Below are 56,346 nucleotides of genomic sequence, written 5' to 3'. Positions count from 1 at the left end.
CCGAGATGCCCACCACGGAGGCCGGGATCGATAACGGGTTCTGGCGCGATATCTATCTCGTCATCGGGGACCGTCAGAGCGATGGCGGTTGGGCCGTGCGGACCTATGTCAAACCCTTCGCCAACTGGATCTGGATGGGCTGCATCGTGATGGGGCTGGGCGGGGTCCTGTCGCTCACCGACCGCCGCTACCGCATCGCTGCCGGCGCGCGCAAACGCAAATCCCACGCCGCCGGAGTGCCCGCCGAATGAAACGACTGCTCTTTGCCCTGATGCTCGCGGCCACACCGGCGCTCGCGGTGACGCCGGCCGAGGTTCTGGACGATCCCGCGTTGGAAGCCCGCGCGCGGGAGATTTCCAAGGAGTTGCGCTGCCTTGTCTGCCGTAACGAGAATATCGACGAGTCGAACGCGGAACTGGCCGCCGACCTGCGGGTTCTGGTGCGGGAACGCCTCGTCGAGGGCGACACGGACGAGCAGGTCGTCGACTATGTCGTCGGCCGCTACGGCGAATATGTCCTGCTCAAGCCAACCACGACCGGGGCGAACCTGATCCTCTGGATCACCGGCCCGGCGCTCCTGCTGATCGCGGGCGGGGTGGGGTTTGGCTATGTGCGCGGCCGGCGCAGGGCGCCCGACGCCTCCGCCACCAGTCTGAGCAGCGAAGAAGAGGCGCGGCTGAAGGATCTTCTGGAGGAGTGACGCGCGGTTTTCCGCGTCCGGCCCTTTCCTGCGCCGGCGTCATGCCTATTGTTCCCATCGACGAGTGAGAGGGAGACCCAGGTGCATTACGACACGATCCGCTACGCGATCCGCGACGATGTCGCCATCGTGACCATGAACCGCGCCGAGGTGATGAACGCGCTCAACACCCAGATGCGGGCCGAGATCGCGGATGCGATGAAACAGGCGGGCGGCGAGGCGCGGGTCGCGGTTCTCACGGGCAAGGGGCGCGCCTTCTGCTCCGGGCAGGATCTGGGCGACCGGGCCAATATCGGCAATATCGACCTCGAACGCACGCTGCGGGACGAGTACACGCCGCTGCTTCGGGCGATCTATGACAGCCCGATCCCGACCATCGCCGCCGTCAACGGCGCGGCGGCCGGGGCAGGGGCCAACCTCGCGCTTGCCTGTGACGTGGTGATCGCGGCCGAAAGCGCCGTCTTCCTGCAGGCCTTCGCGCGGATCGGCCTGATGCCCGACGCTGGCGGAACGTACTGGATGCCGCGCCAAATGGGCTTTGCCAAGGCCATGGGCGCTTCGCTCTTTGCCGAACCAATCACGGCCAAACAGGCCGATGACTGGGGCATGATCTGGGAAGCAGTGCCCGACGAGGGCTTTGCCGATCACTGGTGGAAACGGGCGCTGCACCTGGCCCAGGGCCCAACCGCCGCCTATGCCCATATCAAGCAGGCCCTGCGCGAAGGCTTCGACAACACGCTGGAAACGCAACTGGAACTGGAAGCGCGCCTTCAGGGCGAATGCGGCCACACCCGCGATTTCAAGGAAGGCGTGGTGGCGTTTCTCGACAAGCGCAAGGCCGAGTTCGAGGGGCGGTGAGGCAAACCGCGGCCAACAGAACGAACGCAAAATAGCCTCCATGAGTTGCACATGGAGGCGATGGCGGACATGTTGAGGGCTGGAGTATAGACAGTCCAAACGGCCCAAGCTGGCGCGCCAAGGCTCCTATGGGCCGTGGAAAAAAACTCAGCACTTCTGGTTTGACGGCTCCCAAAGCCCCTTGTCGTTGCAGTAGTTGAAGACCCCGCCAATGCACATACGCGCGCCCTTGTTGTAGCGCTCGCCATTCAGAAGGCAGGTTGCAGATTGGCTGACGCGGTACTGGCCATCCAAAAGCTCTGTGAACGGTGCTGGTTTTGGCGCCAGTGCTTGTAGTCCGGTCTGATCAATTGCGAGGGCGTTGCCGGTGAAGGCCAGGGTGAATGCCGCAATAGCGAACGCGAGTGATCTCGTCATGGCAGAAACTCCTCTGTTTCGTGACGGTGTTCCAAACACGGGGCCAAGCAGTCCCCTGTTTGCCAAGGTTCTCCATGATCCAGATCAATTGGTATGTTTCGAATGTGTATTTATTCTGTTCCCGGGGATCATCAGGGTATAATTCCCCCGATGATACCGAATGGGAGATGGCCGCTGCCGGAAACCGAGCAAGCGGAAGGCTCAGGGTCCGGATCGATGTCCGGACGCACATCTGTCGAAGCGGTGCAGTGTTCTAGAACTTCTCGGGCTGCGCCTCGCGGGCCATGTGGTCGAGCACGGCATTGACGAATTTCGGCTCGCGGCCCTCGGGGAAGAAGGCCTTGGCCACGTCCACGAATTCCACAATCACCACCTTGGGCGGTGTCACGGCTTCCACCAGTTCCGCCCCGGCCGCGCGGAACAGCGCCCGCAGCGTGGGGTCGATCCGCGCGATCGGCCACTTGGCCACCAGCGCGCGGTGGGTCATCTGGTCGATCTTCGCCTGCTCGTTCACCGCCGTGAAGACCAGCTTGCGGAAGACCTCCGGGTCGCCCTCGGCGAACTCGCCGATATCGTCATAGCTGGCACCAAAGCGCAGATCCTTGAACTCCTTGACGACCGACTCGGTCGTCTGGCCGGAGCTTTCCATCTGGAACAGGGCCTGCACGGCATAAAGCCGAGCGGCCGAACGCATCTGTTTCTTGTCGGTCATGCGGTTTTGGACCCATCCGGTTCGCCGGCGAGCAGGATCTCGTCGCGCGGGGGCTTGAAGCCTATTTCTTCCTTTGCGCCGCCGTATTTGCGGGTCAGCGCGATCAGGTGCAGCGCTGCCGCGGCTGCGCCGCCGCCCTTGTTCTGCCCGGCCGCTTCCGCCCGCGCCACGGCCTGTTCGCGATTCTCCACCGTCAGGATGCCGTTGCCGATACATGCCCCGTCCAGCCCCAGCAGTTGCAGCGCGCGCGAGCTGTCATTGCAGACCGTATCGTAATGCGTGGTCTCGCCGCGAATGACGCAGCCCAGGGCCACGAAGCCGTCGAAATTCGCCTGGCGATAGGCGATGCGGATCGCGGTCGGCACTTCCAGCGCCCCGGGCACCTCGACCAGCTCCCATTCCCCGCCGGCCTTCTCGATTTCCGCCTTGGCGCCGGCAACCAGCTCGTCGGCGATGTCCTTGTAATAGGGGGCGACGACGATGAGCAGCTTCACCGGCTTGTCGAAGCTCGGCAGCGGAAGCGTGTAATGGGTCTCGGCTTGAGCCATGGTTTACTCCGTGATCGGACGGGTGCCGGCAATGGTCAGCCCATAGGCGTCCAGGCCGACATAGCGTGTGGCGGGCGAATTGGTCAGCAGAACCAGTTTGTCCAGTCCCAGCTCCGACAGGATCTGGGCGCCAAGACCGGTATGCTTGACGGTGCGCGGACCTTCTTCTTCCTCGCGGTGCAGCTTGGGCTGCGGCTCGCGGAACAGGCAGACAACACCACGGCCTTCCTTGGCGATGATCTCCATCGCACGCCCCAACAGGTCGGGCCGGTCCACGCCAATGCCCAGCAGGTCGGCCAGCGGGTCGAGCGCATGGGTCCGCACGAGCACCGGCTCCGGCGTGGTGATGTCGCCCTTGACCAGCGCGACATGCTCCGTGCCCTCGGTGCCGTCGGTAAAGATGCGCATCTCCCAGTCGCCACCGAAATGCGAGGTCACGTTGCGGCGCTCGGTCTCCTGCACGAGATTGTCGTGCCGGCGGCGATAGGCGATCAGGTCGGAGATCGTGCCGATCTTGAGCCCGTGCTTCTGGCCGAAGGCGATCAGTTCGGGCAGGCGGGCCATGGTGCCGTCTTCACTCATGACCTCGCAGATCACGCCCGAGGGGTTGAGCCCGGCAAGCCGGGAGACGTCCACTGCGGCCTCGGTATGACCGGCCCGCACCAGAACGCCGCCATCGCGCGCGCGCAGCGGGAAGACATGACCGGGCGTGGCGATATCGGCCGCGGTGGAGGCGCTGTCGATGGCCACGGCCACCGAGCGGGCACGGTCATGGGCCGAAATGCCGGTGGTCACGCCTTCGCGCGCCTCGATCGAGACGGTAAAGGCCGTCTCGTGGCGCGAGGAATTGTAGGAGGCCATCAGCGGCAGGCCGAGCGCGTCGATCCGCTCGCCAGTCAGCGTCAGGCAGATCAGCCCGCGCCCATGGGTGGCCATGAAGTTGATCGCGTCGGGCGTGGCCATCTGGGCCGGGATGCAAAGGTCGCCTTCGTTCTCGCGGTCCTCGTGATCGACAAGGATGAACATGCGGCCATTGCGAGCGTCTTCGATGATCTCCTCGATCGGAGAAATTGCGTCGGCATAGGATTCGGTCAAGGTCGGCTCCCCGGGAAATGTAGGCTCTGGTAGCCCAAGGCCGCGCGCTTTACCAGACAGAGCGCCCCAGAACAAGCAATCCCCCCAACCGGCACGGGCGAAAACCTCCGCAATCATCTTTCCGGAAATGCCTCCGGGGAGCGCTTGCAAGAGCGTGAGGGGCAGGGCCCTCCAGCGACAAATGCCGCAATCACGCCAAGGGGTTTTTCAGACCGCGCGGCGAAACAGCCCCGCTGTCGCGTCGAAAAAGGCGCGCCGCGTCGCTTCCGGCTCCATCATTACCTCATGCTCCGCGCCAGCAATCTCGGCCAGCTCTCCCTTGGGCCAGGTAGCCATCCGTTGGCGAATGGCCGGTACGTCGACAATCCGCTCATTGCTCCCCACCCAGGTCAGGCAGGGCAGGTCGGGTGCTGGCTTGCCCCGCAGCGCGCGCAGCTCCGTGAAGGCCGCATGCAGCCACGTCATCGACGGTCCGCCAAGCCCAAGCTCGGGGTGGGCGCGCACCTGGCTGCCCATCCATTCGAACATCTGCCTGTCCGTCGTAAGCGTGTTATCCTCGAATTCCGCCTCCAGAACATACGTCTCCGGCTTGGTCGAGGGCGCGAAATTATGCCCGAAACCCGTCGAGTGGCCGAGCGCGGCGAGGATCTGTGCCACGGGGCGCAGCATGGCGGGCAGGGCGATGCCCCACATCGGCCCGGTAAAGGCCGCCGCGCGTACAGGCAGCTTGCTGTGAAGCGCGCGCAACCCGATGCCGCCGCCCATGGAATGGGCAATCAGGAAATAGGGATCGGGCAGGGACAGCGTTTCGGCGGCCTGCATCAACCCCGCGATATCGAGCTGATACTCGGGAAACCGCCCCACATGGCCGGTGGCGGGATCGTCGAGCGGGCGGTCCGACAGCCCCTGTCCCCGCCAGTCGAGGCTCAAACATGCATAGCCGCGGGCCTGGAGTTCGGCCGCGGCGGGGCCGTATTTCTCCACGTATTCGGTCCGACCGGTGAACAGCAGCACCGTGCCCCGCGCCTGCTTCGGCGGCGGGGCGAGCAGGGCCACGCGCAGGCGCACCCCGTCGGGCGCAGTCACCCAGAAAGCCGAAGCGCCCATAGGCGCATCGGCAATGTCTTCGAACAAGGGAGCGCGCTCCATCCCGTTTCCGCTCAGGAAAGGACGCTGGCCAGCTGCATGGCGAGGCCCATATCGCCATCGACAGTGAGCTTGCCGGACATGAAGGCGCCGGTCGGGTTCAGCTCGCCTTCCAGGATTTGCTGGAAAACGTCGGCATCGGCGGTCAGGGTCACATCGGCCTCCTCGTCGCCCGCGCGCACGCCCGAAGCGTCGATCATTATCGCGCCTTCGCCCGACAGCACGAATTTGGCCGAGCCGGCAAGCTCGCCATCCATACGCTCGCTCAGGGCGGCGACTGCCTTCTCGATAAGTTCACTCACGCGTTATCCTCCAGTGAAAGTGATGGCCGGCATGTTGGATTCTCCGGCGATCGCGTTAAACTCCGACCGTTATGGTTAGCTATGCACCCTCTCTCAACCGGTTCGTTGCGGCATTTCTTGCCGCGAACGTGATTTCTTTGCCTGCGTTCGGGCAGGGAATGGGCACGCAGGAGGTCGAACGCCTGCTTGGTGAACTGGCCAAACCCGAACAACCGGGCTGGTCTCAGATAGAGGATAGTATTCTTCAGCAATGGTCCAAGTCGGGATCTCCTGCCATGGATCTTTTGCTGCGCCGGGGGACGGCTGCCCTCGAATCGGGCGATATGAAGGCGGCTGTGGAACATCTGACGGCACTTACGGACCACGCGCCGGATTTTGCCGAAGGCTGGAATGCCCGCGCCACGGTGTTCTTCCACATGGGGGAGCTCGGCCTTTCGCTGGAAGACATCCGCCATACGCTGGCGCTCAATCCGAATCATTTTGGCGCACTCATGGGCCTCGCGGTGATTTTCGAGGAGCTTGGCCACGAGGACGAGGCGCTGGAGGCCTATCGCGCCGTCGAGGCTATACATCCCCACCGCCCTGAATTACACGAAGCCATGGAACGGCTGTCGAAAACCGTCGAGGGCGAGCATCTCTAGCGCGCCCCTGGCAAGCGAGGGGACTTTAGATGTGGCATGAGGGACCCCGAACGCGCCGGATGATCCGTTCCAAATCAAGAGCAGGCAAGAGCGACAAGACCCCGGACAGGGTACCCGCTCTAAGGGGCTGACCCCGTGCGCGCCCAGAGTGGCGCTGAAATCCACTCCCTCTCCGAACTGATCGAATATAGATTCCATAGAGATGCGCCAGACCAACATCACCGCGGTGCTTGGCCCCACCAATACCGGCAAGACGCATTACGCGATCGAACGGATGCTGGCGCACCGCACCGGTGTGATCGGCCTGCCGCTGCGGCTGCTCGCGCGCGAGGTATATGACCGGATCGTCAAGCTGCGCGGGCCCTCCGTAGTGGCGCTGGTCACCGGCGAGGAACGGATCGTGCCTCAGCGGGCGCAGTATTGGGTCTGTACGGTCGAGTCGATGCCGACCGATATCGGCGCCGACTTCCTCGCCATCGACGAGATCCAGCTCTGCGCCGATCCCGAGCGCGGCCACGTCTTCACCGACCGGCTGCTGCATGCTCGCGGACAGCACGAAACCATGTTTCTCGGTGCCGACACGATGCGCGGGGCCATCGCCGCGTTGGTGCCCAAGGCCCATTTCCTGCGCCGCGAGCGCTTCTCCGACCTGACCTATGCCGGCTCCAAGAAGATCTCCCGCATGCCGCCGCGCTCCGCCATCGTCGGTTTCTCGGTCGAGAACGTCTATGCGATCGCGGAGCTGCTGCGCCGGCAAAAGGGCGGGGCGGCGGTGGTGATGGGTGCGCTTTCGCCGCGCACCCGCAACGCGCAGGTCGAGCTCTACCAGTCCGGCGAGGTCGATTACCTTGTCGCCACCGACGCCATCGGCATGGGCCTCAATCTCGACATCACCCATGTCGCGCTCTCGGGGTTGCGCAAGTTCGATGGCCGCCGGATGCGCGAGCTGATGCCCAACGAGCTTGGCCAGATCGCCGGGCGGGCAGGGCGCTACAAGACGCATGGTACCTTCGGTGTCACCGGCGAGGCGCCCCCGCTTGACGAGGAGGTGGCCGAGGCCATCGTCAACCACCGCTTCGCGCCGATCCGCAAGCTGCAGTGGCGCAACTCGGACCTGGAATTCGGCACCGTGCCCCGGCTAATCGCCTCGCTGGAGGAGCGCACCGATGACGAGCTGCTCACCCGCACCCGCGAATCCGACGACCTGATGGTGCTCAAGGCGCTGGCCGCCGAGCCGGACGTGATCCACCGCGTCCGCAACCCGCGCGGCGTGCGCATGCTCTGGGACGTGTGCCGAATCCCCGATTTCCGTGGCATCTCGCATTCCGAACATGCCAACCTCCTGGGCCGCATTTTCGGATTTCTCAACGATGTCGGCCGCGTGCCCGATGACTGGATGGCCCGACAGGTCAAACGCATCGACAGAAGTGACGGCGATATCGATGCTTTGTCCAAAAGACTGGCGTATATCCGCACATGGACCTATGTCGCGCAACGTTCGGGCTGGTTGGATGACGAAATGCATTGGCGCGGGGAAACACGCGCGGTAGAAGACCGCCTGTCGGATGCTCTTCACGGAGCTTTGACTCAAAGATTTGTTGACCGGCGCACGAGCGTGCTGTTGCGGCGGTTGAAGCAGAAGGAGAGCCTTGTGGCCGAGGTGAACGACAAGGGTGAAGTGACGGTTGCGGAACAGTTCGTGGGCCGTCTGGAGGGGTTCCGCTTCTCCCAGGACACATCGCAGACGCCGGAAGAGGCGAAAATGCTGCACCAGGCGGCAATGACGGCGCTAAGGCCGGAATTCCACCTGCGCGCGGACCGCTTCTATAACGCGCCAGATACCGAGATCGACTTTACCGAACAGGGCGGGTTGATGTGGGGCGAGCATGCCGTTGGCAAGCTGGTCAAGGGCGGCGACGCGTTCAAGCCGACGGTACAGGCCTTCGTCGAGGAAGATGCCGGCCATGACGTGATCGAAAAGGTCACCCGCCGCCTTCAGCATTTCATCGACCGCAAGGTGGCCACGCTGTTCGAGCCGCTGCTGGCGATGAGCAAGGACGAGACACTCGCCGGCCTGCCGCGCGGCTTCGCCTTCCAGATGCTCGAAGGTTTCGGCGTGCTGCCCCGTGACGGCATCTCGGCCGATGTGAAAGCGCTCGACCAGGAGGCTCGCGGCCTGCTGCGCAAGCATGGCGTGCGTTTCGGCCAGTACACGGTCTTCATGCCGCTGCTGCTCAAGCCCGCGCCCACGCGCCTGCGCCTCGTGCTCTGGTCGCTCTGGAACGATCTTCAGGAGTTCCCCGAAGCGCCGCCGCCGGGCCTCGTGACCGTGCCCGTGCCCGAAGGCACGCCGCAGGAACATGCGGCCATGTCCGGCTACCGCATCGCCGGCTCCCGCGCGATCCGCATCGACATGCTGGAACGCCTCGCCGACCAACTGCGCGGCGAGGACAGCCGCGGCGGCTTCGAAGCCAGCCCGGACATGCTCTCGATCACCGGCATGACGCTCGAGCAGTTTGCCGAGCTGCTGCAAGGGCTTGGCTATCGCGCCGAGAAAGGCGAACGGCCCAAGGTGAAGGTGCCTGCGCCAGATGCCACGCCGGAGGAAGCCCCGGCTTCCGACGCAACCGAGGCAGCAGCCGAAGGCGCTCCCGCCGAGCTTGAAGCCGCGGCGCACGTCGCTGAAGAAGGGGCGGAAACCCCGGCCGAAGACGCGCCGGTTGCCGCCGATGAAACTCCAGAGTCCCCGGTGAACGAGGTGGAAGTTGCCGCGCCCGACGCCGCGGAGACCGACCCCGCCCCCGCAATGGAAGAGGCCCCCGTCGCCGACGCGGCCGAGGACGAAGCGGCCACGCAGAGCGAACTGGTCGCCGAAGCCGAACCCGAAGCTGAACCCGAAATCGAGCTCTTCTATACTTTCAGCTGGGCTCCCCGCCGTCAGGGCGGTGGTCGCCCGCGCCGCGACCAGCAAGGTCAGGGGCGCGGCCAGCAAGGTGGCGAAGAGCGTCAGGGCCAGGGTGGCAAGCCGCGCGGCAAAGGCGGCAAAGGCGGCAAGCGACAGGATGGCAAGAGCGGTGGACGCGATCGCGATCACCGGGGCGGCAAGCCCGGCGGCAAGCCGCAAGGTGCCAAGACCTACCAGGCCCGCCCGCCGAGGAAGGAAAAGCCGATCGATCCGGACAATCCCTTCGCTGCCGCCCTCATGGGGCTCACGGAGAAAAAGTGACGGCGTGCCGCCTGCCGGTCGTCGAACGATCAGATTTCTCTTTTCCGAAAACGTCTCGGGGGAAGCGCTCGCCAGAGCGCGGGGGGCGGCGCCCCCCTTTCGCCCGCGATCAGGGGGAATGACGCCCCGATGACCGAAACACCGTCGCTTCGCATCGACAAGTGGCTCTGGCATGCGCGTTTCTTCAAGACGCGCAGCCTCGCCGCGAAACAGGTCTCCGAAGGCAAGATCCGGGTCAATGCGACGAAGATTTCCAAGCCGGCCCGCTCCGTCGCTCCCGGCGACGTGCTGACCTTCCCGCAGGCAGACGCCATCCGCGTGGTCCGTATTCTTGCCCTGGGAGAACGGCGCGGCCCCGCGCCGGAGGCCCAGGCGCTTTACGAGGATCTGTCGCCGCCCGAGGAGCAGCCCGCGCAAAAGCCGCTCGCCCGGGGCGGTCCGCGCCCGACCAAAAAAGAACGCCGCAGACTCATCAATTCCCGCACCGAGGCGCTTGATTAGCCCGAAGCACTCGGCTAGCACCTACCGAAACGCCAATCCGGAGGTCCCCATGACCTATGTCGTCATCGAAAATTGCATTGCCTGCAAATACACCGACTGTGTCGAGGTCTGTCCCGTCGATTGCTTCTACGAGGGTGAGAACACGCTGGTGATCCACCCCGACGAGTGCATCGATTGCGGTGTCTGCGAGCCTGAATGCCCTGCCGATGCGATCCGTCCCGATACCGAGCCGGACATGGAGAAATGGGTCGAGTTCAACCGGAAATATGCCGAGCTCTGGCCAGTTATCGTCTCCAAGAAGGAGCCGATGGCCAGCGCCGAGGAGATGGATGGCAAGTCGGGCAAGATGGAATTCTTCTCCGAGGCCCCCGGCGAGGGCGGCTGAGAAGCGATTCGCGCCGGCCGGACATTCCGGGCGCCGCGAACGGGCGCCCGCCATACCGGCATGGCACGTTTCCGCTTGAAATCCATGATTTCAGGCGGTTTTCGGGCGTGCCGCGCTGCGGCACTTTGAAAACGTCAGAAAATCTGCTATATTGAGTCTCGATGAAAGCTGAATACTGACACCCGCCTGCTGGGGCCGCTCACCAGTAAGGTGGTAACCACGAGCCCTGAAACCAAGCTTCTCTGGAAATAGATATTTCCGGTGGGGCTTTCTTTGGCTCTTACGGGTGTGGGAGATGTCGAGGGGATAAACATGACAAAAACCAGAAAACTCGAATTCCGTCCGAATGAATATGTAGTGTATCCGGCCCATGGCGTAGGCCGGATCATTTCCATTGAAGAACAGGAAATCGCCGGGATCTCGCTCGAGCTCTTCGTGATCGATTTCGAAAAGGACAAGATGAAGCTGCGGGTGCCGACCAACAAGGCTGTCTCCGTCGGCATGCGTTCGCTGTCCTCGCCCGATGTCGTTTCCAAGGCGATGACGACGCTCAAGGGCAAGGCCAAGGTCAAGCGGGCCATGTGGTCGCGCCGGGCGCAGGAATACGAACAGAAGATCAACTCCGGTGACCTGATCGCCATTGCCGAGGTGGTGCGCGACCTGCACCGCACCGACGATCAGCGCGAGCAGAGCTATTCGGAGCGCCAGCTCTACGAAGCCGCCCTGGAGCGGCTGACCCGCGAAGTCGCAGCCGTTTCCGGCCTGGGTGAGACAGATGCCCAGAAGCAGGTGGACGACGTCCTCGTGAGCCGCGTCGCCGCCTGATCCGCGGATCCCGCGAACCAAACACGAAAGGCCGTGGCATTTGCCACGGCCTTTTTTTGTTCCGATCCTTGCGCGTGCTCCGGGCCTCACCCGGTCGCGAGGCGAATTCCCATGAAGACCACGCCCGAGAGGATCGCGGCTGCCGGCACGGTGATGAGCCAGGCCGCGGCAATCGTCATCATATGCGCGCGGCGCACTAGTTTCCTCTGGCGCCGCTCGCTCGGCGTATGCACGGGACGGTCCGGCACCAGGTGCCGCGCGCGCAGCAGCCTGCGCTCGGCATACCATTCGCGGAAGAACCCGACGCCGAAAATGCCACCGACGGCAATATGGGTCGAGCTGACCGGCAGGCCCAGCCAGCTTGCGATGATCACCGTGATCGCGGCGGAGAGCGCCACGCAGAAGGCGCGCATCGGATTGAGCTTGGTGATCTCGCTGCCGACCATCCGGATCAGCTTGGGCCCGAACAGGAACAGCCCGAAAGATATGCCAAAGGCGCCGATCATCATCACCCACACCGGAACGCTGATGGCAGAGGTGAAGTCGCCGGTTTCGGTGGCACTGACAATTGCGGCCAGCGGCCCGACGGCATTGGCCACGTCATTGGCGCCATGGGCAAAGCTGAGGAAGGCCGCCGAGACGATCAGCGGGATCGAGAACAGCACCTTGAGCGACTTGTTGCGGTTTTCCAGCCCCTGCGATCGCTTGCGGATCACCGGTATCAGAATCAGCCAGACAGCGATGCCGATGCCGAGACCGATGCCGAGCGCGGTTGTGAAGTCGATCTTGATGATCTTTTTCAATCCCTTCAATGCCAGGTAGGCAGAGAAGGCACCGGCCATGATGCCTACGAGTACGGGAACCCAAACCCGCGCAGCGGCGATCTTGTCCGACTGGTAGATGATGCGTTCCTTGATGAACCAGAGGAAACCGGCGGCGATGAGTCCGCCCAGCAGTGGCGAGATCACCCAGCTGGCCGCAATCGCCGCCATGATCGGCCAGTTGACCGCCCCGAAACCGGCTGCCGCGATCCCGGCCCCCATCACGCCGCCGACGACGGCATGCGTGGTCGAGACGGGCGCACCGATCCATGTCGCGATATTGACCCACAGCGCGGCGGCGAACAGTGCCGCCATCATCGCCTCGATGAAGACCTCCGCCGACGGCGTCGATTCGGGCGCCACGATCCCCTTTGCCACGGTCGAGACCACGTCTCCGCCAGCGATCAGCGCGCCGGCGCTTTCAAAGACGATGGCAATCGCGATGGCGCCGCCCATGGTGAGCACATTCGCACCCACCGCCGGCCCCATGTTGTTGGCCACGTCGTTGGCGCCGATATTCACTGCCATGTAGGCGCCCAGAGCGGCCGCTACCACGATGACCATCGTGCCGCTGGTGCCATCCATCAGCAGGGCCGCGAATAGCCCGGACAGCAGGATAAAGGCCGCCGCAAGCGCGGGCGCGGCCATCGGGCGCGCCACGAATGCGTTGGCAGCCTCTAGTCTGGAAAGGCGATCGAGGTCTCGGTCGAGGGTCTCGAAATGTCGCGGCTCGTAGTTCTTGTCGGACACGTTGTCCCCCAGTGCCTCGGATTCACGGCGCTCCCTACAGAGCTTTTGAGCGTCGATCCATGTAACAAACGTGCGACATTTGGGTAACGACAATGTGACGCACAGCGCGCCGACACGGCCCGTCGCAACCAAAACTACGGAAAAACAAGCGCGGATATGTGGTTACGGAAGCAGAACCGTTGCCGCTGCCAAAATCGCGATTTCGCTCACCTGCTGCGTCGCGCCGAGGATATCGCCGGTCTGCCCGCCGATCTTGACCCGCGCAATCATCGCGCAACCAAAGGCCACCAGCCCGGCGATGGCCAGCAGAAGCAGGGCCGTCCAGCCAATCATCGCCAGCGACAGCCCGGCCGCCAGCAGCACTGCCAACCCAACCGTCACAGCCCTTGGCCGCCCGATGGAGCGCGACATGCCACCGTCCCGCGCATTCGGGAGCGCCGCCATCTCGACCACGATCACTGCCCGGCTCAGCAGCGCCGCCACCAGCAGCGCGGGCAGGAACCCGGCTCCGAGTGCTATGAGCGCGTTCCACCGCAGTCCGAGCGCCAACACCATGGCCAACACGCCATAGCTGCCGATCCGGCTGTCCTTCATGATCTCGAGCCGCCGCTCGCGGGTCCAGCCGCCCCAGAGCCCATCCGCGGAATCCGCCAGCCCGTCCTCGTGCATGGCGCCCGTCATCACTACCTGTCCGGTGAGCACCAGCCCCGCCGCCAGCCCCGGGGACAGACCCAGCCACAGCGCGGCCCAGCCGATCCCGCCCGCGATCAACGCCACCAGCAGCCCCGCAAGCGGATAAGCCCAAGCCGCTCCCGCGCCCCGCCGGGCGGCAAAATCGCCATCGACCGGAACGGGCAGGCGGGTCAGCAGCGCACAGGCAAGGGCTATGTCGCGGGGGGCTATGATTTGTCGCTGCTCAGCCATCCGTTATCCACTCCCGCGGCTCTTGTCCTCCCGCCCTTATCGTCGCAGAAGCGGGGAAACAAGACAGAGGTCCACGATGACTGCCAAAGCCCCCTTTTCAGATCTGAACGAAATCCGCGCCGCCCTGGCCAACCTGCCGCAGCCCGATTCCGAGGCACTCGCCGCGGCGCAGGCACGCAATGGCATGCTCACCAAGCCGCCCGCGGCGCTTGGTCGGCTCGAAGATCTTGCAATCTGGTACGCGGGCTGGGTCGGCAATGCGCGTCCGAACCTTGAAAATCTTCAAGGCATTGTTTTTGCAGGAAACCACGGCGTTGCCGCCAAGGGCGTGTCGGCTTTCCCAATCGAGGTGACCGTGCAGATGGTCGCCAATTTCCGCGCCGGCGGTGCCGCGATCAACCAACTTCTCACCGCTTTCGGGGCCCGAACGGATATCGTGGAGCTGGAACTCGACTGCCCCACTGCCGACTTCACCGAAGCCCCGGCCATGAGCGAGCAGGACCTCGTCGCAGCCATGGCCGCTGGCTGGGAAGCGGTCGATCCCAAGGCCGGGCTGGTGGTGACTGGCGAGATGGGCATCGGCAACACGACCTCCGCCGCGGCCATCGCGGCCGCGCTGCATGGCGGCGGGGGAGAGGCTTGGGTCGGACGGGGCTCCGGTGTCGATGACGAAGGCCTCGCCCGGAAACGGGACGTGGTCGATGCGGGGCTCGCGCTGCATGCAGACGCGCTCTCCGACCCGCTCGAAGTGCTGCGCCGGCTCGGCGGGCGCGAGATTGCGGCCATGGCCGGCGCCATCCTTGCCGCACGCCATCACCGCATTCCGGTTATCCTCGATGGCTTCATCTGTACCGCCGCCGCCTCCGTGCTCGAATCCGTCACGCCCGGTGCGCTCGACCATACCGTCGCTGGCCATGTCTCCGCGGAAGGTGCCCATTCCATGATGCTGGAAAAGATCGGCAAGGTGCCACTGCTCAGCCTCGGCCTGCGCCTGGGCGAAGGCTCCGGCGCCGCGCTGGCCATCGGCGTGCTCAAGGGCGCCATCGCCTGCCATTCCGGCATGGCCACCTTCGGCGAAGCCGGCGTTTCCGGCGGCTGATCGGTTCAGGTTCGGGCGGCTGCATTCGCCGCCCGTTCCCGACACACGTCTTCTTCCTGGTGCCCGCCGGAGGCACGATCCGTAGGATCGTTCCCACGCGCCGCAAGGTGCGCGGCCCGGCCCAACGGGAGGAACGCATCCGCCGGATGCAGCGACAACGGGCGGGAGCCTGCCGTCTGGTCCTATTCCACGGTGGGGCGGGGCGGATCGTCCTCGTGATCGCGCGCTTCCAGCTCCTGGACCTCCAGCGCCGTCACCAGCGAGGTCTCCAGCACCTTGTTCAGCTCTCGCGCCCGTTCCAGATAGGCCGGGTTGTCCTTCAGCGAGCGCGCCGGATCCCAGAGCGGGGCCAGCTCGCGCAGCGTCATCCGGTCATGCTTGTAGAAGGTCTTCTCCATCTCGTTGGCCTCGAAAGCCGAGAAATCCATGTTCTCCAGAACGTAACGTCCCGCTCGGAGCGAGCTGTCGAACATCTCCCGCACGATGTCATCGGCACCCGCTTGGTAGAGCTGGTAGACATGCACCCGGTCATGGGCGCGGGCGATGATATGCAGATCCGGCCGTTGGGAACGTGCATATTTCACCAGCCGCGTTGTCGCGTGCGGGTCATCCAGCGCGGCCACCAGAACGCGCGCGTCCCTCAGTCCCGCCGCATGCAGCAGCACTGGCCGCGTCGGATCGCCGTAAAAGGCCTTGAACCCGAAATGCCGCATCAGCTCGATCGCGGCCAGGTCATGATCGAGAACGGTACATTTGAGCCCCGCCATCTCGACCATCCGGTTGACCACCTGTCCGAACCGTCCGATCCCGGCAATGATCACCGGCGCCTGCTCGTCGATTTCGTCATGCTTGCGATGCACATCCGTCGCCTCGGAGTGATCGCCGAGGCGGTGCGCGATCCAGTCGTACAGGATGAACAGCAGCGGCGTGATCAGCATCGAGAGCGCCACCACCAGCAGCAGGATCTGGGACAGCCGCTCGGGCAAAACATTTTCCTGCATCGAAAAGGAGATCAGCACGAAGCCGAACTCGCCCGCCTGCGCCAACCCCAGCGTGAACAGCCACTTGTCCCGCTTGTGCAGCCCGAAGAGTTTGGCCAGCAGGAACAGCACCAGCCCCTTTGTCAGCACCAGCAACGCCGTCAGCCCGATCACCGTTCCGACATTGCTCGCCATGACGGCGAAATCGATTCCCGCGCCAACGGACATGAAGAACACGCCCAGGAGCAAACCCTTGAAGGGCTCGATATTGGCCTCCAGCTCGTGCCGGAACTCCGAGGAGGCCAGCACAACCCCGCCGAGAAATGCCCCAAGCGCGGGAGACAGACCCACCAGCACCATCAGGTAGGCGATGGAAAAGACAACGAACAGCGCCGTCGCGGTGTGGATCTCACGCAGCTTCGCCATGTGGACAAAGCGGAAGAGCAGGGGCGAGAGATACATCCCCGCCAGCACGACAGCCACGATCACGGTGATGATCACGAACGTCGCCTGCCAGCCTGCCAGCCCGTCGATCAGTGACAGCGCGTGATGCACTTCTTCGCCCGGCACCTCTTCGCCCGGACGCAGAATCACGCCGGTGGGGCTGAATTGCGGCACTTTCGGCATTGCCAGCAGCGGCATCAGCGCCAGCATCGGGATCACGGCAATATCCTGCGTCAGCAGCACCGAGAAGGTCGCCTTGCCGCCGCCCGTCTTCATCAGGCCCTTTTCCGACAGCGTCTGCAGCACGATGGCGGTCGAGGACAGCGCCAGGATCAATCCGATGGCGAGCGACATGTTGAGTGTCTCGCCCATCAGCCACGCCAGCGCCGTGACGGCCGCCGTGGTCACACCGATCTGCAAGCCGCCCATGCCGATCAGCTTGTCGCGCATCTCCCACAGGGTGCGCGGTTCCAGCTCCAGCCCGATCAGGAACAGCATCATCACCACGCCGAACTCGGAATAATGGCGCAGCGTTTCGGCTTCCATGCCGGCCAGCGTCAGCAGAGGCCCGATCAGGATGCCCGCCAGCAGGTAGCCCAGAACCGAGCCGAGCCCAAGCCGCGCCGCGATGGGAACGCCGATGACGGCGGCGCCGAGCAGAATCGTCGCGTCGTCAAAAAAGCCTTCCATCAATCACCCTTCCTTAAATCTCTGAGACACTGAAATGCCGTGCCGGCATTGCGTGCTGCATCTGCGAATATGCAAGACGCAGCCGTGCGGGCAAGCAAAAGCTGGCGGCAAACGTCGCGTGCTGTCACGTGGGAAGTCTACGACGGCACTTTGCGCAGGCTCAGCCCTTCGGCATCTTGAGCGTCACTGTCCGGCTGCCCTTCTGGTAGCGCAGGTCGCTCGTGCCGATGGCAGCGACGCGCCCGCCATCGATGCGGTCGCCCACCTTCACCTTCACCATCTTCCCTGATGGCAGCCGGACCAGCGCCCGCCGCTTTGTGGACGTGCCATAGACCCCGATCAGGGCGACCTTGCTCAACGAGATCTGGTTCTTGACCGTGGCCGCTTTGGCAACGGTGGCCGAGGTCTTGCCGGTTGGATTGGCGCGTTCGTTGCGTGCAACCGCAGGCCCGGAAGATCGGGCAGAGGCCTCGCGCTCTTCCTCCCGGGCGGCCTTCGCAGCGGCCTGGATCGCCGCTTCCTTTTCTTTCGCGGCCTGGGCGGCGGCGGCCTGCTTGGCCGCTTCCTGCGCGGCGGCTTCCTGCGCTGCCCTGCGTGCCGTGGCGGCCACGGCGCGTTCCTGGCTCAACGCGGCGGCTTGCGCGTCCTCGCGGGCTTGCTCTTCGGCCTCGGCCTGCGCCTGGGCTTCCTGTTCGGTCCGCTTGCGCGCACGGTCGGCAATTTGCGAAATATTCGACGGTCGCAGACGCGGCTGCGGGGAGTTGGCAACCGCCCGCCGCGTGGCCGAAGCAAGGTCCAGCGCCAGAGCCTGGTCCTGGAAGCTCTGCGCCCCGACGCCCAACTGGCCGTCGACCGTCTCCGCGTCGGCCATGCGCGCGGCGTCGTCCAGCGCCTCTGCGGTTTCCTGAAGGGAGCGCGGCCGGGTATTCGGGCGGATCTGCGCCAGCTCGGAGCGCGTATTGCCACCGAAAGTCGCCCGTTCATTGGCCTCGATTAGCCCACCCGGACGGGTCCGTGGCCGCTCTCCGCGCAACGTGTTCTCTGCCGGGTTGCCCCCGGTCTCCGGGGCAGCCTGTATGTCAGGTGCGAGATCGGCGGGACGGCGGGGCGGCACGATGCTCGGCTTGCCGAGCACGATCTCGACACCACCGGGCGCGACCTCCGCCCCATCCTGCGCATCGCTGGCTTGCGCCGGTTCGACTTCCGGTTCCGGCACGACCGGCGTGACCGCCGCCTGCGGAGGCACGTCCGGGGCACGGTCCAGCGTCGGCAGCGCATAGGCGTCCTGGCTGGGAACGGTGGGATCGATCGACGCGATATAATATTCTTCGGTCTCCCCCTCCAGCGCCTGCTGAGTGCGCTCCGGCGCGCGTTGCCAGATCCCGCTGACGGTATAGGCGGCCAGTGCGGAAACCGGGTCGAGCGGGGTCGGATCGACAACCATCGGCGCGGCGACGCTGTCCTCCGGCAGGCTCTCGGCCAGCGTATCGCCGGACTGCGACGGCGCAACGCTTCCCAGCGGCTGCTGCGAGGTCGACAGGCTGGCAAGCGTGTCCTCCTGCTGCGTGATGCCAACCGTGCTGGCTTCGTTCTGGATCGCGGGCTGCCTCAGATCCTCGGGCGCGGCGTCGTCTGCCAGCGGGGCAAGCGCGGCGGCGCCGGAAACCTGCGCAGGCGTCTCTGCCGTCCCGGCCATATCCGGTGTTGCCAGCCCCGTTTCGGATGCAGGCGCTTCGGTTGCCGGTGCGAGCGCGATGGCCGCTGGCGCCGAGTCTGATGGTGCGAGCTCGGGCAGGGCGGCGGTCTCGGGGGAAACCAGCTGCGGCGCCGAGGGCGCTTCGGTGACCAACTCGCTGGGCGAATCGGTGGCGGTGAAATCCTCCTCGCCGCTGCCCAGCAGTGCCCAAAGCCCGATCAGGCCAACAACGAACGCGCCGCCCACCGCGGCGATCAATGCCAGCCGGCTGGGGGATTGCTGGGGCTGCTGTGATTTGCGCGCGCCAAAGACCGTCAGGGCCTCGGCTTCGTTCAGCGGCGGCGGCGCGGGCGGAACCCGGAAACCGGGCTGCTCGCCGGCCTCGCCACCCGGTGCGTTTGCGGTAGCGTCGTGCGCCGCCTTGTCCGTGTGGAGGCTTCGCCGGGCGCCATCGGACGCCGGAGACGCAGACGTGGGTTTGGGCGCCGCTTTCAGAACTGGTTCTGTCCGCTTGCGCGCCGTCTTGTCCGACGCTTTCGCAGGCGGAGGCGCGGTCCTGGCGGCGTTCTTGGGAGTCGATCCGAGGTTCTTTGATTTGCCGCCCGACGGAGCGGTAACCGGCGGTTCCACGCGGCTGCGGATCGAACTGAAAGCCGCGGGCGGCGGTGTGTCCGATGCCTTCCCGTCTTCCGCGTCCACGCGCGGTTCGGGCTGTTTCGCTTCCAGAGGCGGTTCCGAAGCCGGGGGCATGGGCGCTACCGGTGTTTCGGCCGCTTTTGATTCGGGGCTTTCCAGTGACGATCGCAGGCTGACAAAGCCGACCGCTGGGGCCTCCGCTGTGGCCGGCTCGGGCGTGGGTTCGGGGGCATTCTTCTTGGCGTCTTCCGCCGCGGCTGGCTCTGGCGTTGGAACAGGCTTCTCGGCGATGTCCGCTGCCTCGGGTTCTGGCGCGGGCACAGCCTCCGGTTCAAGCTCGGAGCTGGCGAAAGATTCGTCCGTAGTTTCGACCGGCAGAGATTCGGGCTCGGGTTCCGGCTCCGGCGCGGGCTTTGGCTCCACATAGGGGCCAGAGGATAGGATCGGTCTGGCGATGCGTTCCAGCACTTCGCCCGGCGCCAGCAGGCGCGGTGCCGCATCGCTCGGTCCGAAGAAGGGCGCGCCGGGAAAGCTCCCATCCTCCGGAGCAGCGGTGAAGCTCAGTGGCCCGAAGCCGTGCAACTGGGCAAAGCCCTCGGCCTCTTCGAGCGTGTCGCGCGCAACGGCGGCGATCAGGATCTCGTCGCCGCGCGCCTTCCAGTCATAGACAAGCTCGTCCAAGGCATAGGGCGTGGCCCCTTCCAGCCGCCGCCCGGCCAGCCGGGCATTCTCTCGAGCGTCCTTGCCTGCCTCGGTGCTGGCATACAGGATCTGCGAATTGGGGAGCACCAGCGTGCTGCGCAGCGCTGCCCCGTCCGACAGCACCTCCGCCTGTTGGCGCAGCAGGTCCAACTTCGCATCGAAATCTGCGGCCTCCAGCGAAACGGAGCCGAGGCTGCGCCAATCGGAGCCCTGCCGATACAGCAGGGAAATACCGTCGTGGTCCAGGATGAGGGCAAAATTCGGAGTCATAGCGCCTGTACTTGGAAGCTGTCGGGGCGTCGGCGCAAGCCGTCGTTCTGTCTGGTCCGTACTTATAGCAGGAAATCGCTCAAAGAAACAGATTTGGACCAAGGAAGCCGTTGCGAGCCGCGTCTCAGAAGGGATGATGAAATCAAAATGCGGAGAACTGTTTCAATGAGAATGTTCAAGGTCCTGTGTGTCGCGATGGCGACGGCTCTGCCTCTGTCCCCGTTGATGGCCGAGACGGCCGCATCGGGTAAACTCGTTGTGACCGGCGAAGGGCGAGTCGCGGCGGTGCCGGACATGGCGCTGATCACACTCGGCGCGGTTGCCGAGGATGCCGAGGCCGGCTTGGCGATGCGTCAGATGAGCGAACGGATTGCGGCCATTCACCAGCGGCTGGAGGATGCCGGCATCGCACCGCGTGACATCCAGACCGGCCAGCTTTCGCTGGTGCCGCGCCGGGCACAGCCGAAAGCGAATGGCGGGCAGGGAGAGATCGAGGCCTTTATCGCCGCCAGCGATGTCACGATCCGCCTGCGAGATCTCGGTACGCTCGGCCAGTTGCTGGACATGGCGGTGGCCGATGGCGCCAACACCTTGCGCGGGCTGCGCTTCGATCTGCAGGAGCCGGGGCCGGTCGAGGACGAGGCGCTCCGGGCCGCCGTGGCCGATGCACGCCGCAAGGCGGAACTGCTCGCCGAAGCGGCGGGCATTGGGCTTGGCCCGATCCTGTCCATCGAGGAAAACGGCATGGGCAGTGCCCGGCCGATGCGGGCGACGATGGCCAGCGCGATGCGTGAAGGGATGCCGGTCGCGGCGGGGGAGTTGGATGTCGAAGCGGTGGTGACGATCACCTGGGCACTGGCGCAATAACCAAATGAAAAGCGCCGGACCGATGGAACGGTCCGGCGCGCGTCAACTCAGCATACCGCTGTTGCGATCAGGCCGTGGCCTTGGCCAGCGCCTGATCCAGGTCGGCGATCAGGTCATCAGCATCCTCGATCCCGATGGAGACCCGCACCATGTTGGGGGCCGCGCCTGCCGCTTCCTGTTGCTCCGGGGTGAGCTGGCGGTGCGTCGTCGAGGCGGAATGGATGATCAGCGAGCGGGTGTCGCCGAGATTGGCGACGTGGCTGAACAGTTCCAGCGAATCCACCAGCTTGACGCAGGATTCGTAGCCGCCCTTGACCGCGAAGGTGAAAAGCGCGCCCGCGCCTTTCGGGCAGATCGTGGAGATGCGCCCGTGATAGGGCGAGGAGGGCAGGCCGGCATAGGTGACCTTCTCGATACGATCGTCCTGCTCCAGCCATTCGGCGATTTTCTTCGCATTGGCCACATGGCGTTCCATGCGCAGGCTCAGCGTCTCGATCCCCATCAGCGTGTAGTGCGCCGCTTGCGGGTTCATCGTCATGCCGAGGTCCCTCAGCCCCACGGCGATTCCGTGGAAGGTATAGGCCATCGCCCCGAGCGCGGCATGGAAGGTCAGGCCGTGATAGGCGGGCTCCGGCTGGCTGAGCGAGGGGAACTTGTCGGAGGCCGACCAGTCGAACTTGCCCGAATCCACCACGCAGCCACCGGTCACCGTGCCGTTGCCGGTCAGGTACTTGGTGGTCGAATGCACAACCAGCGTCGCACCGAGCGCGATCGGGTTGCACAGATAGGGTGTGGCAGAGGTGTTGTCGACGATGAGCGGCACACCCGCTTCGTCGGCCACTGCGGCCATGGCCGGAATGTCGGTGATGTAACCGCCCGGATTGGCGATGCTTTCGCAGAAAACCGCGCGGGTATTCTCGTCGATGGCCGCCTTCACGGCCTCCACGTCATCCATGTCGACGAATTTCGCCGACCAGCCGAAACGCTTGATGGTCTGACTGAACTGGGTGATCGTGCCACCGTAGAGACGGGTGGAAACCACCACGTTGCAGCCCGGCCCCATCAGCGGGAAGAGCGCCATGATCTGCGCGGCATGGCCCGAGGAGCAGCAGAACCCGCCCGCGCCACCTTCCAGCGTCACGATCCGCTCGGCCAGCACCGAAACCGTCGGGTTGGTCAGGCGCGAATAGATGTAACCAACCTCTTCGAGGTTGAAGAGCCGCGCCGCGTGCTCGGCGTCTTTGAATACATAGGCCGTGGTCTGGTAGATCGGCGTCTGGCGGGCGCCGGTGGCTGGGTCCGGATGGGCGCCGGCGTGAATCTGCAATGTGTCGAATCCGAGTTTGCGGGCTTCGCTCATGGGGTCCTCCCTTTGGGGTCGCGCGTTCTGTCCGGCGCGGAGCCTAGGCGAAGGGCAGGGCGGGCACAATGGTTTCGCGCGCGCCTGCCCGGCGAGAATTTCAATGCATGATATTGAATGTTTTGTGATTTTGTTCCGCTGCCGATACTGCTCCACCGGTTCAGCCATCCGGGCGCGCGTGCGAACGATCCTGCGGATTGTGCCTCCGGCGAGGGTATTTGGGGAAGGATGAAACCGGTGCCCCTTTCATCATCTGTTCCGAAATATCCTGGGGGGAGCGCTCGACAGAGCGCGGGGGGCAACGCCCCCCATTCGAACACTTTGGCCTCCTCGGAGCAGACTGCCGGGGCTGATCTGCGCCTATCGCGTCAACACCATTTTCCCATTGCCGAAGCTGACTTCCGAGAAACGATTGAGATAGGCCATGCCAAGCAGCGAGCCGTTCATCTCGCCGCCATTGACCAGCGCCGGCACGCGCATGTCGACGATCCCGTTCAGGTCCACCTCGTCCAGCCGCACCCGTGCCGTGAGCACGGTGCCATTTGCCGTGTTGGCGGTGCCCAGAAACGGCAGCCCGTCGAGCTTGATCCCGGCGCGCCGCGCATCTGCCTGTGTCAACACGATGTCGGAGGCGCCGGTATCGACCACGAACTGCACCGGCACACCATTGATGTCGAGCACCATATGGTAGTGGCCGTCGCGCGCCAGCGGCACCTCGATCTGTCCCCGTTCGCTCAGCACCGACTGGCGCGGAATGACAGTGCTGCGCACGTCCTCCCACAGCCCGTATCCCACGATCACGCCGAGGAAGATCAGCCCCCAGAGCGCGCCATGGCGCAGGCTGCGACCGAGATTGCGGCGGCTGGCGACGAGCACATAGCTACCCACCAAGGTGCCCAGGAGCAGAAGATAGATCAGCGAGGCGGTCTGGTCAGAGGTCATGCGCGAGTCCTGTTCGAGCACCCGCAACGCGGGTCTGTCCCTGCCATGTAGGGGCTCGGCGCCGTTTTCGCTAGCCTGCCACCGTGGTGGCAATCATTCCCGCGCCGCGCAGCCCGTCCAGAACGAACTGCACCGAAAGCGCGGCCAGCAACATGCCCAGGAGCCGCGTGGCGACCACCGTCCCGGTGCGCCCGAGTGCGCGTTCGAGCAGGCCAGCGCTGCGGAACATCAGTGCCACAACCGCCAGCACCAGCGCCATGACCACGAAAACCCCGGCCGCCTCGACCGGGCTTCCGGCCTGCCCGACGAGCAGGATCATCGTCGTGATCGCGCCGGGGCCCGCCAGCAGCGGGATGGCGAGCGGAAAGACCGACGGGTCCGGTCGCTCCTCCTCTTCCGCGGTGTGATCGCGCCGTTTCGTGCGCCGCTCGAACAGCATGTCCAGTGCCGTCAGGAACAGCAGGATCCCGCCCGCGATGCGGAAGGCCGGAATGGAGATGCCGATGAAGCCCAGCACCGCGTCGCCCAACAGGCCGAACAGCATCAGCAGGAAAAAGGCCAACAGAATCGCCCGCCGCCCGATGGCGCGGCGCTCCGCCTTCTTGGTTCCATGCGTCATCGCCAGGAAGAGCGGCGCAAGGCCGATCGGGTCGATGATGACGAAAAGCGCCACGAAGGCGCTGATGTAGAAGGTCAGGTCCATATCTGCCAATCGTTCCGCAATCGCATGCCCCTGTCATTACCTTGCCCCGCCGGGGATCGCCACAAGGCTCGGACTGGCGTGCCGAAAAATCGCGCAATGGCGTCGCTTGGTCATCTATTCAAGCCGCCCGACTCGCCCGACACTGTCTGTACCCCGCGCCGCAACCGGGGTGGGGCGTTTTCAGAAATGCAATACCGGCCCGGACGGCCAGGGCCATCCGGGGGTATGATTTTCGGAGTGGCTAGGGAATGGCTCAGCAGAAAATTGATTGGGTCCTCGTCAAGGACTCCCCCACCACCGCATTCGGCGCCGTCGGGTTTCTCAATAACAAGGTCGTGACCGTTGTCGCCTTTTACGAGGATCGAGACGGTGACATGGATGGCAAGGTCAGCTGGGGCGAAGCGATCGCCTGTTTCGTCTCGCCAGTCTCGGTCAAAGGCACGGCGGTCAATTCGGTCGCCCAGACGGCGAAATACAGCTCGGAGATCCTGACGCGCGATCCCGGCTTCAAACAAGTCGCCGATCAGATGTTCGTCAATTTCATGTCAGGTCTGGTGCTCGACGGGATCTATGCCGTCTACTTCGCGCCCGGCATCTCGATGGCAGGCGGCGGGATTGCCAAGAACGTGACCAGTAGCATGATCAAGCAGTTGGTGATCCGCAAGGGCTTCGAAGCGACGGTCAAGAAGATCTTCATGGAATCGGCTGGCCGCTGAACGGAACGGGCGGTTGGGACTGCGCCGGCCTCAGCTTGCCGATTCCAGCCGCTCCACGGCGTCCATCCAGAGGGTTTCGGCTCGCTCCAGGGCGTCCTCTACCTCGGCGAATTTCGCCTGCCAGAGGTCCAACTTGTCCTTGTTCGCCGCGTCATAGACTGCCGGGTCGGCGAGGCGTTCAGAAAGGGTTGAGCGCATTTCCTCAAGCTTTTCCATTCGTTGCTCGCACTTCCTGACGTCGGATCTCAACTCCTGAATGACCGACTGGCTGACGCGCTCGGGTTTGGCCGCCGCCTTGCTCCGCTCCGGCTTGTCCTTGTCCAGCAGCATCTTCCGATAGGCGTCGAGATCCTCGTCATAAGGCAGCACACGCCCGTCTGAGACCAGCCAGAGCCGGTCGGCCACGTGGGTGAGCAGGTGCAGGTCGTGGCTAACAAGGATCACCGCGCCGGTATAGGCGGTCAGTGCCTCCACCAGCGCCTCGCGACTCTCGATATCGAGGTGGTTGGTCGGCTCGTCGAGGATGAGCAGGTGCGGCGCATCGAGCGTGGCCAGCATCAGCGACAGCCGCGCCTTCTGTCCGCCCGAAAGCTTCTCGACCACCGTGTCGGCCTGTTCGGCGCCGATGCCGAAGCCGCCGAGCCGGGAGCGCAGCTTGGCTGGCGTCTCCTCGGGGCGCAGCCGTTTCAGATGCTCCAGCGGGGTCTCGTCGAGGTAGAGCTCGTCCACCTGATGCTGGGCGAAATAGCCCACCCGCAGCTTGCCCGCGCGGTTGATCCTACCCTTCTGTGCCTCCAGCCGACCGGCGAGGAATTTGGACAGCGTCGACTTGCCCTCGCCATTCTTGCCCAGAAGCGCGATGCGGTCGTCCTGGTCGATCCTCAGGCTGAGCCGGCTCAGGATCGTGGTTTCGCCATAACCGATGGCGGCGCCCTCAGTGGCAATGATTGGTGGGCTGAGTTCCTCCGGTTCGGGGAAGGTGAAGCGGCGCAGGGCGGCCTCCTGCGGCGTGGCGATGGGTTTCAGCCGGGCAATCGCCTTCAGCCGCGACTGCGCCTGCCGGGCCTTGTCCGCCTTGTAGCGGAACCGGTCGACATAGCTCTGCAGATGCGCGCGCCGCGCCTCCTGCCGCTTGCGCTCGCTCTCGGCGGCGGCGATCCGCGCCGCGCGCGTCTCGGCGAAGGTGTCGTAAGGCCCCTGATAAAGCGTCAGCTTGCGGTCTTCGAGATGCAGGATCGCCCCTACCGAGCGGTTCAGCAGCGCCCGGTCGTGGCTGACGATGATCACGGTATGCGGATAGCGCGTGAGGTAATTTTCCAGCCAGAGCGCGCCTTCGAGGTCCAGATAGTTGGTCGGCTCGTCAAGCAGCAGCAGGTCCGGCTGGGCAAAGAGCACCGCGGCCAGTGCCACGCGCATCCGCCAACCGCCCGAAAAGGCCGAGCAGGGCATGACGTGCTTCTCGGTCTCGAAACCAAGCCCGCGCAGGATCGCCGAAGCCCGCGCCTCCGCCGACCATGCGTCGATATCGGAAAGCCGGGTCTGCACCTCGGCGATGCGGCCGGGATCAGTCGCAACCTCCGCTTCCGCCAGAAGCGCCGCGCGCTCCGTGTCGGCGGCCATCACCGTGTCGAGCAGGGAAACCTCGTTGCCCGGCGCTTCCTGCGCCACGCCACCGATCCGCGCCCCGCGCGGCAGCTCGATGGAGCCGGTCTCAAGCGTCAACTCGCCCCGGATGAGGCGGAACAGCGTGGTCTTGCCCGTCCCGTTGCGCCCCACGAGGCCAACCTTGTGACCGGTCGGGATGACGGCGGAGGCGTGCTCGATCAGCGGACGCCCTTCGACGGAATAGGAAATATCGGAAAGCCTGAGCATGGCCAGCCTCTGCCTCAGCCCTCCGGAACTGTCAATCGCTTGCGACCGAAGGCTTGCGGTTGGACCCGGTCATCGGCAGGCTGCCGTCGAAGGCTACTGGGGGAAGCAGGAAGTGAAACGCGTTATCCTCGTGGGCAATGTGACGGCGGTCAACACGCTCCGCGAATTGGAACCCGAGGCCGATATCTGGGGCTGTTTCGAAGATTTCACGGTCGGCCCGCTTCCACCGCTGGATGACATGGCAGCGTTTCGGCGAGCCCGTGGCACCTATTACGCGGACATGCCGGGGATGTATGGCACGGTCTTTGCCGAATTGGTTTTGGACCCTTTCAGCAACCTTTCCACACCCTCGTTGCAGGAAATGATGCACGATCCGTCCCTGGCCGAAGTCGAGCCGCCCGATTTTTCGCAGGTTCTACGCAGCGCCGAGCGCATCGAAATCTGGGGAGATCGGAGCGCGTCCGATCAGGCGATGCTTCTCTTCCTGGTGACCTTTCTGGAGATCTTGGGCGTGCCGGCGGATCGGATCTTCACATTGATGATCGAAACGGCGAAGTTCGTGCCTCTCGGCTGCCTGAAGAAAGAGGATTTCCCGCCTATCCGGGAGGCTTCACCGCTTGGCTCAGAACGGGCCGCTGCCTTGCGCGTCCTTTGGCACGCCTATTCGGGGAATGCCATTCTCCCAAAGAACAGTGCGGTTTCTGCCGAAATGGAACATGCCTTTGCCATCCGTGCCGGACGGCAAGCCGACCCGAAAACCGGGCTGAACAACCTGCAAAGGCGCATGCTGCAATTCGTTCCCGATGACTGGACGAAGATGGCCCGGGTGATTGCCGAGACGATGGCGGCGGGATGGGACGAAACGGACACGGTCGGCGATGCGGTGCTGCATCTGGAGCTTGAACGCATGGGCAAAAACGCCTCTGCACCGGTGGAAATCCGTGGCGCGGGCCCAGAGATGCGCCACCGGGAAGTGCGTTTGGCCACCCAGGGCAGGGCGTTGTGATCCGGCTCTTGCGGCAGGCTGAGGGCTTTTCAAGCATGCAAGGCCATGCTACGGCGCGCGCAAGCGCAAACACCTCCAAGGGAGACCTCCAATGGCTATCGAACGCACTCTTTCCATCATCAAACCGGATGCCACCAAGCGGAACCTGACCGGCAAGATCAATGCCAAGTTCGAGGAAGCGGGTCTGCGCATCGTCGCGCAAAAGCGTATCCAGATGACCAAGGCCCAGGCCAGCGTCTTCTACGGTGTGCACAAGGACCGCCCCTTCTTTGACGAACTGACCACCTTCATGATCTCCGAGCCGGTTGTCGTGCAGGTCCTCGAAGGAGAAGACGCCATCGCGAAGAACCGCGAAGTCATGGGCGCGACCAACCCCGCCGATGCCGCCGAAGGCACCATCCGCCGCGAATTCGCCCTCTCGCTCGGCGAAAACTCCGTGCACGGCTCCGACGCCCCGGAAACCGCCGCCTTCGAGATCGGCTACTTCTTCTCCGGCCTCGAACTGGTCGGCTAAGGCGCCACGAAGCGACAGAAATTCAAGGCCGCGCCGCTCAATCGGCGCGGCCTTTTCCTTTCCGGCACGCAGTCCATCATCTGTTCGGAAAATATCCTGGGGGGAGCGCTCGCCAGAGCGCGGGGGGCAACGCCCCCCTCCGGCCTTCAAATCAGCCGAGTCCCACCATTTCTCGAATATCCGCCGGACTCGCCCCCTCCGCCCGGAATTTCGCAATCGCCCGCGCGTTGTCGCGCTTGGCCAGCCGCTTGCCGGCGTCGTCGCGGATCAGCCGGTGGTGATGATAAACCGGCTGGGGCAGGCCAAGCAGCCTTTGCAGAAGCACATGGATGGCCGTGGCCTCGAACAGGTCCTGGCCGCGAATGACATGGGTGATGCCCTGAGCGGCATCGTCGATCACCACCGCGAGATGGTACGATGTCCCCATGTCGCGGCGCGCAAGAACGATATCGCCAATGGAGTCGATGAGGGTTTCCGACCGGATGTCAATTGTTCCGCATTCCCCTTTCGGCCCGGACCTATTTTCTTGAAATGAAATAGTATCAATGCCTTCAAGAGACTTTCTCACGTTCAGCCTCAAGGCCTCTGCGGGCATGTCGACGGGCCGCGGCTTGTCGCGGCAGGTGCCGGGATAAACGATTCCGTCCGGCCCCATGACGGGCGCGCCGCCCTCTTGCGGAGCGCTGGCGGCCTCCAGAATATCGCGGCGGCGGCAGGAACAGGGATAGAGCAATCCGCGGCTCCACAGCTCTTGCAGCGCTGCGCGGTAAACGGGCAGGCGTTCGGATTGCCGCATCACCGGCTCCGGCCAGTCGAGTCCGAGCCATTGCAGATCATCGAAGATCTGCGCCTCCCACTCAGGGCGGGCGCGGCTCCGGTCGATATCCTCGATGCGGAGCAGGAAACTTCCGCCCGCCGCCCGCGCCATGTCCGAGGCCAGAATCGCCGAATAGGCGTGCCCCAAATGCAAAGGGCCGGTCGGCGACGGGGCGAAACGGGTGATCATGAGCTCAACGGTCGCGGGTCACCACGCCCTGATGGATCAGGAACCAGGCCAGCAGGATGAACATCGGATGCGTCAGCCCGCCGGAAAAGATGAGCGCCGGCACCCAGATGACGAAGGTGATGATTCCCAGAATGGGACGTCCGGCGAGCATGATCGAGAGCGGCGGAAGCAATATGGCCAGAAGGTAGTTCACAAGGCTTGCTCCTGTGGGGCGGCGGGTTCAGGCGCAGGGATACCGAGCCAGTCGGCCCAGGCGGCCTTGGCGCGGTCCGTATAGAGCTTGTAGCGGATCTTGCGGCCCTTGCGGCCCCCCTTGGCGTCGACGGGTCGGAAAAGACCGAAATTGACGTTCATCGGTTGGAACGTCTTGGCCTCTGCGCCGCCGGTGATGTGGGTGAGCAGCGCGCCCATGGCGGTATCCTGCGGTACAGGCGGCAGCGTCTGGCCCAGAACCTCGGTGGCGGCCATGCGGCCCGCCAACAGGCCCATCGCGGCGCTTTCCACGTAGCCCTCCACGCCGGTGATCTGGCCGGCGAAACGGATATGCGGCTTGCTCTTCAGGCGCATCTGCGCGTCCAGAAGCGTCGGCGAGTTGATGAAGGTGTTGCGGTGAATGCCGCCAAGCCGGGCAAAGCGGGCGTTCTCCAAGGCCGGGATCATCCGGAACACCTCGGTTTGCGCGCCGTATTTCATCTTGGTCTGGAAACCCACGATGTTGAACAGCGTGCCGAGAGCGTTGTCGCGGCGCAGTTGTACGACGGCATAGGCCTTTTCCTCCGGCTTGTGCCGGTTGGTCAGGCCCACGGGCTTCATCGGCCCGTGGCGGAGCGTCTCGCGACCGCGCTCTGCCATGACCTCGATCGGCAGGCAGCCGTCGAAGTATTTCGCGGTCTCGCCCTCCTTGAACTCGGCCTTGTCGGCGTCCAGCAACGCGTCGATGAAGGCCTCGTATTGCGGCTTGTCCATCGGGCAGTTGAGATAGGCGGTGCGCTCTTCCTCCGTCTCGCCCTTGTCATAGCGCGACTGCATCCAGGCGACGTCCATATCGATGGAGTCGGCATAGACGATGGGGGCGATGGCGTCGAAGAAGGCGAGGCTCTCCTGGCCGGCCTCTGCGGCGATGGCCTCGGCCAGCCCGCCGCCGGTGAGCGGTCCGGTGGCTATGATGACAGGGCCGTCCTCGGGGCCGGGCAGGGCGGTGATCTCCTGCTCGACCACGGTCACAAGCGGATGGGAGCGCAGCTTGCGCGTCACGGCCTCTGCGAAGGGGTCACGGTCCACCGCGAGCGCTCCGCCTGCGGGGATGGAATAGGCATCGGCCGTATTCATGATCAACCCGTCGGCCACGCGCATTTCCCAATGCAGCAGGCCCACGGCGTTGTTCTCGTCATCATCCGAACGGAAGGAATTGGAACAGACCATCTCGGCGAGGTTGCCGGTGCGGTGGGCGAAGGTTTCGACCTTGGGGCGCATTTCATGCAGGATGACAGGCACACCCATCCGGGTGGCCTGCCAGGCAGCTTCGGAGCCGGCCATGCCGCCGCCGATGATGTGGATCGCTTTTGTCATGTGCGCCATCTAGGCGATCGGGCGCGTTTTGGGAAGGAGCTCCGCGCCTAGCTCGAGCGGGCGATCTCGAAATCTTCCTGGAAAATCCGTTCCAGCTCCTCGATCGAGACCTTGTCATGGCCATAGGGCGGCTCGTAAGGCTCGTAGCTGTTCTGGATATCGCGCCGTTGCGGCTGCTTTTTCGGTTTTTCTGTCGGCTCGGCGATCACGTTCTCGACCCGACGCGGCGAGATGCGGCGGGGATGCACGACACGACGGCGGTTCCAGCGGACGATCCCGCGGTTGCGTGCTGCGGTCCGGTCGGGTTCGGCATAGGTGAGCATGAGCGAAGCGATCAGCGCGAGGTCGCGCCAGAAAATGCCGAGTTCGCTTTCCAGTCCGAGATCCATCATGCGCAGGTAGCTGGCCCAGAAGGTCAGGATACCCAGCGTCAGCGCCGCGCCGCGCAGCCAGACACCGATCATCACAAGGTAGGCAAGCGAGAACACCAGCGCGCCCGCAAAAGGCGACGCGATATCTGTGGGCAGGAACCTGTCCGTCAGGGCCGTCAGGTCCGTGCCCGGTATCAGTCCTACTGCTCCCGCGAGAAAGTAGGAGGCGATCAGTATTCTCAATAGGTTCTGGGCTGTTGCTCCCAGGACGAGGCGGTCTCCAGTGGTGCTGTACATTCGTTTGTCCCTACTGTCTCTACTGCCTGTCGCCTCATTCGTACCTGTACTGCTCGAACTCATTGGCTGTGACGACAATTCTTGACTGGTCCCAGAATGGCGTCTGAAAGGGGCAGGTGAAGGGAAGGTTTGTGAAATTTACGGACGAAGAAAGTGGTGGAAACAGGGGCAGCCTGATTAACCTTTTCTCAATTAAGGCTCGGAAACAGTCCGTTTTCATGGGGGAAATCGCGGAAAAAGGCAATTCTATGCCCCGCGTTCGCCTTAATTTGGCCTCGGTCCTTAACGGCCAGCCGTTAACGAATTCGTTTCTGGCGACTTTGTCTCACTTGAAGAAAACGAAGAGAAACAAGGGGCTAGGAAGAGAGAAAAAGCGCTGCGATTCGCGCCCGTCGACGGGTGGAAGAACGGTCGGGGGCGTGCAGCGAAAAGGGGGCGCCATGCGCCCCCTTGCGTATCATTCGCTATCGGGATCCGAACCGGTTTCGCTGGCCGCATCCTCGGCCTCTTCCATCTCGTCCGGCTCGGCCTGTTCGGCGATCCGCGCGACGGAGACAACTTCCTCGCCTGCGCCAGTGTCGAAGACGCGCACGCCGCCCGCTCCGCGCGAGCGGAAGGAGATTCCATCCACCGGGCAGCGAATCGACTGACCGGTCGAGGTGGCCAGCATGATCTGGTCATCCCCTTCGACAGGGAAACAGGCCACGAGCGGGCCGCCGCGCATGGCACGGTCCATTGCCGCCACGCCTTGGCCGCCGCGTCCGCGCACGGGGTAGTCGTGGCTCGACGAGGTCTTGCCGGCGCCGCCGGCGGTGATCGTCAGGATCAGGTCTTCGGCGGCGGACATCTCGGCATAGCGTTCTTGCGTCAGCTGGCCTCCCTCGACGAGGGTCTCGTCATCGTCGGCTTCGGCATCGTCTGGCGCACCGGCCACAGCGCGGCGTTGCTTGAGATACGCGGCGCGTTCGGCGGGATCGGCTTCGAAATGGCGGATGACGGACATGGAGACGACCTCGTCGCCTGTCGCAAGCCGGATGCCACGTACACCGAGCGAGGCGCGCGAGTTGAAGACCCGAACGTCGGTGCTGCGGAAACGGATGGCGCGGCCGAGCTTGGTGACCAGCATCACGTCGTCGTTCTCGGAGCAGATCCGGGCATTGATCAGCCGCACTTCGGCATCCTCGTCCTCGAATTTCATCGCGATCTTGCCGTTGCGCTTCACATTGGTGAAATCGCTGAGCGCGTTGCGTCGCACCGTTCCGGCCGAGGTGGCAAAGACGATCTGAAGCTCGCCCCAATCCTCCTCGTCGCGGTCCACCGGCATGATGGCGGCAATGGAAACGCCCGTCGGGATCGGCAGGATGTTGACGATCGCCTTGCCCTTGGCCGTCCGCCCGCCGAGCGGGAGCCTCCAGGTCTTGAGCTTGTAGGCCATCCCGTCGGTAGTGAAGAAGAGGAGCTGGGTATGGGTATTGGCGACGAAGAGCGTGGTGACCACATCGTCATCCTTGGTGGCCATGCCCGACAGCCCCTTGCCGCCGCGTCGCTGGGCGCGGAAATCTGCGAGCGGGGTACGCTTTATATAGCCCGACTGGGTGATGGTGACGACCATGTCCTCACGTTCGATGAGGTCCTCGTCTTCCATGTCGCCGGACCAGTCGACGATCTCGGTGCGCCGCGGCACAGCGAATTGATCACGTACCTCGGTCAGCTCGGTGGCGATGATCTGCATGATCCGTTCGCGCGAGCGCAGGATATCGAGATAGTCGATGATCTTCTTCGCCAGCTCTTCCAGCTCGTCGGTGACCTCCTTGACGCCCATTGCTGTGAGCCGCTGCAGGCGCAGCTCGAGAATGGCGCGGGCTTGGGTTTCGGAGAGGTTGTAGGTCCCGTCCTCGTTCATCTTGTGGGTCGGGTCGTCGATCAGGCGGATGTAGTAGGCGATGTCATGGGCCGGCCAGCGCCGGGTCATCAGCTTCTCGCGCGCCTCGGCGGGATCGGCGGAGGACCGGATGGTGGCCACGACCTCGTCCACATTGGAGACGGCGACGGCGAGGCCGCAGAGGATGTGGGAGCGTTCCCGTGCCTTGCGCAGCTCAAAGGCCGTGCGGCGGGCGACGACCTCCTCGCGGAAATCGACGAAGGCGGTGAGGAACTGGCGCAGGGTGAGCTGTTCCGGCCGGCCGCCATTGAGCGCCAGCATGTTGCAGCCGAAAGAGGTCTGCATCGGTGTGAAGCGCCAGAGTTGGTTGAGAACGACATCGGGGGTCGCGTCGCGCTTGAGCTCGATCACCACGCGGACGCCGATACGGTCGGATTCGTCCTGCACGTGGGCCACGCCCTCGATCTTCTTGTCGCGGACCATCTCGGCGATCTTCTCGATCATCGAGGCTTTGTTGACCTGGTAGGGGATCTCGTCGAGCACGATGGCATAGCGGTCCTTGCGGATCTCCTCGACGCGGGTTTTCGCGCGCAGGATCACCGAGCCGCGGCCCTCCAGATAGGCCTTGCGGGCACCGGAACGCCCAAGCATGACAGCGCCGGTGGGGAAGTCGGGGCCCGGGATGTACTCGATCAGGTCCTCGGAGGTGAGATCCGGATTCTCGATCAGCGCCAGCGTGGCATCTACCACCTCGCCGAGGTTATGCGGCGGGATATTGGTCGCCATGCCGACGGCGATGCCGCCGGCGCCGTTGACCAGCATGTTGGGGAAGCGCGCCGGCAGGACGGTCGGCTCGCGGTCCTTGCCGTCGTAATTGTCCTGGAAATTGACGGTGTCCTTGTCGATATCGGCCAGAAGAAACGCGGCGGGTTTGTCCATGCGCACTTCGGTGTAACGCATGGCGGCGGCGTTATCGCCGTCCATGGAGCCGAAATTGCCCTGTCCGTCCAGAAGCGGCAGAGACATCGAGAAGGGCTGCGCCATGCGCACCAGCGCGTCATAGATCGCGCTGTCGCCATGCGGGTGATACTTGCCCATCGTGTCGCCAACCGGGCGGGCCGATTTGCGATAGGACTTGTCGTGCGAATTGCCCGTTTCGTGCATCGCGTAGAGGATGCGCCGGTGCACGGGTTTGAGTCCGTCGCGCAGGTCCGGAATGGCCCGGCTCACGATCACGCTCATCGCGTAATCGAGATAGGACGCCTTCATCTCGTCCGAAATGTCGATGGTCGGACCGTCATAACCGGGACGTTCGGGACGATCTTCTTCGGTGTTCTCGGGAGGCTGAGGAATGTCGGTCATGTTTGCCTGCGTTCTCTGTTGCGCACCGCTATATCTGGATAAGCCTTCTTAGCAGGCCCACGAGATGGGGTGCAATGGTAGCGCGCAAAATGAGCGTGCGGGGAGGTGTCTTTCGTTGCGGGGGGCGCTGCCCCCACACGCTCTGGCGAGCGCGTTCCCCCGGGATATTTTCAAACAGATGATGGCTTGCCGGGCTTTCCGATGAGCGCAGCACGAAAAGAGCCGCGCCGTTTGTTCGGCGCGGCCCGATGGCATTGATTGAAAGTCAGCTCAGCTTGGGTTTTCGGCCATCGCTGCGCTGGCTTTCTTTCCTGTTGCGTAGCGCAGGAAATAGGCGAAGGCGGCGGCGGCGATCACGACGCTGGCGATATTGGAGATATTCGCCGGCAGTCCAAGGCCGATCTGGGCTTGCAGGATGAAGGCGGCATCAACGGCGGTCATGAAGACGGCCGGGATCGAGGCGATCCAGTGGAACTTGCCCTTCTGAGCCAGGTAGATCGCGGCCGACCAGAGCACCATCATCGACAGCATCTGGTTGGACCAGCCGAAATAGCGCCAGATCATGGCGAAGTCGGCACGGCTGACGAAGAAGGCGACCACGAAGAGCGGGATCGCGATGGCCAGGCGCTTGACGGTCGCGGACTGGTCGACGCCGAAGCTTTCGGCGAGGATCAGGCGGGTCGAGCGGAAGGCGGTGTCGCCGGAGGTGATCGGCAGGATCACCACGCCGAGGATGGCCAGAAAGCCGCCGAACGGGCCGAGCAGCGAGTTGCAGATCTCGTTGACCACGGCAGAGGGCGAGCCGGCGTCGATGACGGCCTGCAGCGCGGCGCTGTCAGCGTAGAAGCTGGTGCCTGCGGTGACCCAGATCAGCGCGATGATGCCTTCGACGATCATGGCGCCGTAGAAGACCATGCGGCCACGGCTTTCGTTGCGGATGCAGCGGGCCATGAGCGGCGACTGCGTCGAGTGGAAGCCGGATATGGCGCCACAGGACAGCGTGATGAACAGAAGCGGCCAGATCGGGACGTCCTTGGGGTGAACGTTGGCGGTGAAGTCCAGGTTCGGCAGCAGTTCATAGCCATTGAAGATCAGCCCGAAGAGCACGCCGAAGGTCATGAACAGCAGCAGCGCGCCGAAGATCGGGTAGAGCCGGCCGATGATCTTGTCGATCGGCAGCACGGTGGCGATGAAGTAGTAGACGAAGATGAAGAACACCAGAAGCTGGACGTTCAGGCCGGTCATGCTCGACAAGAGCTTCGCCGGGCCGAGTATGAAGACCACGCCGACAAGCAGAAGCAGCACGACGGAGAAGACGCGCAGCACCTGGCGGGCCGGCATGCCCATGAAATCGCCCACAACCTCGGGGATGGACTCACCGCCGCGGCGGACCGAGAGCATTCCGGAGAAGTAGTCGTGCACACCGCCGGCGAAGATAGAGCCGATGACGACCCAGAGCAGCGCCTGGGGGCCGTAGAGCGCGCCGAGGATCGGGCCGAAGATCGGGCCGAGGCCGGCAATGTCGAGAAGCTGGATGAAGAAGACCTTCCAGGTCGGCATGTTGATATAGTCAACACCGTCTTCCCGGGTCCAGCAGGGGGTTTTGCGGTTGGTGTCGGGTTCGAAGATCCGTTCGACAACGACACCATAGGTGAAGTAGCCAAGGATCAGCAGCCCGACGCAGGCAGAGAAGAAAAGCACTGTATTCCCTCCATTGGAATTTGGATCGCGCGTGGTTTTTTCCTGATTTCGCCCCCTACGCCCATGGGATGCCATGTCAACCGGAGCCACGGGCATAGCGGCCATGGCCTGAAGTTATTGCTTCGTTAATCATGTTCTGCGCTTGCAAGGGCGGCGTCTTTGCCCCTGTTTTTATGGTTTTCGTGGAAAGGGTTGTCGTGATGGGCTCTTGCTGCGCTGCAGTGTTTGGAGCCTTGTCGGGCGGTGTGTTCCAGGGCGCGACAGGCGTGGCGCGGCGATTGGGCGCTCTATGTATACGGAAGGTGATGCTCGAAATTTGAGCAAATGGTCAATTTCGGCAGGCGGTAGAGGTGGGCGCGTCTTGCGACCTTGTCGGGCGATGGATGACCTTGTTGTGCGATGAGCGATGGCGCTGACCCAGGCCTTCTGGCGGAGGACGTTTTCGGGCTGTCGGGGCCATGGCGGTGCGTGAAAATGGCCTGTCGGTTTTGCCTTTGCGGGTTCCGGGCCTTGTTGCGCGCGCTTGCGACCCCGTGTATCAGGCCCCAACGGAAAATCGGACCGAGGTGAAAGATATGCGTCGAGTGGTTGTTACCGGTTTGGGTATGGTCACGCCGCTGGCGAGCGGCGTCGAGGAGACATGGTCGCGTCTGCTGGATGGCCAATCGGGTGCGGGTGAGATCACGCGTTTCGACAATTCGCGGGTCACCACGAAATATGCCTGTGAGATCCCCTTTGGCGATGGCAGTGACGGGACCTTCAACCCGGATGCCCACATGGAGCCGAAGGAACGCCGGAAGGTCGATGACTTCATCCTGTACGGAGTGGCGGCGGCCGACATGGCGGTTAAGGATGCCGGCTGGACGCCCGAGGACGAAGAGAGCCGGTTGCGCACGGGCGTGATGATCGGTGCTGGTATTGGCGGGCTGTCGGCGATTGCCGACACTGCGGTGATGATGGCCGAGAAGGGGCCGCGGCGCGTGTCGCCGTTCTTCATTCCGTCGGCCCTGATCAACCTCGTGAGTGGACAGGTTGGCATTCGCTATGGCTTCAAGGGGCCGAACCACGCGGTGGTGACGGCCTGTTCGACCGGCGCACATGCCATTGGCGACGCGGCGCGTTTGATCCAGTGGGGCGATGCCGACGTGATGATTGCCGGCGGGGCCGAGAACCCGATCAGCGAGATCGGTATTGCCGGCTTCAACGCCTGCAAGGCGCTGTCGACAAAACGGGCGGACGATCCGAAGGCGGCCAGCCGGCCTTATGACGCCGAGCGCGACGGTTTCGTGATGGGCGAGGGCGCTGGCGTTGTCGTTTTGGAAGAATACGAGCACGCGAAGGCGCGCGGCGCGAAGATCTATGCCGAGATTCTTGGCTACGGCCTGTCGGGAGACGCTTATCACATCACCGCGCCGTCCGAGGATGGCGATGGCGGTTTCCGCTCGATGCAGGCCGCGCTGAAGCGGGCCGGGCTGGAGCCGGGGCAGATCGACTATATAAACGCGCATGGTACGTCGACCATGGCGGACACGATCGAGTTGGCCGCTGTGGAGCGGATGCTGGGCGATGCGGCAAGCAAGGCAACGATGTCCTCGACCAAATCTTCGATCGGTCACCTTCTGGGTGCGGCCGGCGCGGTCGAGGCGATTTTCTGTATACTGGCAATTCGGGACCAGGTGGCCCCACCGACGCTCAATCTCGACAACCCGCCCGAGGGGGTGAAGCTGGATCTTGTTCCCAAGGTAAAGCGTGAGCGCGAGATCAAATATGTCCTGTCGAACTCTTTCGGCTTTGGCGGCACCAATGCCAGCCTGATCATGGGGAAGGTTGAGGACTGATGGCGCGGGCGATTGCCTCCAATGCGCTGACCATAGGTATTGTGATCTTGCTGGCGGTCGCCGGCATCCTTGCCTGGGGGCGCAGTGAATATGCGGGCCAAGGCCCGCTTGAGGAGGCAATCTGCCTTCTGGTGCCGTCGGGCGCCTCGATGACATCCGTTTCGAAGGATCTGGAGGCGCGCGGAGCGATCAGCAGCTCGGCGATCTTCCGGATTGGCGCGGATTATGAAGACAAGTCCGAACAGCTCAAGGCGGGAAGCTTCGTGGTTCCGGCGGGAGCGTCGATGGAAAACATCATCGAGGTGGTGACAGCCAGCGGACGCAGCACCTGCGGCACAGATATCAATCTGCAGATCGGTGTGAATGTTGCCCGTGTCATCGTGCGGGAGCTGGATCCGGCGACGCAGGAGCAGCTGGAGCTAGCGCGGGTTGACCTTGGCGCCGAACTGCCGCCGCTGGACATGAACCTGGCGGTCGAGAGCACGATTGCCGGGGGAACGGTTTCGCTGGGCTCGCTGATGGAACGACCGAGCACGAGCTATCGGGTGACTCTGGCAGAAGGCGTGACGAGCTGGCAGGTCGTTGAGTCGCTGAAGGCGGCGGAGTTCCTGAGCGGCGAGATTTCGGAGATTCCGGCCGAGGGGTACCTCGCCCCGGACAGCTACGAGACGACTCGCGGTGGGAATCGTGCGGCGATTCTTGAGCGGATGGAAGCGAAGCAGGAGACGATTTTGGCCGAGCTCTGGCAGACGCGCCAGGCCGGGCTGCCACTGGAGAGCCCGGAGGAAGCGCTGACTCTCGCCTCGATCGTGGAGAAGGAAACCGGCGTGGCAGCGGAACGCCCACTGGTGGCGAGCGTGTTCGTCAACCGCCTGAACCAGGGGATGCGCCTGCAAACGGACCCCACCGTGATCTATGGGATCACCGAGGGGAAGGGTGTGTTGGGACGCGGCTTGCGGCAGAGCGAGTTGCGCGGGGCGACCCCCTACAACACCTATGTTATTCAAGGGCTTCCGCCGACTCCCATTGCCAATCCCGGCCGTCAGGCGATTGCGGCGACGCTCAATCCGGATACGAGCGACTACTTGTTCTTCGTGGCCGACGGCACAGGCGGACATGCATTTGCCGCCACGCTCAGGGAGCATAATGTGAACGTCGCTCGCTGGCGCGAGATCGAGGCCGGGCAAGCCAACCAGTGAGAAATGGTTAACAAACAGTAACTTGCCGTGCGCTGCTTCGTTGCGGGGCGACACGCCGAGCTTGACTCTGCGAACGGTCCAAAGTAGAAACAAGTCACGCTGGAAGAAGTGGGCAAGCACCGGGGCCGAGAGGCTCACGGTGCTTTTTCATTTCGCTTGTTCGGAGGGAATGAGCATGAGCAGGTTCAGAAAATGCATAAATCTACGACCCCCGAAACCTCGGGTGAAAACGTCGGTCAGTATTTTGATCAGGCCGCAGAAATCTATCGTAGCTCCAGCAAGGAGCTGACCGACATCGTTCGGGAAATCGGCGACGGCAAGACCGATCGCGCAAAGAAGCTGGGTTCGGTGCTGACCGAAATCCGCAAGGCTTCTATGGCCATGATGGAGGAAGCTCGCAATGTCGAAGACCTTCGCAGAAGGCTCGTCGGGGATGTTCATGAGCAGAGCCTCGACCTTGCCGGGGCCCGCAATGAAATTGGGCGCCGAATGGCTCGCATCCGCGCCGCAAGCGGAGCAGGAAGCGTTTCTTGAGGGGCTGAGCGAGCACGCGCTTTGTGCGTTGCCGTGGCTTTTCGAGTTCTGGGCGCTACCGCACCAGCTCCCACCCGGTGGGGATTGGAAGACCTGGGTGATCCTGGGCGGCAGGGGCGCGGGCAAGACCCGCGCCGGCTCGGAATGGGTTCGGACCCAGGTAGAAGGGGGGCGGCCGGAGGAACCCGGCCGGTCCCGCCGTGTCGCGCTGGTCGGCGAGACGTTCGATCAGGTCCGCGATGTTATGGTGTTTGGCGATAGCGGGATTATCGCCTGTTCGCCGCCCGACCGGGTGCCTGAGTGGCATTCAGGCAAGCGGCAGTTGGAATGGCCGAACGGGGCGATTGCCCAGGCTTTTTCCGCGCATGAGCCGGAGGCGCTTCGGGGTCCGCAATTCGACGCGGCCTGGGTGGACGAACTGGCCAAGTGGAAGAAAGCCGATGAGACGTGGTCGATGCTGCAATTCGGTTTGCGGTTGGGCGACAACCCGCGGCAATGCGTGACGACCACTCCACGTGATGTGCAGATCCTTAAGGAGCTGTTGAAGCGGGACTCGACCGTGACGACGGCGGCGCCCACAGAGGCGAATCGGGCGAACCTGGCGGACAGTTTCCTGGAGGAAGTCCGGGCGCGCTATGACGGAACGCGGCTTGGCCGGCAGGAGCTGGACGGGGTACTGGTCGAGGATACCGAGGGAGCGCTTTGGACCTCTAGAGGGGTCGAAGCGGCGCGGGTGGATGTTCTGCCGGAATTCGACCGGGTTGTCGTGGCGGTGGACCCGCCGGTGACAGGCAACAAGGGCTCGGATGAATGCGGGATCGTGGTGGTCGGTGCGGTCACCAAGGGTGATCCGAAGGACTGGGAAGCCGTTGTTCTTGAGGATGCGAGCGTTTCGGCGGCCTCGCCGTTGCAATGGGCGCATGCGGCCGTGGCGGCGATGGATCGGCATGCCGCGGACCGGCTTGTGGCCGAGGTGAACCAGGGGGGCGATCTGGTGAAGACGGTGCTGAACCAGATAGACCCTATGCTGCCCTACAAGGCGGTTCGCGCCCGGCATGGCAAGAGCGCGCGGGCGGAACCAGTGGCCGCGCTTTATGAGCAGGGTCGGGTGAAGCATGTGCGGGGGCTTGGCGCGCTGGAAGACCAGATGTGCCGGATGACCACGCGCGGATATGAGGGCAGGGGCTCGCCCGACCGGGTCGACGCGCTTGTCTGGGCGATGACGGAACTGCTGCTGGATCCGGCTGCGCAATTCCGGCGACCGACGATCCGGACGCTGTAACGAAAACCACTTCAGATCTGGAAGACGTGCGGCGCGCTCGGGTAGGGCGCGCCCGTCTTCCTCATGCCCGCCCCCTGCTGTCTGGCAGGGGGCCGGGCGAGTGACGCCGGGGCGGCGGCCCCTCGAACGCATTTCGCCTTTGCCTGGATCGCCCTTCACTGCCTCTCGCCTTCGGCTCGAACGCAAAAGGCGATGCTCGATATCTTGGGTCAAAGACGAAACGCTTGTGAACAAGGAGCAAGAGCGCATGGTTTTGGATTTCCTGCGACGGTCCGGCATGGAGGCCGGCCCGAGCGAACCGACCGAGCAGAAAGCCTCGGCCACGGGGCCGGTGATTGCCTGGCAGGGAGGTGGGCGCGTTGTCTGGTCTCCGCGGGACGTGGCGTCGCTGACGAAGAATGGATTCGTGACGAACCCGGTGGGTTTTCGCTGCGTGAAGCTGATCGCGGAGGCGGCGGCGGCGATCCCGCTGGTCTGCCAGGACGCGGAGCGGCGGTATGATGTGCACCCGGTGCTGGAGCTGATCAACCGGCCCAATAGCGCACAGGGGCGGGCCGAGCTGCTGGAGGCGCTGATCGGGCATCTGCTTCTGTCGGGCAATGGGTACCTGGAGGCGGTGGGTGACGGCGGCCTGCCGTTCGAGTTGCACGTGCTGCGCTCGGACCGGATGAATATCGTCCCTGGGACAGACGGTTGGCCGGTGGCTTACGACTACGTCGTGGGCGGCAAGAAGGTTCGCTTCGACATGGGCGTCGAGGTGCCGCCGATCTGCCATATCAAGAGCTTCCATCCGACGGACGACCACTACGGGCTGTCACCCATTTCGGCGGCCGCGGCTGCGATCGACGTGCATAACAGCGCGTCCGGCTGGGCCAAGGGGCTGCTCGATAACGCCGCCCGACCCTCGGGGGCGATCGTCTATCGCGGCGCGGATGGCGGGCCGGGGACGCTTTCGGCTGATCAATATGACCGCCTGCTCTCCGAAATGGAGATGCACCACATGGGTGCGCGCAATGCGGGCCGGCCGATGCTTCTGGAGGGCGGGCTCGATTGGAAACAGATGGGCTTTTCGCCTTCGGACATGGAATTCATGGAGACCAAGCGGGATGCGGCGCGGGAGATCGCGACGGCGTTCGGCGTTCCGCCGATGCTGCTCGGGATCCAGGGCGATGCGACCTACGCCAATTACCAGGAGGCGAACCGGGCGTTCTATCGTCTGGCGGTGCTGCCGATGGTCGAACGGGTTACGGCGTCGATTTCGGACTGGTTGTCGCGCTTCTCGGGGCAGGCGGTTCGGCTGGTGCCGGATCTGGACCGGATCTCGGCGCTTTCGGCGGAGCGCGAGGCGCAATGGGCAAGGATCGGGGCGGCGAGCTTCCTGACAGATGCGGAGAAACGCTCGCTGCTGGGGTTGCCGCCGCTGGCGGAGGGAAGCTGAGTTTCGGAGAGGAAATCAACATATGACAGATATCTACGGCTCCGGGCTGGAGCGGAAGTTTTGCCAGTTGGAGGCCACGCTGACAGTGTCCGACGGCGCGGTGATCGAGGGCTATGCCTCGCTTTTCGGGTTGAAGGACCAGGGTGGCGACGTGGTACAGCCGGGCGCCTATCAGGCCTCGTTGAAGACGTTGGCGGAGAAGGACCGGCGGGTAAAGATGCTCTGGCAGCATGACCCGGCACAGCCGATTGGCGTCTGGGACGAGGTTCGCGAGGATGAACGTGGGCTTTGGGTCAAGGGCCGGATCCTGACGGATGTGGAAAAGGGCCGCGAGGCTGCCGCGCTGATTGAGGCAGGTGCCATTGACGGGCTCTCCATTGGCTACCGCACGAAGCGGGCAGAGAAGGACATGCAAGGGCGGCGGCTGCTGCACGACCTGGAGCTCTGGGAGGTGTCGTTGGTGACCTTCCCGATGCTTCCCGAGGCGCGGGTCGGCTCCAAGGGCGATGCCCCGGAGCAGATGGACCCGATGCAAGAATTGGCGGAGGCGCTGGAGGCGGCCCGCTTTGAGATGGCGGAGCGTTGAGCCGCCGACCCCAAGCCAAAATCAGGAGACATGCTGATGAGCAAAACCGAGACAAAGGCTCGGGACGGGCAAGCTATGCCCGACGTTAAGACGGCCATGGTGGGGTTCTTGAGTGAATTCAAGGACTTTCAGGCCGACATCAAAACCAAGCTTCACAACCAGGAAGAGCGACTGACCATGCTGGATCGGAAAACCATGTTTGCCGGGCGTCCCGCCCTCTCGACCGCCGCCGCCGAGGAAGGCGCTGCGCCGCACCAGAAGGCGTTCGAAGCCTATCTGCGCTCGGGCGACGAGGACTCGCTGCGCGGGCTGGAACTCGAGGGGAAGGCGCTCTCGACGGCCGTTGCCGCCGATGGTGGCTACCTTGTCGATCCAGAGACCTCGGCAACGGTCGCGACCGTGCTGTCTTCCTCGGCCTCGATCCGTTCGATCGCCAATGTCGTCAATGTCGAGGCGACGACTTTTGACGTGTTGATCGACCAGGGCGAGATGGGCTCCGGCTGGGCAACGGAATCAGATTCTTCCATCGAAACCGACACACCCCAGATCGAGCGTATTTCCATCCCGCTGCACGAGCTTTCCGCGATGCCGAAAGCCTCTCAGCGTCTGCTCGACGACAGCGCTTTTGATATTGACAGCTGGCTGGCCGACCGGATTGCCAAGAAATTCGCTCGCGCTGAGGCCGCGGCCTTTGTGAATGGCAATGGCGTGGACAAGCCGACGGGCTTCCTGACGCATAGCATTGCGGATGACGCGACCTGGAGTTGGGGCGAGATTGGCTATGTCGCTTCCGGCGCAGATGGTGCATTCGGTTCCGCTGACGCCCTGATTGACCTAGTTTATGCGCTTGGTGCTCAATATCGCGCTGGCGCGGCCTTCGTGATGAACTCCAAGACCGCGGGCAGTGTTCGCAAGCTCAAGGATGGCGACGGTCGCTTCCTGTGGTCTGATGGTCTTGCCGCCGGTGAGCCCGCCCGTCTTCTGGGCTATCCGGTGGTGGTTGCCGAGGACATGCCGGACATTGCCAGCGATGCTGCCGCCATTGCCTTTGGCGACTTCACGGCCGGCTACACCATTGCCGAGCGCCCGGATCTGCGCGTGCTGCGCGATCCGTTCTCGGCCAAGCCGCATGTTCTCTTCTATGCGACCAAGCGGGTCGGCGGCGATGTCAGTGACTTTGCCGCAATCAAGGTCCTCAAATTCTCGGCCAGCTAAGGCTGACCCGAGATGACCGGTCCGGAATGCTTCCGGGCCGGTCGGCAGGCGTGCGTCGAGATTTCTCGCCCGTGTTGTCCAGTTGCTCCCCCTCCGTTCGAGCAATGCGGGGCGCGCGCCTGTCAATCGACCTGTAGAGGGGCAAATCAATTCGGAGAGTCGAATGATGCTAGTCGAGCAGACCACAACGCCTGGTGAGGCACTGCCGGTTGCGGATTTTCGGGATCACTTGCGTCTGGGCACTGGGTTTGCCGACGAGGGGGCCGAAGACAGCTTGCTGGAAACATTCCTGCGAGCTGCTATCGCTGCGGTGGAGGCCTGGACCGGGAAAGTACTGCTGGAACGGGATTTCAGTTGGAGCCTGATGTCATGGAGAGACGGGCGGGCACAGACGCTTCCAGTGGCACCGGTGAGCGAAATCCAGGAAATTCGGATCATAGATTGCCTGGACTGGGAAGTGATCGTCGATTCCAGCAAGTACCGGCTTCAGCAGGACACGCATCGGCCGGTGCTGATGGCGCGCGGAGCACGCCTGCCGACGATTCCCCCGCAGGGGTCTGTCCGGATCAACTTCCTCGCCGGTTTCGGCGAGAACTGGTCTGATGTTCCGGCAGATCTGGGGCAAGCAGTCATGCTGCTGGCGGCCTATTACTATGAATACCGTCACGAAATGCGGGTTGGCGGTGCTGTTATGCCTTATGGCGTTTCCTCGCTGGTAGATCGTTGGCGCAATGTCCGGATTGTTGGTGGAGGCAGCCGATGACTGGCCGTCTTCCCAATCTTAGCAGGCGGTTGACCCTTGAAACGCTTGAAAGAGTTCCGGACGGCTCGGGTGGCTATGACGAAAGTTGGATCGAGCTAGGAACACTGTGGGCAGAGGTCAAGGCAGGTACTGGTAAGGAGACGGCGTCGGACTACCTGACGCTGTCTTACGTTCCATATCGCATCACGGTTCGTGCGGCTCCGCCGGGTGACAGCCGGCGACCCCGCTCTGATCAGCGCTTCCGCGAGGGTGATCGGATCTTCCGTATTCTGGCGGTTGCCGATGCGGAAACGGATGGTCGCTACCTCATCTGTTACGCGCGCGAAGAGGAGGCATCGGCATGAGTTACGGAGCTTCTGCTGCGCTTCAGACAGCGGTGTATCAACATCTTTTGGCCAATGCGGAGGTGTCCGCGCTGGTCGGGAGCGATGTTTTCGATGCTGCGCCTTCCGGTACAGTACCATCGGTCTATATCAGCCTCGGTCCTGAGGATGTAGTTGCTCGGAACGACAACTTGGGCGCGGCGGCCAGGCATCGCTTTTCTGTCAGTGTTGTCTGCGAAACCGCTGGCTTTCAGACCGCCAAGACCGTTGCTGGAGCGGTTTCAGATGCGTTGCATAATGCGAACCCGTCGCTCAGTCGCGGTCGGGTCGTGCGGATGCAATTTGTGAAGGCAAATGCCCGGCGCATCGGTGATGCGGCTCGCCGGAGGATCGATCTGCTTTTCGAAGCTGTGGTCGAAGACGCTTAATACACCCAAATTCAACAGAACGGAGAACGGCCATGAGTGCTCAGGCTGGCAAGGATCTTTTGATCAAACTCGACATGTCCGGCAGCGGCGATTTCGAGACCATCGCAGGGCTGCGAGCTACGCGAGTCAATTTCAATGCGGAAACGATCGATGTGACGACCTTGGAAAGCTCTGGCGGGTGGCGTGAGCTGCTTGGTGGCGCTGGCGTGCGCAGTGCGTCCTTGAGCGGCTCTGGCATCTTCAAGGACGAGACGACGGACGAACGTGTGCGGCAAGTTTTCTTTGATGGGCTAACGCCTGCTTTCCAGGTTGTAGTGCCCGATTTCGGCATGATCGAAGGCCCTTTCCAGCTCACGTCGCTCGAATATGCTGGTAGCCATGACGGAGAGGCCACTTTCGACCTCAGTATGGCCTCAGCAGGCGCCATTGCTTTTACGGCGCTGTAAACGATGACAAATCCATGGGCCGGTGAAGTGGTGGTGCATCTAGATGGAGCGCCGCATGTTTGTAAATTGACGCTGGGCAGCCTGGCGGAACTGGAAGACGGACTGGAAGAGGGGTCGTTGGTCGATCTCGTTCAACGTTTCGAGTGCGGCAAGTTTCGAGCACGTGATGTGTTGGCGCTGGTCCTTGCCGGACTTCGCGGGGGCGGATGGTCTGGAAACGCTGAGGATCTCCGTACCGTCGAGATTTCGGGCGGTCCCGCAGAGGCAGCTCGAGCTGCTGCCCAGATGTTGGCGCGGGCGTTTTCGCAACCGGAAAGCAGGATCTGAACCGATGGATTGGGCCGGATTGATGCGGCTGGGCCTGCGCGAACTCGGCCTTGCACCAGAGGCGTTTTGGAAACTTACCCCGGTAGAACTTCTGGTGAAGCTTGGCGCCGACGCCAGCCGCCCGGCTTTTTCACGCGCGCGACTGAACGAATTGGCGCGTGCCTTCCCTGACAGGAATAGGAAAACAGATCATGGCCTTTGAAATGGAAGGTGACACGGAATTCGATGAGCAATTGGACGCACTGGAGGGCAGTCTGGCGGATGCAAGTGTCGTGATGGCGAACTTCGGAAACGAACTTCGCAGCATGCAGTCTGAACTTACAGTAACGGGCGGTAGCGTTGGAAAGCTGTCGACGGGTATCAGCAACGGCCTGCGTCGCGCTTTTGATGGGTTGGTCTTTGACGGAATGAAGGCCTCTGACGCGCTGAACATGGTGGCGCAGTCCATCATCAATGCGACCTACTCGGCTGCGATCCAGCCGGTAACACAACAGATCGGTGGCATCCTGGCAAACAGCATTGCCGGGGTTGGCGCGGCGGCATTCGCCGATGGCGGGAGCTTTTCCCAAGGCAAGGTGATGCCCTTTGCCAAGGGAGGAGTCGTCACAACTCCGACCAATTTTCCGATGCGTGGTGGTGTTGGCCTGATGGGGGAAGCGGGGCCGGAGGCTATCATGCCGCTTGCACGCGGCACCGATGGAAGTCTGGGTGTGCGGGCAGACGGCGGCGGGCAGGGAGGTGGCCAGTCGGTCGTCGTCAATATTTCCACGCCGGACGTCGACAGCTTCCGCCGGAGCCAGAGCCAGGTGGCGGCGCAGATCGGCCGGGTTCTGGGTCGTGGTCAGCGCAATCGATGAAATAAAGGACATCCGACATGGGATTTCATGAGGTTCGTTTTCCAACAGCGATCAGTTTCGGATCGTTTGGTGGACCGGAGAGAAGGACGGAAATAGTTACCTTGGCCAACGGATTTGAGGAGCGAAATACGCCCTGGGCCCATTCGCGCAGGCGGTATGATGCTGGTCTGGGAGTGCAAACACTCGATGAACTGGAAGAAGTGATTTCCTTCTTCGAGGCGCGCCGTGGTCAACTCCACGCATTTCGCTGGAAGGATTGGTCCGATTTCAAATCCTGCCGTCCTTCGCAGGCGGTTGATTTCAAAGATCAGAACCTAGGGTTCGGAGATGGCGACGCCACGTTGTTCCAGTTGTTCAAGGTTTATGAGTCAGGAGGGGAAGCCTATTCTCGTCCAGTCGTGAAACCAGTCTCCGGCAGCGTTGTGGTTGGGGTTAACGGAGTTTCCCTCGTCGAAGGAAGTGATTGGAATGTCGATATAACGACGGGCGAGATCCATTTCCAGACGGCTCCGGTTGCCGGAAGTATCGTGACCGCCGGGTTTGAGTTCGATGTTCCGGTTCGTTTCGACACTGACAATATCCGGGTGTCTGCTGTCAGCTTCAAGGCTGGAGAAGTGCCGGACGTTCCCGTGGTGGAGGTTCGTGCGTGATGGCGGTAGCAAGTGGACAATCACAGGCTCTCTACGCTCATCTGGCCGAAGGTGTGACGACGTCGTGTCGCTGTTGGAAAGTGGTCCGCAAGGATGGCTGGAGCCGGGGTTTCACGGACCACGATAACGATCTGACCTTTAATGGAACAGTGTTCCGGGCGAGCAGTGGGTTTACTGCGAGCGCGCTGGAAGTCACGACAGGGCTTTCGGTGAATAACACAGAAGCCGTGGGAGCGCTTAGCGACGCCGGAATTTCGGAACTGGATATCGAAGCCGGGCGTTTCGATGGTGCGGCGGTCACTCTATGGCTCGTCAATTGGGAAGCGACCGATCAGCGGGCAGTCAGTTTTCGCGGAACAATTGGTGAAATATCTCGCAATGACGGCTCCTTTACAGCGGAATTGCGGGGTTTAACGGAACAATTGAACCAACCAATGGGGCGGGTATTTCAAGGTGCCTGCTCTGCTAAGCTTGGCGACAGCAAATGTCGGTTTGATACGACAGGAGACGGATTTGTCGCCGAGTTCACCCTCATGGAGGTTGAGGATGCACGCGTTTTTCGGGTTCCTGATGGTGGGCTGTTTGAGAATGGATGGTTCGAACGCGGCTTGCTGACGGTTCTCGATGGCGAAGGAGGCGAGCTGAAAGGTTGGGTCAAGAATGACATCGTTGCGAATGGCGAACGAGAGCTCACGCTTTGGCAGGGGCTTCGATGCACAATCCAACCGGGTGATCGGGTTCAGCTGATTGCAGGTTGCGACAAGAGCGCATCGAGCTGCGCGAACAAGTTTGGAAACTTCCGTAATTTTCGTGGATGTCCGCACATACCGGGCGAGGATTGGCTGACGTCCTATCCGCGCAGCGGCGATGACTACGACGGCGGCAGCATCAACGCGCCCATCGTGTCTTGATTTCAGGAGAGTAGAGAATGCAGGAACGCGTGGTCGAGATCGCCCGCAGCTGGATTGGCACGCCATATCGGCATCAGGCGTCGGTTCGAGGCGCCGGGTCAGATTGTCTTGGCTTGATCCGGGGAGTTTGGCGGACGCTCTACGGGCAGGAGCCGGAGCTCGTACCGAGTTATTCTCCGGATTGGTCGGAACCATCCGGTGAGGAGCGGCTTTGGCGAGCCGCCGCGCGTCATCTGGAACCACGCGCAGCCCGAGAGACAATTGAACAAGGCGATGTTTTGTTGTTTCGCATGCGACACGGTTCTGTTGCAAAACATCTCGGAATCTACTCGCTTCTCGGTGGTTCTCCCAGTCTGATCCACGCCTACCAAGGGCATTCTGTCCTTGAGAGCCCGCTAACAGAACCGTTGCGCAACCGTGTCGTTGCAAGGTTCGCCTTCCCGGAAGGATCTTCTTGATGGCCACTCTTATCCTTTCGGCTGCCGGGGCAGCTATCGGCGGCGCTTTTGGGGGAACGGCATTTGGTCTTTCCACCGCTGTTCTCGGCCGGGCAATCGGCGCGACATTGGGCCGGGTCGTCGACCAGACACTTCTGGGCGGCGGAAGCCAGGTCATTGAGACCGGAAAGATTGAACGCTTTCAACTGACCGGAGCGAGCGAGGGTACGGCTGTTGGAGCGCATTACGGTCGTGTGCGAGCCGGTGGACAAGTGATCTGGTCCACAAAGTTCAAGGAAAAGGTCAAGAAGGAAGAAGTTGGTGGTAAGGGCGGTGGTGGCACCACAACAAAGGCTTACAGCTATTCCATTTCCATCGCCGTCGCGCTTTGCGAGGGCCAGATCCGGGGCGTGGAACGGATCTGGGCAGATGGTATGGAGATCTCGCGCGAAAACGTGACTATGCGGGTCTACTCCGGTTCGGAAGATCAATTGCCCGATCCGAAGATCGAGGCGATTGAAGGTGCCGCAAATGCGCCGGCCTATCGTGGGTTGGCCTATGTTGTTTTCGAAGATCTCGAGCTTGGCGATTATGGCAATCGTGTTCCGCAATTCTCGTTCGAGATTATCCGTGGCGCTGATCCTGAGCGCGTACCGGCGAATGAAAAAAGCCTGGCAGAGACCATTCGGGCCGTAGCGCTCATCCCCGGAACGGGCGAATACTCGCTGTCAACGAACAGGGTGAACTACACCGACAACATGTGGTGGTCGGCATCTTCCAACGAGAACACTAATAGTGGCAAGACCGATTTCGACACCTCGATGGATCATTTGGCAATCGAGCTTCCGCATTGCGGTTCGGTCTCACTGGTCGTGTCTTGGTTCGGCAATGACCTTCGTTGCGGTGAGTGCTCGATTGCTCCAAAGGTCGAGCAGACAGAATTTGACGGTGATCAGCAACCTTGGCGTGTCAGCGGATTGGCGCGCGTGAATGCCAAAGAAGTCGCGAGGATCGATGACCGTCCTGTCTATGGGGGCACCCCGGCCGATGCATCCGTGCTTGAGGCGATTTACAAGTTGCGCGCGGACGGAAAATCCGTGGTTTTCTATCCGTTCATCCTCATGGAACAGCTTGATGGAAACGGTTTGCCCGACCCTTGGTCTGAGAGCACGAGCCAACCGGCCCTTCCCTGGAGGGGGCGGATTACCACGGAGATTTCTCCGGGGCGCGACGGCAGTAGTGACAAAGGCACAGCAGCCAGAACCGAAGTGGAAGCGTTTTTTGGCCAGGCGCAAACGAGCGATTTCACGTCCGCCGGTGACACCATCACATATCTGGGCCCTGAAGAGTGGTCTTTCCGCCGGTTCATACTGCATTATGCGCATCTATGCGCCATGGCTGGGGGCGTGGATGCATTTTGCATAGGCAGCGAGATGCGCGGGCTAACGCAGATCCGGAGTGATGGGAATACGTTCCCGGCAGTAGAGGAACTGGTCAAGCTCGCACAGGATGTGCGCGCGATTCTGGGAACTGACACCAAGATTGGTTATGCCGCAGATTGGAGCGAGTATTTCGGATATCACCCGCAAGACGGCTCGGGCGACGTTCTTTTCCACTTGGATCCATTATGGGCCAGCGATGAGATCGACTTTGTTGGCATCGACAATTACATGCCACTTTCGGATTGGCGGGATAGCCATGATCATGCGGATGCCCCTTGGAGATCGATTTACAATCTCGACTACCTGAAATCGAATATCGAAGGCGGAGAAGGCTTTGAATGGTACTATGCGGATGAGGCCGGACGATATGCACAGCAGCGTTTGCCGATCGAAGATGGTGCCCACGGAGAGCCTTGGGTCTTCCGTTACAAGGATATACGGGCTTGGTGGAGCCAGGAGCACTACGACAGAATAGCGGGGGTCCGTCAGGCGGCTCCGACGACTTGGCTGCCGGAAAGCAAACCGATCTGGTTCACCGAGATTGGCTGCGCTGCTGTGGACAAAGGCACGAACCAGCCGAACAAATTCGTCGATCCGAAATCCTCTGAGTCGAGCGTGCCATGGTTCTCTTCCGGGCTGCGGGACGACTTGATCCAGATGCAGTATATTCGTGCGACCTGTCAGTATTGGAGTGAACCGGCGAATAATCCAACTTCTGCGGTGTATGGGAATGCGATGATCGACCTGTCGCATGTCTATGTATGGGCTTGGGACGCTCGGCCATATCCGTATTTTCCCGCCAGTTCGGACATCTGGAGCGACGGCGAAAACTACTCGCTGGGCCACTGGTTGAATGGTCGGGCGAGCTCGGAATCCCTAGCGGCAGTCGTCAGCGACATTTGCAGCAAGGCGGGTGTCACCGATGTGGATGTGAGTGAGTTGTACGGTTTGGTTCGGGGCTATGGGATTGATGAAACGTCTGGGGCCCGTTCGGCTTTGCAGCCGCTTTCACTCGCGCACTCCTTTGATGCGGCCGAAAGGGAGGGAAGGCTATCGTTCCACACACGGACCGGAATAGCGAACGCTTCCTACGATGAGGGCACATTTGTCAAAGGTGAGGAAACGGTTCTTAGCCTTCAGCGTGGAGCCTCGGCGGATGCGGTTGGAACGATCCGCGTGAACTACGTTCAGGCCGACGGTTCTTTCGAGACCCGGACAACGGAGGCCAGCATCCCCGGAGAAGAGGATGCGACGGCTTCCTCTTCTGATCTAGCAATGTGTTTGACGAGCACCGAGGGGCTGAGAATTGCCGAGAGATGGCTTGCGGAGGCCAGGATCGCCATGGACAGCGTGAGTTTCACCTTGCCGCCGTCTGCCGCGAATGTGCATGTCGGGGATGTCGTCGATTTGACCTATGGCGGATGCCGAGGAAATTTCCGGATCGACAGGGTGGAGATCGGAGAAGCGCGCAAGGTCGAGGCGGTGCGGGTCGAACCGGACCTGTTCCGCCCACCAAAAGATATTGAAGACGTGGTGTCGCTTCCCAAACCCCTGGTAGCAATGCCCGTCTTCTCACGTTTTCTCGACCTGCCATTGATCACGGGAGACGAAGATCCGGTTGCGCCCTACGTCGCCGTTTCTGCAAAGCCGTGGCCGGGGTCAGTGGCCGTTTATACTTCCTCAGAAGATGACGGTTACTCCCTGAACAAGGTTGTGCAGGACCAGTCAGTCTTTGGCTTGACACAAACACCGCTTTTGGCCGCGTCTTGCGGACTTCTCGATCGGGGTGCGCAACTTCAGATAAGAGTTCCTAACGGTGTTTTGTCTTCGGCAACCCGAACAGCCTTGTTGAATGGGGCGAACTCGCTAGCCATCGGGAATGCGTCTAGCGGTGACTGGGAAATTCTACAATTCGAAGAAGCTCAACTCGTTGCATTGGATACCTACGTCCTGAGCGGGCTTCTACGGGGACAACTCGGAACCGATGCCATTATCCCGTCTGTATGGCCTGAAGGTTCGCTCGTTGTATTGCTGGATGGTGGTCCTTCTCAGATTGAGCTTGCCTCGTCCGTGCGCGGGTTGGAGCGACACTACCGTGTCGGACCTGCGGATCGAGGATATTCGGATAACTCCTACGAGCATTTTGTTCATACTGCCACCGGTGTCGGTCTGAGGCCTTATCTCCCGGTTCACCTGAAATCGTCTCGGGATACGGAGGGCAACGAGCTGATCAGCTGGATTCGCAGGAGCCGAATCGACGGAGATAGCTGGGAGGGGCTTGAAATCCCGCTGGGAGAAGAAAACGAACGATATCTCGTTCAAGTTCTTGAGGGAGATGGGACCGTCATTCGTGAGGCGGAGACAAACCAACCCAATTGGTCCTATTCGGCCGAAATGAAAGCAACCGACGCGGTCTACGAGATTGCCGCAGTTCAAGTGGCTCAAATGTCCGAACGCTATGGCGTCGGGCCGTTCCAAAGGATTGAAATCCATGAGTGAAACAACAAACTTGTCCCTGCCGTTTATCATGCCAAGTCAGGCGCAAAAGCATGTGACTGTCAATGAAGCTCTGGTGAAGCTGGACGCACTTGCACAAATTGCGCTCAAATCTCGAAGTCTTGCCAATCCACCGTCGGGATTCGACGACGGCGACTGCTATTCGATTCCTGCGGGCGCAGGGGGGAACTGGAACGGAGCGGACGGGATGATTGCGATTGCCAGCAATGGCGGTTGGGTCTTCGTGACGCCGCGTGAGGGTTGGAATGCCTGGATTGCCGACGAGTTCCAGAGAGCAACATATATCGATGGACAGTGGATTCTGGGAATGCTCGCCGGAGCGCAGAGTGGAGCTGCCTCGCATTTCATGATTGGCGAGAACGAATATGACATCGTTGCCGGAGATGCTCAAACTGTCGGGCTAGAGATTCCGGCAAACGCTGTTGTGTTCGCTTGCTCCGCACGTGTTGTAGAGGAAGTTACGGGGACAATGAGCAGTTGGTCGCTTGACCTTGAAGATGGTTCTATCACTTTTGGAAGTGGTGTGGGCGTGCAGCAAGCGTCCTACTGCACTGGGATCCTTTCACAACCGACAGCCGTCTATGCCAGAAAGTCAGTCCGAATTTCACCAGTAGATGGCAGTTTTTCCGGCGGAAAATTGCGGCTTGCGGCGCATTTTTACCGTGTCTCCTTGCCGGTTTGAGTGGAACGGTTCACAGGTCTGACGGAGTTGTGCCTTTTCGATTCCCATCGAGAGTCCTAAGTTGGAGCGAGCACAGGAACAGGAAACGAACCAATGCTTGAGCCGCGCGATCAATTTTTGACAGTTGATCCGGTCTGGAACCGGATCCGAAAGGAAGCCAACGAAGCTGTTGCGGACGAGCCGTTGCTTGGTGGTCTTGTGCATTCCAGTTTGCTTCATCACCGTTCATTGGAGCGTGCGCTATCTTACCGAATTTCGCTCAAGCTCGCCTCCGGAGAAATGTCCGAGCAAATCTTGCGGGAAATCGCAGATGAAGCGTATTCGGCGGATCCAGGCTTGGGGGCGGCCGCGCGGGCTGATCTGGTCGCGACTTTGGAGCGCGATCCGGCATGCCACAGACTGTTGCAGCCGATCCTGTTCTTCAAGGGCTTCCAGGCAATGCAGGCCTTTAGAGTGGGGCACTGGCTCTGGAAGGAGGGACGGCGCGACATGGCCTATTTTCTGCAGATGCGGGTCTCAGAAGAGTTCGGCATAGATATCCACCCGGCTGCCAGGATTGGGCGTGGAATCATGATAGATCACGCGCATTCCATCGTGATCGGTGAAACAGCTGTTGTAGGTGACAATGTCTCCATGTTGCACTCGGTTACCCTTGGCGGGACCGGGAAGGAAGATGGAGATCGGCATCCCAAGATCGGGGATTGCGTATTGATTGGCGCTGGCGCGAAGATTCTTGGCAATATCACCGTTGGAGAATGCAGCCGGATTGCCGCAGGATCGGTGGTTTTGGAAGACGTGCCGGCACATGTGACTGTGGCTGGCGTTCCTGCGCGGATCGTTGGCGAGGCGGGGTGCTCGCAGCCAGCAGTCTCGATGGATCAGATGTTCGAAGAACGTTGAGGGCAAAGGACCTACCATTCGAGATGAAAGAGGCCTGCCCCGAGGGGTAGGCTCGTGTTGAAAAAGGTAGAACGTGAGACTGTTGAATGTGATGTCGACGAAGTCGAGGAAGTTTTCATCGGGCTTGTCGTAACAAGTTGCCGCTCCACTAGGAATGTTCAACGAGACCCGCACCGAGTTTTCCGGAGGCGGGATTGTTCGACACGCGCTATCTTAGCGAGTTCCTCTGATCGTACATAGAAGCGGGCTTCCGCTTCGTCGGGCGGGATGCTTTCGCTGGAGGCGAGCTGGCGCTGGTTGTTGAAACAGTCGACCCATTCCAGTGTAGAGGTGGCTCGGGAAATCTGAACGGTTGAGTTAGATGGATTTTCTGCTCCCGATCCGGCAGCGATGCCGGGAAGAAGGAGCGAAAGATGGCAAGACGTCCGAGAAGAAACCACAGCGCCGCGTTCAAGGCGAAGGTCGCATTGGCGGCGCTGAAGGGCGACAAGAGTTTGAGGGAACAGAAAGGCGTCCAGTGGACGGATTTCCACGAGAACGAGCGAACTGGCCACCCAGTTCGACCTGCATCCGAACTAGATCAAGCAGTGGAAAGACCAGTTGCTCGATGGCGTGTCTGATGTGTTCGAGGACAAGCCGAAGAGCAAGGAACCGGAAATCGACATCACCTCCCTACACGCGAAGATCGGTCAACTCACCTTGGAGAACGATTTTTTAGATTGAAGAGGGACCGTCGCGCCAGTGGCGCGGCGTAAGCCCGATGAAAGCGCTCGCCAAGGCCGGTCTGTTGCCGAGCGCAAGGAAGTGAGCCCGTGAACGCCACCGGTTCGAGAGAACGGGCGAACCGGATCGAGACCACAAGCTGAGCCTCACGCGGAAGGCCGATCTCCTCGGGATCAGCCGGGGCAGCCTGTATTATCAGCCCCGCCCGGTCAGAGAGGACGATCTGCGACTGATGCGCCGGATCGACGAATTGCACATGGAGTTTCCCTTCGCGGGCAGCCGGATGATGAAGGGCCTGCTGCGGCAGGAGGG

Annotated in this window: 53 protein-coding genes and 1 pseudogene (1 of these 54 only partly in view); 34 read left to right on the top strand and 20 right to left on the bottom strand. The window is 62.6% G+C overall.

What is annotated here, in order from left to right:
* From AX756_RS07805 to AX756_RS07795, 3 genes are all read left to right on the top strand, one after another.
* Window positions 1-251, top strand: the end of a protein-coding gene (locus AX756_RS07805; protein ID WP_068309905.1) for a heme lyase CcmF/NrfE family subunit. 1,732 nt of this gene lie to the left of the window's left edge; only the last 251 of its 1,983 coding nucleotides appear in the window; its start codon lies off the left edge, out of view; its stop codon occupies window positions 249-251.
* A complete protein-coding gene (locus tag AX756_RS07800; protein ID WP_068309904.1) occupies window positions 248-700 on the top strand; it encodes a cytochrome c-type biogenesis protein in 453 nt (150 codons plus the stop codon). The genes AX756_RS07805 and AX756_RS07800 overlap by 4 nt, the downstream gene beginning before the upstream one ends.
* Window positions 701-781: 81 nt before the next feature.
* Window positions 782-1,558: an enoyl-CoA hydratase-related protein gene (locus tag AX756_RS07795; RefSeq protein ID WP_068309903.1), complete on the top strand. Its 777-nt coding sequence runs from the start codon at window positions 782-784 to the stop codon at window positions 1,556-1,558.
* 147 nt (window positions 1,559-1,705) lie between these two features.
* Here AX756_RS07795 and AX756_RS07790 read toward each other — a convergent pair whose 3' ends face one another.
* The 6 genes from AX756_RS07790 to AX756_RS07765 form a co-directional block, all read right to left on the bottom strand.
* Window positions 1,706-1,975: a hypothetical protein gene (locus tag AX756_RS07790; RefSeq protein WP_068309902.1), complete on the bottom strand. Its 270-nt coding sequence runs from the start codon at window positions 1,973-1,975 to the stop codon at window positions 1,706-1,708.
* Window positions 1,976-2,228: 253 nt separating this feature from the next.
* Window positions 2,229-2,687, bottom strand: a complete 459-nt coding sequence (gene nusB / locus AX756_RS07785) for a transcription antitermination factor NusB (protein WP_068309901.1) — start codon at window positions 2,685-2,687, stop codon at window positions 2,229-2,231.
* Window positions 2,684-3,235: a 6,7-dimethyl-8-ribityllumazine synthase gene (locus AX756_RS07780; protein ID WP_068309900.1), complete on the bottom strand. Its 552-nt coding sequence runs from the start codon at window positions 3,233-3,235 to the stop codon at window positions 2,684-2,686. Before AX756_RS07780 ends, nusB begins: the two co-directional genes overlap by 4 nt.
* 3 nt (window positions 3,236-3,238) lie before the next feature.
* Window positions 3,239-4,330: a 3,4-dihydroxy-2-butanone-4-phosphate synthase gene (gene ribB, locus AX756_RS07775; RefSeq protein ID WP_068309899.1), complete on the bottom strand. Its 1,092-nt coding sequence runs from the start codon at window positions 4,328-4,330 to the stop codon at window positions 3,239-3,241.
* A gap of 207 nt (window positions 4,331-4,537) precedes the next feature.
* On the bottom strand, window positions 4,538-5,464 hold the full coding sequence (locus tag AX756_RS07770) for an alpha/beta hydrolase (RefSeq protein ID WP_231701005.1): 927 nt from the start codon (window positions 5,462-5,464) through the stop codon (window positions 4,538-4,540).
* 26 nt (window positions 5,465-5,490) lie between these two features.
* Window positions 5,491-5,778 carry an SCP2 sterol-binding domain-containing protein gene (locus tag AX756_RS07765; RefSeq protein ID WP_068309897.1) on the bottom strand — a complete coding sequence of 96 codons (288 nt, stop codon included), beginning with the start codon at window positions 5,776-5,778 and terminating at the stop codon, window positions 5,491-5,493.
* Between the two features lie 275 nt (window positions 5,779-6,053).
* Between AX756_RS07765 and AX756_RS07760 the strand changes: the two genes are divergently transcribed.
* The 5 genes from AX756_RS07760 (at window position 6,054) to AX756_RS07740 (ending at window position 11,356) form a co-directional block, all read left to right on the top strand.
* Complete coding sequence (locus AX756_RS07760) at window positions 6,054-6,419, top strand: tetratricopeptide repeat protein (protein WP_231701004.1); 366 nt, start codon at window positions 6,054-6,056, stop codon at window positions 6,417-6,419.
* 202 nt (window positions 6,420-6,621) lie between these two features.
* The gene (locus tag AX756_RS07755; protein WP_068309896.1) at window positions 6,622-9,645 is read left to right on the top strand and encodes a helicase-related protein; all 3,024 of its coding nucleotides are present in this window, start codon (window positions 6,622-6,624) and stop codon (window positions 9,643-9,645) included.
* Window positions 9,646-9,774: 129 nt separating this feature from the next.
* Window positions 9,775-10,146: an RNA-binding S4 domain-containing protein gene (locus AX756_RS07750; RefSeq protein WP_068309895.1), complete on the top strand. Its 372-nt coding sequence runs from the start codon at window positions 9,775-9,777 to the stop codon at window positions 10,144-10,146.
* A gap of 49 nt (window positions 10,147-10,195) precedes the next feature.
* Window positions 10,196-10,531, top strand: a complete 336-nt coding sequence (gene fdxA, locus AX756_RS07745; protein ID WP_068309894.1) for a ferredoxin FdxA — start codon at window positions 10,196-10,198, stop codon at window positions 10,529-10,531.
* A gap of 312 nt (window positions 10,532-10,843) precedes the next feature.
* Window positions 10,844-11,356 (top strand): CarD family transcriptional regulator, encoded by a 513-nt coding sequence (locus AX756_RS07740; protein WP_068309893.1) that lies wholly within the window; start codon window positions 10,844-10,846, stop codon window positions 11,354-11,356.
* A gap of 86 nt (window positions 11,357-11,442) precedes the next feature.
* Here the strand turns inward: AX756_RS07740 and AX756_RS07735 are convergent, their stop codons facing one another.
* Complete coding sequence (locus tag AX756_RS07735; protein ID WP_068309892.1) at window positions 11,443-12,927, bottom strand: inorganic phosphate transporter; 1,485 nt, start codon at window positions 12,925-12,927, stop codon at window positions 11,443-11,445.
* A gap of 162 nt (window positions 12,928-13,089) precedes the next feature.
* Window positions 13,090-13,851: an adenosylcobinamide-GDP ribazoletransferase gene (locus tag AX756_RS07730; protein WP_068309891.1), complete on the bottom strand. Its 762-nt coding sequence runs from the start codon at window positions 13,849-13,851 to the stop codon at window positions 13,090-13,092.
* Window positions 13,852-13,927: 76 nt separating this feature from the next.
* Between AX756_RS07730 and cobT the strand changes: the two genes are divergently transcribed.
* A complete protein-coding gene (gene cobT, locus AX756_RS07725; protein WP_068309890.1) occupies window positions 13,928-14,950 on the top strand; it encodes a nicotinate-nucleotide--dimethylbenzimidazole phosphoribosyltransferase in 1,023 nt (340 codons plus the stop codon).
* A 182-nt stretch (window positions 14,951-15,132) separates the two neighbouring features.
* Here cobT and AX756_RS07720 read toward each other — a convergent pair whose 3' ends face one another.
* The gene (locus AX756_RS07720; protein ID WP_068309889.1) at window positions 15,133-17,064 is read right to left on the bottom strand and encodes a cation:proton antiporter domain-containing protein; all 1,932 of its coding nucleotides are present in this window, start codon (window positions 17,062-17,064) and stop codon (window positions 15,133-15,135) included.
* 160 nt (window positions 17,065-17,224) lie between these two features.
* A complete protein-coding gene (locus AX756_RS07715; protein ID WP_068309888.1) occupies window positions 17,225-20,368 on the bottom strand; it encodes a hypothetical protein in 3,144 nt (1,047 codons plus the stop codon).
* A 165-nt stretch (window positions 20,369-20,533) separates the two neighbouring features.
* Between AX756_RS07715 and AX756_RS07710 the strand changes: the two genes are divergently transcribed.
* Window positions 20,534-21,235: an SIMPL domain-containing protein gene (locus AX756_RS07710; RefSeq protein ID WP_197431065.1), complete on the top strand. Its 702-nt coding sequence runs from the start codon at window positions 20,534-20,536 to the stop codon at window positions 21,233-21,235.
* A gap of 67 nt (window positions 21,236-21,302) precedes the next feature.
* Here the strand turns inward: AX756_RS07710 and AX756_RS07705 are convergent, their stop codons facing one another.
* The 3 genes from AX756_RS07705 to AX756_RS07695 form a co-directional block, all read right to left on the bottom strand.
* Window positions 21,303-22,595, bottom strand: coding sequence for an O-acetylhomoserine aminocarboxypropyltransferase/cysteine synthase family protein (locus tag AX756_RS07705; RefSeq protein ID WP_068309886.1), 1,293 nt, complete (start codon window positions 22,593-22,595; stop codon window positions 21,303-21,305).
* Between the two features lie 360 nt (window positions 22,596-22,955).
* Entirely contained in the window at window positions 22,956-23,537 is a 582-nt protein-coding gene (locus tag AX756_RS07700; RefSeq protein ID WP_068310107.1) for a retropepsin-like aspartic protease family protein, read from the bottom strand.
* A gap of 70 nt (window positions 23,538-23,607) precedes the next feature.
* Window positions 23,608-24,240 (bottom strand): MarC family protein, encoded by a 633-nt coding sequence (locus AX756_RS07695; RefSeq protein WP_068309885.1) that lies wholly within the window; start codon window positions 24,238-24,240, stop codon window positions 23,608-23,610.
* 248 nt (window positions 24,241-24,488) lie between these two features.
* Here AX756_RS07695 and AX756_RS07690 point away from each other — a divergent pair, with 248 nt between their 5' ends.
* Window positions 24,489-24,956 carry a hypothetical protein gene (locus AX756_RS07690; protein ID WP_068309884.1) on the top strand — a complete coding sequence of 156 codons (468 nt, stop codon included), beginning with the start codon at window positions 24,489-24,491 and terminating at the stop codon, window positions 24,954-24,956.
* A gap of 30 nt (window positions 24,957-24,986) precedes the next feature.
* Here the strand turns inward: AX756_RS07690 and AX756_RS07685 are convergent, their stop codons facing one another.
* Window positions 24,987-26,828 (bottom strand): ABC-F family ATP-binding cassette domain-containing protein, encoded by a 1,842-nt coding sequence (locus AX756_RS07685; RefSeq protein ID WP_068309883.1) that lies wholly within the window; start codon window positions 26,826-26,828, stop codon window positions 24,987-24,989.
* 112 nt (window positions 26,829-26,940) lie between these two features.
* On the opposite strand from AX756_RS07685, the gene AX756_RS07680 reads away from it, so the two are divergent.
* Together AX756_RS07680 and ndk are read left to right on the top strand one after the other, a co-directional pair.
* Complete coding sequence (locus AX756_RS07680; protein ID WP_156461421.1) at window positions 26,941-27,834, top strand: hypothetical protein; 894 nt, start codon at window positions 26,941-26,943, stop codon at window positions 27,832-27,834.
* Window positions 27,835-27,925: 91 nt separating this feature from the next.
* Complete coding sequence (ndk, locus tag AX756_RS07675) at window positions 27,926-28,348, top strand: nucleoside-diphosphate kinase (RefSeq protein ID WP_068309881.1); 423 nt, start codon at window positions 27,926-27,928, stop codon at window positions 28,346-28,348.
* 151 nt (window positions 28,349-28,499) lie between these two features.
* On the opposite strand, the gene gluQRS is transcribed toward ndk, so the two are convergent.
* From gluQRS to AX756_RS07645, 6 genes are all read right to left on the bottom strand, one after another.
* On the bottom strand, window positions 28,500-29,354 hold the full coding sequence (gene gluQRS / locus AX756_RS07670; RefSeq protein WP_068309880.1) for a tRNA glutamyl-Q(34) synthetase GluQRS: 855 nt from the start codon (window positions 29,352-29,354) through the stop codon (window positions 28,500-28,502).
* A gap of 4 nt (window positions 29,355-29,358) precedes the next feature.
* Window positions 29,359-29,547 (bottom strand): hypothetical protein, encoded by a 189-nt coding sequence (locus AX756_RS07665; RefSeq protein WP_068309879.1) that lies wholly within the window; start codon window positions 29,545-29,547, stop codon window positions 29,359-29,361.
* Entirely contained in the window at window positions 29,544-30,923 is a 1,380-nt protein-coding gene (gene trmFO, locus AX756_RS07660) for a methylenetetrahydrofolate--tRNA-(uracil(54)-C(5))-methyltransferase (FADH(2)-oxidizing) TrmFO (RefSeq protein WP_068310105.1), read from the bottom strand. The genes AX756_RS07665 and trmFO overlap by 4 nt, the downstream gene beginning before the upstream one ends.
* A gap of 47 nt (window positions 30,924-30,970) precedes the next feature.
* Window positions 30,971-31,591: a hypothetical protein gene (locus AX756_RS07655; protein ID WP_156461420.1), complete on the bottom strand. Its 621-nt coding sequence runs from the start codon at window positions 31,589-31,591 to the stop codon at window positions 30,971-30,973.
* 457 nt (window positions 31,592-32,048) lie between these two features.
* Window positions 32,049-34,835, bottom strand: a complete 2,787-nt coding sequence (gene gyrA / locus AX756_RS07650; RefSeq protein ID WP_068309877.1) for a DNA gyrase subunit A — start codon at window positions 34,833-34,835, stop codon at window positions 32,049-32,051.
* 270 nt (window positions 34,836-35,105) lie between these two features.
* Window positions 35,106-36,536, bottom strand: coding sequence for a carbon starvation CstA family protein (locus tag AX756_RS07645; protein WP_068309876.1), 1,431 nt, complete (start codon window positions 36,534-36,536; stop codon window positions 35,106-35,108).
* Between the two features lie 575 nt (window positions 36,537-37,111).
* Here AX756_RS07645 and fabF point away from each other — a divergent pair.
* From fabF to AX756_RS26335, 21 genes and pseudogenes are all read left to right on the top strand, one after another.
* Window positions 37,112-38,374 carry a beta-ketoacyl-ACP synthase II gene (fabF, locus tag AX756_RS07640; RefSeq protein WP_068310103.1) on the top strand — a complete coding sequence of 421 codons (1,263 nt, stop codon included), beginning with the start codon at window positions 37,112-37,114 and terminating at the stop codon, window positions 38,372-38,374.
* Window positions 38,374-39,573, top strand: a complete 1,200-nt coding sequence (gene mltG, locus AX756_RS07635; protein ID WP_068309875.1) for an endolytic transglycosylase MltG — start codon at window positions 38,374-38,376, stop codon at window positions 39,571-39,573. The genes fabF and mltG overlap by 1 nt, the downstream gene beginning before the upstream one ends.
* A gap of 192 nt (window positions 39,574-39,765) precedes the next feature.
* Entirely contained in the window at window positions 39,766-40,107 is a 342-nt protein-coding gene (locus tag AX756_RS25560) for a hypothetical protein (RefSeq protein ID WP_156461419.1), read from the top strand.
* Window positions 40,046-41,389 carry a DNA-packaging protein gene (locus tag AX756_RS07625; protein WP_068309873.1) on the top strand — a complete coding sequence of 448 codons (1,344 nt, stop codon included), beginning with the start codon at window positions 40,046-40,048 and terminating at the stop codon, window positions 41,387-41,389. Before AX756_RS25560 ends, AX756_RS07625 begins: the two co-directional genes overlap by 62 nt.
* 247 nt (window positions 41,390-41,636) lie before the next feature.
* Window positions 41,637-42,827: a phage portal protein gene (locus tag AX756_RS07620; RefSeq protein ID WP_068310101.1), complete on the top strand. Its 1,191-nt coding sequence runs from the start codon at window positions 41,637-41,639 to the stop codon at window positions 42,825-42,827.
* Window positions 42,828-42,849: 22 nt separating this feature from the next.
* Window positions 42,850-43,413, top strand: a complete 564-nt coding sequence (locus tag AX756_RS07615; protein WP_068309872.1) for an HK97 family phage prohead protease — start codon at window positions 42,850-42,852, stop codon at window positions 43,411-43,413.
* Window positions 43,414-43,449: 36 nt separating this feature from the next.
* The gene (locus tag AX756_RS07610) at window positions 43,450-44,628 is read left to right on the top strand and encodes a phage major capsid protein (RefSeq protein WP_068310099.1); all 1,179 of its coding nucleotides are present in this window, start codon (window positions 43,450-43,452) and stop codon (window positions 44,626-44,628) included.
* A 163-nt stretch (window positions 44,629-44,791) separates the two neighbouring features.
* Complete coding sequence (locus tag AX756_RS07605; RefSeq protein ID WP_068309871.1) at window positions 44,792-45,391, top strand: head-tail connector protein; 600 nt, start codon at window positions 44,792-44,794, stop codon at window positions 45,389-45,391.
* Window positions 45,388-45,735: a head-tail adaptor protein gene (locus tag AX756_RS07600; protein WP_068309870.1), complete on the top strand. Its 348-nt coding sequence runs from the start codon at window positions 45,388-45,390 to the stop codon at window positions 45,733-45,735. Before AX756_RS07605 ends, AX756_RS07600 begins: the two co-directional genes overlap by 4 nt.
* Window positions 45,732-46,142 carry a DUF3168 domain-containing protein gene (locus AX756_RS07595; RefSeq protein WP_068309869.1) on the top strand — a complete coding sequence of 137 codons (411 nt, stop codon included), beginning with the start codon at window positions 45,732-45,734 and terminating at the stop codon, window positions 46,140-46,142. Before AX756_RS07600 ends, AX756_RS07595 begins: the two co-directional genes overlap by 4 nt.
* 32 nt (window positions 46,143-46,174) lie before the next feature.
* Window positions 46,175-46,588 carry a phage major tail protein, TP901-1 family gene (locus AX756_RS07590; protein WP_068309868.1) on the top strand — a complete coding sequence of 138 codons (414 nt, stop codon included), beginning with the start codon at window positions 46,175-46,177 and terminating at the stop codon, window positions 46,586-46,588.
* A gap of 3 nt (window positions 46,589-46,591) precedes the next feature.
* Entirely contained in the window at window positions 46,592-46,915 is a 324-nt protein-coding gene (locus AX756_RS07585) for a gene transfer agent family protein (protein ID WP_068309867.1), read from the top strand.
* A gap of 4 nt (window positions 46,916-46,919) precedes the next feature.
* Window positions 46,920-47,117 (top strand): phage tail assembly chaperone, encoded by a 198-nt coding sequence (locus AX756_RS07580; protein WP_068309866.1) that lies wholly within the window; start codon window positions 46,920-46,922, stop codon window positions 47,115-47,117.
* The gene (locus AX756_RS07575) at window positions 47,107-47,772 is read left to right on the top strand and encodes an RcGTA-type gene transfer agent tail tape measure protein (RefSeq protein ID WP_068309865.1); all 666 of its coding nucleotides are present in this window, start codon (window positions 47,107-47,109) and stop codon (window positions 47,770-47,772) included. Before AX756_RS07580 ends, AX756_RS07575 begins: the two co-directional genes overlap by 11 nt.
* A gap of 17 nt (window positions 47,773-47,789) precedes the next feature.
* The gene (locus tag AX756_RS07570) at window positions 47,790-48,422 is read left to right on the top strand and encodes a DUF2460 domain-containing protein (protein WP_068309864.1); all 633 of its coding nucleotides are present in this window, start codon (window positions 47,790-47,792) and stop codon (window positions 48,420-48,422) included.
* Window positions 48,422-49,333 carry a phage/gene transfer agent baseplate hub protein gene (locus AX756_RS07565; protein ID WP_068309863.1) on the top strand — a complete coding sequence of 304 codons (912 nt, stop codon included), beginning with the start codon at window positions 48,422-48,424 and terminating at the stop codon, window positions 49,331-49,333. The genes AX756_RS07570 and AX756_RS07565 overlap by 1 nt, the downstream gene beginning before the upstream one ends.
* Window positions 49,334-49,350: 17 nt before the next feature.
* On the top strand, window positions 49,351-49,791 hold the full coding sequence (locus AX756_RS25045) for an NlpC/P60 family protein (protein ID WP_082738998.1): 441 nt from the start codon (window positions 49,351-49,353) through the stop codon (window positions 49,789-49,791).
* The gene (locus tag AX756_RS07560) at window positions 49,791-53,711 is read left to right on the top strand and encodes a baseplate multidomain protein megatron (protein ID WP_068309862.1); all 3,921 of its coding nucleotides are present in this window, start codon (window positions 49,791-49,793) and stop codon (window positions 53,709-53,711) included. Before AX756_RS25045 ends, AX756_RS07560 begins: the two co-directional genes overlap by 1 nt.
* Window positions 53,704-54,411: a DUF2793 domain-containing protein gene (locus tag AX756_RS07555; protein ID WP_068309861.1), complete on the top strand. Its 708-nt coding sequence runs from the start codon at window positions 53,704-53,706 to the stop codon at window positions 54,409-54,411. The genes AX756_RS07560 and AX756_RS07555 overlap by 8 nt, the downstream gene beginning before the upstream one ends.
* 93 nt (window positions 54,412-54,504) lie before the next feature.
* Complete coding sequence (gene cysE, locus AX756_RS07550) at window positions 54,505-55,311, top strand: serine O-acetyltransferase (protein ID WP_068309860.1); 807 nt, start codon at window positions 54,505-54,507, stop codon at window positions 55,309-55,311.
* Between the two features lie 413 nt (window positions 55,312-55,724).
* Window positions 55,725-56,346, top strand: a pseudogene (locus AX756_RS26335) (transposase family protein); the annotation flags it as partial.

The organism is Aliiruegeria sabulilitoris, from assembly GCF_001558155.1.
In the GTDB taxonomy this organism is placed as follows: Bacteria; Pseudomonadota; Alphaproteobacteria; order Rhodobacterales; family Rhodobacteraceae; genus Tropicimonas; species Tropicimonas sabulilitoris.
Note: the sequence above shows the minus strand (reverse complement) of the source record. Positions and strands in the feature narration are given on the sequence as shown.

What these genes read in the sequence shown, in the direction of transcription:
- AX756_RS07800 (WP_068309904.1), top strand. Translation starts at nt 248, where the DNA reads ATGAAACGACTGCTCTTTGCCCTGATGCTCGCGGCCACACCGGCGCTC.
- AX756_RS07790 (WP_068309902.1), bottom strand. Translation starts at nt 1,975, where the DNA reads ATGACGAGATCACTCGCGTTCGCTATTGCGGCATTCACCCTGGCCTTC.
- nusB (WP_068309901.1), bottom strand. Translation starts at nt 2,687, where the DNA reads ATGACCGACAAGAAACAGATGCGTTCGGCCGCTCGGCTTTATGCCGTG.
- AX756_RS07780 (WP_068309900.1), bottom strand. Translation starts at nt 3,235, where the DNA reads ATGGCTCAAGCCGAGACCCATTACACGCTTCCGCTGCCGAGCTTCGAC.
- AX756_RS07760 (WP_231701004.1), top strand. Translation starts at nt 6,054, where the DNA reads ATGGATCTTTTGCTGCGCCGGGGGACGGCTGCCCTCGAATCGGGCGAT.
- AX756_RS07755 (WP_068309896.1), top strand. Translation starts at nt 6,622, where the DNA reads ATGCGCCAGACCAACATCACCGCGGTGCTTGGCCCCACCAATACCGGC.
- AX756_RS07750 (WP_068309895.1), top strand. Translation starts at nt 9,775, where the DNA reads ATGACCGAAACACCGTCGCTTCGCATCGACAAGTGGCTCTGGCATGCG.
- fdxA (WP_068309894.1), top strand. Translation starts at nt 10,196, where the DNA reads ATGACCTATGTCGTCATCGAAAATTGCATTGCCTGCAAATACACCGAC.
- AX756_RS07740 (WP_068309893.1), top strand. Translation starts at nt 10,844, where the DNA reads ATGACAAAAACCAGAAAACTCGAATTCCGTCCGAATGAATATGTAGTG.
- AX756_RS07730 (WP_068309891.1), bottom strand. Translation starts at nt 13,851, where the DNA reads ATGGCTGAGCAGCGACAAATCATAGCCCCCCGCGACATAGCCCTTGCC.
- cobT (WP_068309890.1), top strand. Translation starts at nt 13,928, where the DNA reads ATGACTGCCAAAGCCCCCTTTTCAGATCTGAACGAAATCCGCGCCGCC.
- AX756_RS07720 (WP_068309889.1), bottom strand. Translation starts at nt 17,064, where the DNA reads ATGGAAGGCTTTTTTGACGACGCGACGATTCTGCTCGGCGCCGCCGTC.
- AX756_RS07715 (WP_068309888.1), bottom strand. Translation starts at nt 20,368, where the DNA reads ATGACTCCGAATTTTGCCCTCATCCTGGACCACGACGGTATTTCCCTG.
- AX756_RS07710 (WP_197431065.1), top strand. Translation starts at nt 20,534, where the DNA reads ATGAGAATGTTCAAGGTCCTGTGTGTCGCGATGGCGACGGCTCTGCCT.
- AX756_RS07705 (WP_068309886.1), bottom strand. Translation starts at nt 22,595, where the DNA reads ATGAGCGAAGCCCGCAAACTCGGATTCGACACATTGCAGATTCACGCC.
- AX756_RS07700 (WP_068310107.1), bottom strand. Translation starts at nt 23,537, where the DNA reads ATGACCTCTGACCAGACCGCCTCGCTGATCTATCTTCTGCTCCTGGGC.
- AX756_RS07695 (WP_068309885.1), bottom strand. Translation starts at nt 24,240, where the DNA reads ATGGACCTGACCTTCTACATCAGCGCCTTCGTGGCGCTTTTCGTCATC.
- AX756_RS07690 (WP_068309884.1), top strand. Translation starts at nt 24,489, where the DNA reads ATGGCTCAGCAGAAAATTGATTGGGTCCTCGTCAAGGACTCCCCCACC.
- AX756_RS07685 (WP_068309883.1), bottom strand. Translation starts at nt 26,828, where the DNA reads ATGCTCAGGCTTTCCGATATTTCCTATTCCGTCGAAGGGCGTCCGCTG.
- ndk (WP_068309881.1), top strand. Translation starts at nt 27,926, where the DNA reads ATGGCTATCGAACGCACTCTTTCCATCATCAAACCGGATGCCACCAAG.
- gluQRS (WP_068309880.1), bottom strand. Translation starts at nt 29,354, where the DNA reads ATGATCACCCGTTTCGCCCCGTCGCCGACCGGCCCTTTGCATTTGGGG.
- trmFO (WP_068310105.1), bottom strand. Translation starts at nt 30,923, where the DNA reads ATGACAAAAGCGATCCACATCATCGGCGGCGGCATGGCCGGCTCCGAA.
- AX756_RS07655 (WP_156461420.1), bottom strand. Translation starts at nt 31,591, where the DNA reads ATGTACAGCACCACTGGAGACCGCCTCGTCCTGGGAGCAACAGCCCAG.
- gyrA (WP_068309877.1), bottom strand. Translation starts at nt 34,835, where the DNA reads ATGACCGACATTCCTCAGCCTCCCGAGAACACCGAAGAAGATCGTCCC.
- fabF (WP_068310103.1), top strand. Translation starts at nt 37,112, where the DNA reads ATGCGTCGAGTGGTTGTTACCGGTTTGGGTATGGTCACGCCGCTGGCG.
- mltG (WP_068309875.1), top strand. Translation starts at nt 38,374, where the DNA reads ATGGCGCGGGCGATTGCCTCCAATGCGCTGACCATAGGTATTGTGATC.
- AX756_RS25560 (WP_156461419.1), top strand. Translation starts at nt 39,766, where the DNA reads ATGCATAAATCTACGACCCCCGAAACCTCGGGTGAAAACGTCGGTCAG.
- AX756_RS07625 (WP_068309873.1), top strand. Translation starts at nt 40,046, where the DNA reads ATGAAATTGGGCGCCGAATGGCTCGCATCCGCGCCGCAAGCGGAGCAG.
- AX756_RS07620 (WP_068310101.1), top strand. Translation starts at nt 41,637, where the DNA reads ATGGTTTTGGATTTCCTGCGACGGTCCGGCATGGAGGCCGGCCCGAGC.
- AX756_RS07615 (WP_068309872.1), top strand. Translation starts at nt 42,850, where the DNA reads ATGACAGATATCTACGGCTCCGGGCTGGAGCGGAAGTTTTGCCAGTTG.
- AX756_RS07610 (WP_068310099.1), top strand. Translation starts at nt 43,450, where the DNA reads ATGAGCAAAACCGAGACAAAGGCTCGGGACGGGCAAGCTATGCCCGAC.
- AX756_RS07605 (WP_068309871.1), top strand. Translation starts at nt 44,792, where the DNA reads ATGATGCTAGTCGAGCAGACCACAACGCCTGGTGAGGCACTGCCGGTT.
- AX756_RS07600 (WP_068309870.1), top strand. Translation starts at nt 45,388, where the DNA reads ATGACTGGCCGTCTTCCCAATCTTAGCAGGCGGTTGACCCTTGAAACG.
- AX756_RS07595 (WP_068309869.1), top strand. Translation starts at nt 45,732, where the DNA reads ATGAGTTACGGAGCTTCTGCTGCGCTTCAGACAGCGGTGTATCAACAT.
- AX756_RS07590 (WP_068309868.1), top strand. Translation starts at nt 46,175, where the DNA reads ATGAGTGCTCAGGCTGGCAAGGATCTTTTGATCAAACTCGACATGTCC.
- AX756_RS07585 (WP_068309867.1), top strand. Translation starts at nt 46,592, where the DNA reads ATGACAAATCCATGGGCCGGTGAAGTGGTGGTGCATCTAGATGGAGCG.
- AX756_RS07580 (WP_068309866.1), top strand. Translation starts at nt 46,920, where the DNA reads ATGGATTGGGCCGGATTGATGCGGCTGGGCCTGCGCGAACTCGGCCTT.
- AX756_RS07575 (WP_068309865.1), top strand. Translation starts at nt 47,107, where the DNA reads ATGGCCTTTGAAATGGAAGGTGACACGGAATTCGATGAGCAATTGGAC.
- AX756_RS07570 (WP_068309864.1), top strand. Translation starts at nt 47,790, where the DNA reads ATGGGATTTCATGAGGTTCGTTTTCCAACAGCGATCAGTTTCGGATCG.
- AX756_RS07565 (WP_068309863.1), top strand. Translation starts at nt 48,422, where the DNA reads ATGGCGGTAGCAAGTGGACAATCACAGGCTCTCTACGCTCATCTGGCC.
- AX756_RS25045 (WP_082738998.1), top strand. Translation starts at nt 49,351, where the DNA reads ATGCAGGAACGCGTGGTCGAGATCGCCCGCAGCTGGATTGGCACGCCA.
- AX756_RS07560 (WP_068309862.1), top strand. Translation starts at nt 49,791, where the DNA reads ATGGCCACTCTTATCCTTTCGGCTGCCGGGGCAGCTATCGGCGGCGCT.
- AX756_RS07555 (WP_068309861.1), top strand. Translation starts at nt 53,704, where the DNA reads ATGAGTGAAACAACAAACTTGTCCCTGCCGTTTATCATGCCAAGTCAG.
- cysE (WP_068309860.1), top strand. Translation starts at nt 54,505, where the DNA reads ATGCTTGAGCCGCGCGATCAATTTTTGACAGTTGATCCGGTCTGGAAC.